The organism is Azospirillum doebereinerae, from assembly GCF_003989665.1.
GTDB lineage: Bacteria > Pseudomonadota > Alphaproteobacteria > Azospirillales > Azospirillaceae > Azospirillum > Azospirillum doebereinerae.
The window spans coordinates 1-56,656 of record NZ_RZIJ01000035.1 but is presented as its reverse complement, the minus strand read 5'-3'; the positions used below and the strand labels follow the sequence as shown (position 1 = coordinate 56,656).

50 protein-coding genes, 5 pseudogenes and 1 other annotated feature are annotated in these 56,656 nt (G+C 65.4%); of the genes and pseudogenes, 34 read left to right on the top strand and 21 right to left on the bottom strand.

Annotated elements, in window-relative coordinates:
• Together EJ913_RS28235 and EJ913_RS28230 are read left to right on the top strand one after the other, a co-directional pair.
• A partial coding sequence (locus tag EJ913_RS28235) for an IS256 family transposase (RefSeq protein ID WP_244939529.1) occupies positions 1-712 on the top strand: 712 nt, incomplete at its 5' end.
• 292 nt (positions 713-1,004) lie between these two features.
• Complete coding sequence (locus tag EJ913_RS28230; RefSeq protein WP_127004241.1) at positions 1,005-1,226, top strand: hypothetical protein; 222 nt, start codon at positions 1,005-1,007, stop codon at positions 1,224-1,226.
• Between the two features lie 381 nt (positions 1,227-1,607).
• Here EJ913_RS28230 and EJ913_RS28225 read toward each other — a convergent pair whose 3' ends face one another.
• Complete coding sequence (locus EJ913_RS28225) at positions 1,608-2,561, bottom strand: LysR family transcriptional regulator (protein WP_244939528.1); 954 nt, start codon at positions 2,559-2,561, stop codon at positions 1,608-1,610.
• A 79-nt stretch (positions 2,562-2,640) separates the two neighbouring features.
• Here EJ913_RS28225 and EJ913_RS28220 point away from each other — a divergent pair, with 79 nt between their 5' ends.
• Both EJ913_RS28220 and EJ913_RS28215 read left to right on the top strand, forming a co-directional pair.
• A complete protein-coding gene (locus tag EJ913_RS28220) occupies positions 2,641-3,378 on the top strand; it encodes an SDR family NAD(P)-dependent oxidoreductase (RefSeq protein ID WP_127004239.1) in 738 nt (245 codons plus the stop codon).
• Positions 3,379-3,390: 12 nt separating this feature from the next.
• The gene (locus EJ913_RS28215; RefSeq protein WP_127004237.1) at positions 3,391-4,068 is read left to right on the top strand and encodes an SDR family oxidoreductase; all 678 of its coding nucleotides are present in this window, start codon (positions 3,391-3,393) and stop codon (positions 4,066-4,068) included.
• Positions 4,069-4,310: 242 nt separating this feature from the next.
• Here the strand turns inward: EJ913_RS28215 and EJ913_RS28210 are convergent, their stop codons facing one another.
• From EJ913_RS28210 to EJ913_RS33310, 3 genes and pseudogenes are all read right to left on the bottom strand, one after another.
• On the bottom strand, positions 4,311-4,784 hold the full coding sequence (locus tag EJ913_RS28210) for a transposase (RefSeq protein WP_244939527.1): 474 nt from the start codon (positions 4,782-4,784) through the stop codon (positions 4,311-4,313).
• A 68-nt stretch (positions 4,785-4,852) separates the two neighbouring features.
• A pseudogene (locus tag EJ913_RS33315) lies at positions 4,853-5,557 on the bottom strand (Tn3 family transposase); the annotation flags it as partial.
• A gap of 12 nt (positions 5,558-5,569) precedes the next feature.
• Positions 5,570-5,944 (bottom strand): annotated as a pseudogene (locus tag EJ913_RS33310) (DUF4158 domain-containing protein); the annotation flags it as partial.
• A 95-nt stretch (positions 5,945-6,039) separates the two neighbouring features.
• Between EJ913_RS33310 and EJ913_RS28200 the strand changes: the two are divergent.
• Positions 6,040-6,678 carry a recombinase family protein gene (locus tag EJ913_RS28200; protein ID WP_127004234.1) on the top strand — a complete coding sequence of 213 codons (639 nt, stop codon included), beginning with the start codon at positions 6,040-6,042 and terminating at the stop codon, positions 6,676-6,678.
• 314 nt (positions 6,679-6,992) lie between these two features.
• Here the strand turns inward: EJ913_RS28200 and EJ913_RS28195 are convergent, their stop codons facing one another.
• On the bottom strand, positions 6,993-7,892 hold the full coding sequence (locus tag EJ913_RS28195; protein WP_185909977.1) for a LysR family transcriptional regulator: 900 nt from the start codon (positions 7,890-7,892) through the stop codon (positions 6,993-6,995).
• A gap of 107 nt (positions 7,893-7,999) precedes the next feature.
• Here EJ913_RS28195 and EJ913_RS28190 point away from each other — a divergent pair, with 107 nt between their 5' ends.
• From EJ913_RS28190 to EJ913_RS28105, 18 genes and pseudogenes are all read left to right on the top strand, one after another.
• Entirely contained in the window at positions 8,000-8,785 is a 786-nt protein-coding gene (locus EJ913_RS28190; RefSeq protein ID WP_127004230.1) for a class II aldolase/adducin family protein, read from the top strand.
• A 40-nt stretch (positions 8,786-8,825) separates the two neighbouring features.
• The gene (locus EJ913_RS28185) at positions 8,826-10,145 is read left to right on the top strand and encodes an MFS transporter (RefSeq protein ID WP_127004228.1); all 1,320 of its coding nucleotides are present in this window, start codon (positions 8,826-8,828) and stop codon (positions 10,143-10,145) included.
• Positions 10,146-10,282: 137 nt separating this feature from the next.
• The gene (locus tag EJ913_RS28180) at positions 10,283-11,263 is read left to right on the top strand and encodes a D-2-hydroxyacid dehydrogenase (RefSeq protein ID WP_185909976.1); all 981 of its coding nucleotides are present in this window, start codon (positions 10,283-10,285) and stop codon (positions 11,261-11,263) included.
• Between the two features lie 545 nt (positions 11,264-11,808).
• A complete protein-coding gene (locus EJ913_RS28175; protein ID WP_127004224.1) occupies positions 11,809-12,582 on the top strand; it encodes an IclR family transcriptional regulator in 774 nt (257 codons plus the stop codon).
• Positions 12,579-14,657 (top strand): hydantoinase/oxoprolinase family protein, encoded by a 2,079-nt coding sequence (locus EJ913_RS28170; protein WP_127004222.1) that lies wholly within the window; start codon positions 12,579-12,581, stop codon positions 14,655-14,657. The genes EJ913_RS28175 and EJ913_RS28170 overlap by 4 nt, the downstream gene beginning before the upstream one ends.
• Positions 14,658-14,683: 26 nt before the next feature.
• Positions 14,684-16,231 carry a hydantoinase B/oxoprolinase family protein gene (locus tag EJ913_RS28165; RefSeq protein WP_127004220.1) on the top strand — a complete coding sequence of 516 codons (1,548 nt, stop codon included), beginning with the start codon at positions 14,684-14,686 and terminating at the stop codon, positions 16,229-16,231.
• 96 nt (positions 16,232-16,327) lie between these two features.
• Positions 16,328-17,470 (top strand): ABC transporter substrate-binding protein, encoded by a 1,143-nt coding sequence (locus EJ913_RS28160; protein ID WP_127004218.1) that lies wholly within the window; start codon positions 16,328-16,330, stop codon positions 17,468-17,470.
• Entirely contained in the window at positions 17,467-18,216 is a 750-nt protein-coding gene (locus EJ913_RS28155; RefSeq protein ID WP_127004216.1) for an ABC transporter ATP-binding protein, read from the top strand. The genes EJ913_RS28160 and EJ913_RS28155 overlap by 4 nt, the downstream gene beginning before the upstream one ends.
• Entirely contained in the window at positions 18,185-19,183 is a 999-nt protein-coding gene (locus tag EJ913_RS28150) for a branched-chain amino acid ABC transporter permease (protein ID WP_127004214.1), read from the top strand. Before EJ913_RS28155 ends, EJ913_RS28150 begins: the two co-directional genes overlap by 32 nt.
• The gene (locus EJ913_RS28145) at positions 19,180-19,950 is read left to right on the top strand and encodes an ABC transporter ATP-binding protein (protein ID WP_127004213.1); all 771 of its coding nucleotides are present in this window, start codon (positions 19,180-19,182) and stop codon (positions 19,948-19,950) included. Before EJ913_RS28150 ends, EJ913_RS28145 begins: the two co-directional genes overlap by 4 nt.
• Before the next feature lie 17 nt (positions 19,951-19,967).
• The gene (locus EJ913_RS28140; RefSeq protein ID WP_127004211.1) at positions 19,968-20,843 is read left to right on the top strand and encodes a branched-chain amino acid ABC transporter permease; all 876 of its coding nucleotides are present in this window, start codon (positions 19,968-19,970) and stop codon (positions 20,841-20,843) included.
• A 171-nt stretch (positions 20,844-21,014) separates the two neighbouring features.
• Positions 21,015-21,953 (top strand): LysR substrate-binding domain-containing protein, encoded by a 939-nt coding sequence (locus EJ913_RS28135; RefSeq protein ID WP_127004209.1) that lies wholly within the window; start codon positions 21,015-21,017, stop codon positions 21,951-21,953.
• 856 nt (positions 21,954-22,809) lie between these two features.
• Complete coding sequence (locus EJ913_RS28130) at positions 22,810-23,295, top strand: nuclear transport factor 2 family protein (protein ID WP_127004207.1); 486 nt, start codon at positions 22,810-22,812, stop codon at positions 23,293-23,295.
• A 242-nt stretch (positions 23,296-23,537) separates the two neighbouring features.
• On the top strand, positions 23,538-24,299 hold the full coding sequence (locus EJ913_RS28125; RefSeq protein ID WP_127004205.1) for an HpcH/HpaI aldolase family protein: 762 nt from the start codon (positions 23,538-23,540) through the stop codon (positions 24,297-24,299).
• A gap of 172 nt (positions 24,300-24,471) precedes the next feature.
• Positions 24,472-26,373, top strand: coding sequence for a TRAP transporter large permease (locus EJ913_RS28120; RefSeq protein WP_244939526.1), 1,902 nt, complete (start codon positions 24,472-24,474; stop codon positions 26,371-26,373).
• Positions 26,374-26,530: 157 nt separating this feature from the next.
• The gene (locus tag EJ913_RS28115; RefSeq protein ID WP_127004203.1) at positions 26,531-27,547 is read left to right on the top strand and encodes a TRAP transporter substrate-binding protein; all 1,017 of its coding nucleotides are present in this window, start codon (positions 26,531-26,533) and stop codon (positions 27,545-27,547) included.
• Positions 27,548-27,822: 275 nt separating this feature from the next.
• Positions 27,823-28,530: an IS6 family transposase gene (locus EJ913_RS28110; RefSeq protein ID WP_211099058.1), complete on the top strand. Its 708-nt coding sequence runs from the start codon at positions 27,823-27,825 to the stop codon at positions 28,528-28,530.
• A 41-nt stretch (positions 28,531-28,571) separates the two neighbouring features.
• Positions 28,572-29,690: pseudogene (locus EJ913_RS28105) on the top strand (ISL3 family transposase); the annotation flags it as partial.
• Positions 29,691-30,011: 321 nt separating this feature from the next.
• Here EJ913_RS28105 and EJ913_RS28100 read toward each other — a convergent pair.
• Positions 30,012-30,551, bottom strand: a complete 540-nt coding sequence (locus EJ913_RS28100; protein ID WP_244939525.1) for a TetR/AcrR family transcriptional regulator — start codon at positions 30,549-30,551, stop codon at positions 30,012-30,014.
• Between the two features lie 149 nt (positions 30,552-30,700).
• Here EJ913_RS28100 and EJ913_RS28095 point away from each other — a divergent pair, with 149 nt between their 5' ends.
• Positions 30,701-31,060, top strand: a complete 360-nt coding sequence (locus EJ913_RS28095; protein ID WP_127004199.1) for a darcynin family protein — start codon at positions 30,701-30,703, stop codon at positions 31,058-31,060.
• Between the two features lie 283 nt (positions 31,061-31,343).
• Here EJ913_RS28095 and lpdA read toward each other — a convergent pair whose 3' ends face one another.
• From lpdA to EJ913_RS28065, 6 genes and pseudogenes are all read right to left on the bottom strand, one after another.
• On the bottom strand, positions 31,344-33,062 hold the full coding sequence (lpdA, locus tag EJ913_RS28090) for a dihydrolipoyl dehydrogenase (protein ID WP_127004197.1): 1,719 nt from the start codon (positions 33,060-33,062) through the stop codon (positions 31,344-31,346).
• Positions 33,063-33,073: 11 nt separating this feature from the next.
• Entirely contained in the window at positions 33,074-34,357 is a 1,284-nt protein-coding gene (locus EJ913_RS28085) for a 2-oxo acid dehydrogenase subunit E2 (RefSeq protein WP_127004195.1), read from the bottom strand.
• Between the two features lie 12 nt (positions 34,358-34,369).
• Positions 34,370-37,048: an alpha-ketoglutarate dehydrogenase gene (gene mdeB, locus EJ913_RS28080; protein WP_127004193.1), complete on the bottom strand. Its 2,679-nt coding sequence runs from the start codon at positions 37,046-37,048 to the stop codon at positions 34,370-34,372.
• A 72-nt stretch (positions 37,049-37,120) separates the two neighbouring features.
• A pseudogene (locus EJ913_RS28075) lies at positions 37,121-37,673 on the bottom strand (amino acid ABC transporter ATP-binding protein); the annotation flags it as partial.
• Positions 37,674-37,748: 75 nt separating this feature from the next.
• Positions 37,749-38,129 carry a cupin domain-containing protein gene (locus EJ913_RS31945; RefSeq protein WP_185909975.1) on the bottom strand — a complete coding sequence of 127 codons (381 nt, stop codon included), beginning with the start codon at positions 38,127-38,129 and terminating at the stop codon, positions 37,749-37,751.
• Positions 38,130-38,316: 187 nt separating this feature from the next.
• A protein-coding gene (locus tag EJ913_RS28065; protein ID WP_127004189.1) for an IS3 family transposase occupies positions 38,317-39,548 on the bottom strand; the annotation gives its coding sequence in 2 pieces (ribosomal slippage) (positions 38,317-39,251 and positions 39,251-39,548; 1,233 coding nt in all).
• Positions 39,148-39,264: a sequence feature (AL1L pseudoknot), on the bottom strand. (Overlaps the previous gene by 117 nt.)
• A gap of 57 nt (positions 39,549-39,605) precedes the next feature.
• Here EJ913_RS28065 and EJ913_RS28060 point away from each other — a divergent pair.
• The 4 genes from EJ913_RS28060 (at position 39,606) to EJ913_RS28050 (ending at position 43,284) form a co-directional block, all read left to right on the top strand.
• Positions 39,606-40,433, top strand: coding sequence for a hypothetical protein (locus EJ913_RS28060; RefSeq protein ID WP_127004187.1), 828 nt, complete (start codon positions 39,606-39,608; stop codon positions 40,431-40,433).
• A gap of 255 nt (positions 40,434-40,688) precedes the next feature.
• A complete protein-coding gene (locus EJ913_RS28055; protein ID WP_211099057.1) occupies positions 40,689-41,813 on the top strand; it encodes an NAD(P)-binding domain-containing protein in 1,125 nt (374 codons plus the stop codon).
• Positions 41,813-42,064, top strand: a complete 252-nt coding sequence (locus EJ913_RS32220; protein ID WP_211099056.1) for a hypothetical protein — start codon at positions 41,813-41,815, stop codon at positions 42,062-42,064. Before EJ913_RS28055 ends, EJ913_RS32220 begins: the two co-directional genes overlap by 1 nt.
• Positions 42,061-43,284 (top strand): MFS transporter, encoded by a 1,224-nt coding sequence (locus tag EJ913_RS28050; RefSeq protein WP_211099055.1) that lies wholly within the window; start codon positions 42,061-42,063, stop codon positions 43,282-43,284. Before EJ913_RS32220 ends, EJ913_RS28050 begins: the two co-directional genes overlap by 4 nt.
• A gap of 3 nt (positions 43,285-43,287) precedes the next feature.
• Here EJ913_RS28050 and EJ913_RS28045 read toward each other — a convergent pair whose 3' ends face one another.
• The 3 genes from EJ913_RS28045 to EJ913_RS28035 all read right to left on the bottom strand — a co-directional run bounded on the left by EJ913_RS28045 (position 43,288) and on the right by EJ913_RS28035 (position 48,014).
• On the bottom strand, positions 43,288-43,668 hold the full coding sequence (locus EJ913_RS28045) for an ArsR/SmtB family transcription factor (RefSeq protein WP_244939524.1): 381 nt from the start codon (positions 43,666-43,668) through the stop codon (positions 43,288-43,290).
• Between the two features lie 99 nt (positions 43,669-43,767).
• Entirely contained in the window at positions 43,768-45,840 is a 2,073-nt protein-coding gene (locus tag EJ913_RS28040; protein ID WP_127004185.1) for a UvrD-helicase domain-containing protein, read from the bottom strand.
• Complete coding sequence (locus EJ913_RS28035) at positions 45,837-48,014, bottom strand: ATP-dependent nuclease (RefSeq protein WP_127004183.1); 2,178 nt, start codon at positions 48,012-48,014, stop codon at positions 45,837-45,839. Before EJ913_RS28035 ends, EJ913_RS28040 begins: the two co-directional genes overlap by 4 nt.
• Before the next feature lie 161 nt (positions 48,015-48,175).
• On the opposite strand from EJ913_RS28035, the gene EJ913_RS32215 reads away from it, so the two are divergent.
• Positions 48,176-48,364: a hypothetical protein gene (locus EJ913_RS32215; protein WP_127004181.1), complete on the top strand. Its 189-nt coding sequence runs from the start codon at positions 48,176-48,178 to the stop codon at positions 48,362-48,364.
• On the opposite strand, the gene EJ913_RS28025 is transcribed toward EJ913_RS32215, so the two are convergent.
• A complete protein-coding gene (locus EJ913_RS28025; RefSeq protein WP_127004179.1) occupies positions 48,354-49,214 on the bottom strand; it encodes a hypothetical protein in 861 nt (286 codons plus the stop codon). The genes EJ913_RS32215 and EJ913_RS28025 overlap by 11 nt on opposite strands.
• A 289-nt stretch (positions 49,215-49,503) precedes the next feature.
• Here EJ913_RS28025 and EJ913_RS28020 point away from each other — a divergent pair, with 289 nt between their 5' ends.
• The 5 genes from EJ913_RS28020 to arsH are packed head-to-tail and all read left to right on the top strand — an operon-like array spanning position 49,504 to position 53,193.
• A complete protein-coding gene (locus EJ913_RS28020) occupies positions 49,504-49,860 on the top strand; it encodes an ArsR/SmtB family transcription factor (protein WP_127004177.1) in 357 nt (118 codons plus the stop codon).
• Positions 49,861-49,903: 43 nt separating this feature from the next.
• Entirely contained in the window at positions 49,904-50,410 is a 507-nt protein-coding gene (locus EJ913_RS28015) for an arsenate reductase ArsC (protein ID WP_127004175.1), read from the top strand.
• Positions 50,407-51,303: an arsenic resistance N-acetyltransferase ArsN2 gene (gene arsN2 / locus EJ913_RS33305; protein ID WP_425321129.1), complete on the top strand. Its 897-nt coding sequence runs from the start codon at positions 50,407-50,409 to the stop codon at positions 51,301-51,303. The genes EJ913_RS28015 and arsN2 overlap by 4 nt, the downstream gene beginning before the upstream one ends.
• Before the next feature lie 55 nt (positions 51,304-51,358).
• The gene (gene arsB, locus EJ913_RS28005) at positions 51,359-52,390 is read left to right on the top strand and encodes an ACR3 family arsenite efflux transporter (protein ID WP_127004245.1); all 1,032 of its coding nucleotides are present in this window, start codon (positions 51,359-51,361) and stop codon (positions 52,388-52,390) included.
• 41 nt (positions 52,391-52,431) lie between these two features.
• Positions 52,432-53,193: an arsenical resistance protein ArsH gene (gene arsH / locus EJ913_RS28000; protein ID WP_127004173.1), complete on the top strand. Its 762-nt coding sequence runs from the start codon at positions 52,432-52,434 to the stop codon at positions 53,191-53,193.
• A 121-nt stretch (positions 53,194-53,314) separates the two neighbouring features.
• Here the strand turns inward: arsH and EJ913_RS27995 are convergent, their stop codons facing one another.
• The 5 genes and pseudogenes from EJ913_RS27995 to EJ913_RS32210 form a co-directional block, all read right to left on the bottom strand.
• Positions 53,315-54,064, bottom strand: coding sequence for a sulfite exporter TauE/SafE family protein (locus tag EJ913_RS27995; protein WP_244939523.1), 750 nt, complete (start codon positions 54,062-54,064; stop codon positions 53,315-53,317).
• A gap of 136 nt (positions 54,065-54,200) precedes the next feature.
• Positions 54,201-55,139: a recombinase family protein gene (locus tag EJ913_RS27990; RefSeq protein ID WP_127004171.1), complete on the bottom strand. Its 939-nt coding sequence runs from the start codon at positions 55,137-55,139 to the stop codon at positions 54,201-54,203.
• Positions 55,140-55,225: 86 nt separating this feature from the next.
• A complete protein-coding gene (locus EJ913_RS27985; RefSeq protein WP_127004169.1) occupies positions 55,226-55,492 on the bottom strand; it encodes a hypothetical protein in 267 nt (88 codons plus the stop codon).
• A gap of 42 nt (positions 55,493-55,534) precedes the next feature.
• Positions 55,535-56,329, bottom strand: coding sequence for a TniB family NTP-binding protein (locus tag EJ913_RS27980; RefSeq protein ID WP_127004167.1), 795 nt, complete (start codon positions 56,327-56,329; stop codon positions 55,535-55,537).
• Positions 56,308-56,656: pseudogene (locus tag EJ913_RS32210) on the bottom strand (hypothetical protein); the annotation flags it as partial. The gene EJ913_RS27980 and the pseudogene EJ913_RS32210, both read right to left, overlap by 22 nt.

Here is a 56,656-nt window from a genome sequence, read left to right as displayed (position 1 = left end):
TCTACGTGATGCCGCTTTCGTCATGATAACCCCATCTTCTCAAGAAATGGGGCCTCCGACAAACCCGGCGCGGTTCAGCCGGCGCGAGGTGCTGGGGCTCGGCCTCGGGCTGTCGGAAGCCGAGACCTTCTGGAGCACGTTCCTGCGCTCCTTGACGCGCCGGGGGCTGCGCGGGGTGAAGCTGGTGATCGCCGATGCCCACCTCGGGCTGAAGGCCGCCGCTTCCAAGGTGCTGGGCGCGACACTCCAACGGTGTCGTGTTCATTGCATGAGGAACCTCCTGGCCTGCGTCGGCAAGGCGCACCAGACGATGGTCGCCGCCACCATCCGCACCGCCTTTGCCCAGGAGACCGCCGAGGCCGCCCACGAACAGTGGCGACACGTCGCCGACAGCCTGCGCCCGCGCTTTTCCAAACTGGCCGCCCTGATGGACGAGGCCGAGTTCGACGTGCTGGCCTACATGGCCTATCCCAAGGACCTGCGCACCAAGCTGCACTCCACCAACCCCTTGGAACGCCTGAACGGCGAGATCAAGCGGCGCACCAACGTCGTCGGCATCTTCCCATGCGAAGCGGCCATTATCCGGCTGGTCGGCGCCCTGCTGCTGGAGCAACATGACGAATGGGCGGTGTGCCGACGCTACATGACCATGGAAAGCTTGGCCGTGCTGTGCAACCCTGCGCCCGACCCGCTTGTCATCTCAGCGGAGTAAACCGGCAGCCGCAGCGCGCCGAGGAAAACGAGCCCTCCTCAGACACCACGTCCCGGGGCACGATCACCGAACCCGGTCAGTATGGCTATGGGATGAACTCCTACGTCAACGGCTACCGCATGCCGACGGCGCGTGGCTTCGCGAAACGCGGCTCACAGGCTTACGCATGTTGGGCGGCCGGGGTCGATAACCGGCACGACGCCGACAAGCTGTAGCGAAAGAGAGCATTCTCACCTAGAATCAGGTTAGAGCATGATTTTTATTGGTTCAGCCATCAAAGAGGAGAACATCTATGCAAGAGGCAATTATGCATCTTCTCCGTCCACCTACGGAAGATGATATGGCAAAAGATTGCCCGAGCATTGAACTGCACTCTTTTTTGCAAGCTTTCCGTGATAACTCTATTAGCGGATTTGCTGCAAGAATCCGTTTAGAAGGTAAGAAAATCGCGCATATCGGCACATGGGAGTTTACTATCAACCCATCCGCCGACTGGTATTCTATCAAGTTCTGAGCCGGACAAAGCTCTGCTGGCCAGCGTTGGCGCCCTAAACGCCACCCTGGCCGGTCGGCCGCCTCGCGTATGGCCACCTCGGACCGCCTCCGCACGGCCCTGGGGCCGGTGCTGCCCCAGCCGCAGCACGTTTCCGCTCTTCAGCGAGGCCGGGCAATCGGCACATGTGCATCACAACGTGCCGGTAGGCGCTTTTAGCCGTCGCAAAAGCAACCGTGTTTTGCGTAGCTTGAACTACACCGCTAGAGCAGAAATTCCTGCCCAGCGTGTGCGCTGTCTTCAGTGTCGATCGGAGGGCAGCCACCAAATTCTCTTGGTCGTGGCCGGCCCCCGGTCAGCCACCTCCGAATGTCGGTTCAGCGCCATAACTAGCCGTTGAGATCATCTGACTGATGAGCGATCACGCAACAACCTTGATTCCTGTCCCGTCCCTGCCCGTATGCGCTCGATGACGGCGCGGGTCGCCGCAGGCATCTGGCGTTGACGCGGATAGCAAATGTAGAAGCCTGGGAATGGGGCGCTCCACTGTTCCAGCAGGGATACCAGCTGGCCGTTTTGAATATGGCCTCGGACTGTATCTTCGATGCAGAACGCGATTCCAAGCCCGTCCAATGCCATCTGCAGGGCCATCGGCTTGTCGTTGACGATCAGCCCACCAGACGGAGTGATGGAGAACCACCGACCGTTGTCGAAGAACTCCCAGGGGAAGGGATGTTGCTGACCAGGCCAGCGCCAGCAGATACAGTCATGCGACAACAGCGCGCGCGGATGGTCCGGCGTCCCGTGACGGGAAAGATAGTCGGGTGCCGCAACGGCGATCTGACGCAGCTCTTCACCAAGGGGCAGGGCTATCATGTCCCGCGCAATGACCTCTCCTATACGCAAGGCGAGATCGAAGCCACCCGCGACAGGATCATCCAAACCATCATCCAAAGTAATGTCCAACGTCACCTCGGGCAGATCGCGTCGCAATTCCCGAAGGATAGGCAGGATGAACTTCTCTCCTGCCGAACGGAACGAGACGATGCGCACGATACCCGACGGACGACCCGCTGCATCGCGGCTTTGGGTGAGCGCGCGGTCGATCTCGTCAAGCGCTGGACGCATCCGCTCCCGCAAAAGGATTCCCGCATCGGTCAGGCTGACCGTGCGGGTGGTCCGTTGGAAAAGCTGCTGCCCGAGACGGGCTTCCAGCGCCTTTACCGTCTGGCTGATGGCTGAAGATGTTATCCCGAGTTCTTCGGCCGCGCGCGAAAAACTGAGAGTTTCCGCAACCGCCAAAAAGGCGCGGATGCGGGCAAAATCTGCAGAATTCATGTTGAGATTATAAAGCACGACTACGCAATGTTGTAAATACTCTCCTGATTATCGCATCTCGCTACATGGCCTACCTTCAGCGGCGAAGGAGACATCCATGAAGCAGGTTTTCGAAAACCGGATCGCCTTGGTTACGGGTGCCGCCCGGGGAATTGGTCGGGCGACCGCCCTGACGTTGCGTGCCCGTGGTGCGCTTGTCGTGGCGACAGACATCAGTGAGACAGTCCACGAGCTTTCCTCCCACGGCATCGTGACGCTGACAGGCGATATTGCCTTGGAGGAGACCGCCCGCCGCAGCGTCGCCTTAGCCCTGGAACAGTTCAGCGGCCTTGACATCCTCGTCAACAATGCAGGTCGGACGATGAACCGCCCTCTGATCGACATGGCCGTCGAAGATTGGGACAGCCTCATGTCGGTCAACGCGCGGGGTACGTTCCTACATGCACGCGAAGCAGTACGGGCCATGATCGCGCGTAACGGCGGAGTAATCGTCAACGTCGCATCCATCGTAGCGCAAGTAGCAATGAAAGATACGGCGGCCTACGCGGCCAGCAAGGGTGCTATTGCACAACTCACGAAGGTCATCGCAGTCGAATATGGTGATCGGGGCGTCCGCGCCAACGCCGTCGCTCCAGGCGTCATCGAGACAGACATTCTGGAGGACATCGTGCCGGACAGCCGCGCCACTCTGGCGAGCTATGGTCCGGCACATCCCCTGGGCCGCGTCGGACAGCCGCAGGATATCGCCGAAGTGATCGCTTTCCTCGCCTCTCCCGCGTCTGCCTTCATGACCGGTTCGCTGGTCACCGTGGATGGCGGTTTTACCGCTCTTTGAAAAGGATAACGCATGCCCTCCATCCTAATTATCGGAGCCGAGCGCGGCCTTGGACTGGGACTTGCTGAAACACTGCATGCGCGAGGCTGGGATGTCACCGGGACGGCGCGTCCTGGTGTCGATACGAATGCTCTCAAGGCGGTCGCACGAGTTGCCCATGTGGATGTGACCCGCGCCGACCAGATCGAGCCCCTGCGCAGCGACATCGAAGGAGTGTTCGACGTCATCTTTCTGGTAGCAGGTATCTATGGCCCCCTGCACAACTCGGTCACTGAGGCGACGGACTCCGAATTTGCCGAGATCATGCTGACCAATTGCTTCGGTCCGATCCGTCTGGCGCACCGCCTTCTGGACCGCCTCGCTCCCAACGGCACACTTGCGGTGATGTCGTCTCATCGCGGCAGTATTGCGCTGAACACCGAGCCGGGACTGAAGCTGGACCTGTATCGCGCCAGCAAGGTTGCGCTCAACATGCTGGCCCGTACCATCCATGCAGATAACCCCCGGTTGACCGTGCTCTCGATCCATCCCGGATGGGCCGCGACTGCCATGGGTACGCTGGACGGCACTGTCGAAGCTGAGATATCCGTTCAAGAGAGCGTGGAGAGAATGGCGCAGGTTCTGACCGCCCACAGGGGAAATGGGCAAAACCTCTATCTTGACTGGAAAGGGCGATCCCTGCCCTGGTAAGTAAATCGGCCGATCACAGAATTGTGATTTTCGACTCGAAGAGAACAGGCACACCCGTCTGCTTCGGGTCAGATCCGAACGTTCGAGACTGCCTCGAAAGCGAGAGCTGAACCAGTGGTGCTCCGCGTCAAGGCGGGCGCGGACGCGCCCCCGCCCTCCGGGCGGCTTCGGCCTTGACCCGTCCGCGCCGCCGGTTCGGTGTGTTCGGCAGCGGTCGGCGGCGAGCGCCAACCGTCGGCCTCTTACGCCGGCTTGGCTTCCCAGTTGGCTCCTTTCGCGATCATGGCGTTGAGGCGGACGATCAGCTTGCGCATGCAGGCAGCCAAGGCGACCTTCGGCGGCTTTCCTCGCCCGACCAGGCTCTGGTAGAAGTCGGCGATGACGCCCTTGGTGTGGGTGGCGGCGGACAAGGTGGCCAGAAACAGCGCACGGCGGACGCCGGCCCGCCCGCCGGCGATGTGGCGTTGGCCGCGCAAGGTGCCGCTGTCGCGATCGAAGGGTGCGACGCCGACCAGAGCGGCAATTTTCCCACCGGAAATCCGGCCCAGTTCCGGCAGCAGGACGGCCAGCGTCACCGCCGTCAGCGGACCAATGCCTGGAGCGGTCTGGAGTTCCTGTAACGTTCGGGACAGGGATGACAGGGTTTTGGCGGCCTGGGCAATGGCGGCATCCAGCGTGGCGATCTCCCGCGCCAGATGCTCGACCGCGTTGGTCAACGCCTCCCGTGCGGGGGTGACGCCATAGAACGGGCGAAAATATACGCTAAGCGGACAAAGCGGGAACATCAGGCGGCTAGGAGTTCGATGGGAGCGCGCAGCGAGCGGTATCCCGACGTGTCCGGCACCCGGTCCGCACTCCAGAGATAGTCGCCGGTCAGGTTGATGTGTTGCCATCCGAGGGGTGCGAGATGGCTCAACAATTCGTCGGAAATGCGCTCACCCCCGGCGCGCAGAGCATCGATGGCCCGCCCCATGTAGACGGTATTCCAAAGGATGATCGCGACCACGACCAGATTGAGGCCGCCGGCGCGGTGCTGCTGGCTCTCAGGCGTCCGGTCGCGGATGCGCCCAAGGCGGTGGAAGCAGACGGCGCGGGCGAGCGCGTTGCGGGACTCCCCCTTGTTCAATTCGGTCGTGGCTTGGCGGCGAAGTGCCGGATTTTGCAGCCATTCCAAGCTGAAAGCCGTCCGCTCGATGCGTCCGATCTCCCGAAGCGCCGAGGCCAATCCGTTCTGCCGAGGGTAGGAGCCGAGCCGTTTCAGCATCAGCGACGCGGGCACGGTGCCGGTCCGGATCGAGGTGGCCAACCGCAGCAGGTCTTCCCAGTGCGCCTGGATCAGCGCCTCGTCGATCCGCCCGGCGATGAACGGCTCCAGGGTCGGCCAGGTTGCCGCCGGCCCGAAGGTGTAAAGGCGCCGATCGTGCAGGTTGGGGATGCGCGGCGCAAAGCGGAAGCCAAGGAGATGGCACAGCGCGAAGACATGGTCCGAAACCAGCCATGCCGAGAGCTCTCGATGATCGGGTTGGGTGAAGGTACGGAATCCGAAGGCTTCACACAGCGCGTCCAACTGATCGTAGCGGGTCGGCGCGCGGATTGCGTAGTCGGCAAGAGCGTCCGGATCCACGTCGAGCTGGCCCGCCAGGAAGGCGACAATCGCCGGCGGAACCAGTTCGCCGGGCCGGATCAGCCGGCCGGGATAACGCAGGGCACAGAGCTGGAGGGCAAAGCCAAGGCGGTTGTGCGGCCGGCGGCGCCGGGCGATGACCGCCATGTCGTCAGGGCCGAGGGTGTAATGGCGGATCAGGTCCGGCTCGGCCATGGGCAGGGCGAACAGGGCGGTGGTCTGGGCGTCGGTGAGGACGCGGCGGCGCGGCATGGAGGAGCTGTCCCAGTTGGAGTACAGTCTGTTTTGGATGGCTGCGACCCTAGCCGGGATGCGGCTCTCAAGGCCATTCCGCTGGGAGAGTTCAAGTGGGACAGCGTGCCGCCCTCTACTGCCGGGTCTCCACCGACGACCAGTCATGCGCACGGCAGGAGCGTGACCTCCTCGCTTTCGCCGCCCGCGCCGACTATCAGGTGGTGGGCGTCTTCAAGGAGACTGGTTCGGGGGTGAAGCTCGACCGGGTCGAGCGCCGGAAGGTGATGGCACTCGTCCAGGCCCGGCACATCGATGTGGTGTTGGTGACCGAGTTGTCACGCTGGGGCCGCAGCACCCTCGATCTGCTGGAAAGCTTGCGTGATCTGGAAGCGCGACGGGTTTCGGTGATCGCGCTGAGCGGCATGACCTTCGACCTGTCGAGCGCCACCGGGCGGATGATGGCGACTGTGCTGGCCGGCATCGCCGAGTTCGAACGCGATCTGTTGCGCGAACGGGTTCGATCCGGCCTTGCCGCGGCCAAGGCCCGTGGCAATAAGCTCAGCCGGCAGCCCGGACAGCGGCCGAAGTCGGATCGGCTGGCGCCCAAGGTGCTGGCATTGGCCGCCGTAGGGCGCAGTTATCGCCTGATCGGCCGGGAGCTGGGACTCAGCAAGAACACCGTGGCCGGCATCGTGAAACGCGCACGCGATGGGGCTGCAGCAGTTCCAGGAACAGACCGCGACGCCCCATGAAAAGCCTATGTTCTTGCTTTGTCCGCTTGGCGTATATTTTCGCCCGTTCTATGGCGTCACCCCGATCCGAACACTCCGCCTTCGCGGTCGAAGAGCAGTGTGGACAGTGCATCGGTCACCTCCGGAATGGAGGTAATCCTCTACGTCAGCCCTGCGCCGTCGAACAAGCTGGCGCGAAGGCTGACAGAACCCGGCCGGCAGCCGGCGCTCAGCCAGCCCCATGAGCAATCACCCTTCAACCGGTTCAAATCTTGAATCACAAACGCGAGACCGTAAGAATCATTCATTCAGATGTCCAACAATCCGCTTTAATCCTATCTATTCTCAAGTTCAGCCTTCAGTTCGTATAGAAGACGTGTGGCAGCACTAGAAAGCATCTTTTCTTTTCGTCGATATATCGAAAAACTTCGTAATTGTGGTTTACAATCCTCCTTGATAACCAGTGGGTAGATCGAGATTTCCTTAGAGACTAGGAGAATTTGTGGAAACCACGTTATGAAGTTGCTGTGCAGCACCAGTGTCTGCATGAGGAGGTTGGAGCGTGTCTCGACTCTGGGCACCGGTGGCTCCAGATCATTTGCCAGGAAGAAATCTGCGACCTCCTGTCTTACGCGCGTGCCGCTGGGCGGTAGAACCCATGCTTTTTCCCGCACCTCCCTTAAACTGACTGGCGGACAGCCCCTGAACGGGTGATCGCTTGAGGCAACGATCGTTCCACCAAGATGCGTGAAGCCGGTAGCGACGCGCTCGATGTCTTCACCCTCAGGCAGCCGAAACGCCACAGCCACATCGACATCTCCATTTACAAGACGCGCGGTCAAGTCATCTTCAAGAGCCTCGATCACCGAAAAAGAAATATTTTTATAATTCGAAGTCATTCTTGATAGTGCATCAGGAAGAAGCACGACTGATGCGCTGGATACAACTCCAACCCTGACGATGGTCTGTTCAAGGCTTTTCAGCGCCCGGATGTTATCTAACGCATGGTCCAACTGGGTCTGCACAATCCTGGCCTGGCGCTCCAGCATCTCGCCATATTTGGTTAAACTCATGCCGGTTGACTGCCGTAGGAATAACTGGACACCAAGATATGCTTCCAACTCCTTGACCGATCTCGTGAGCGCAGGTTGCGTGATGTTAAGCGCCTGGGCGGCGCGGCCTAGCGAGCCGTGATCGACCACTGCTAGGAATTTCATCAACTGTTTCGAATCCAAGGTCATAACCTCTCGTAATGGACAGGCACCAATCGGCATTATCGGACAGCCTGATTGTTAGCGTACTCTATTAAATACAAAGATATCCATGGGAAGAAGGCCCGGCCATGACAAGTCCTACGGGAAATTTCCTTGCAAAACGCAAGTCGTCTCTGCGTGATCGCGTCAGCACCGCTGAGTGGGAGGCCCGCGTTGATCTTGCTGCGTGCTACCGCCTGTGTGCTCATTACGGCATAACCGACTTGATTTACAACCACATCTCACTGTGCATACCCGGCAGCGAAAACCATTTTCTTATCAATGCCTTTGGGCTGCATTACGAAGAAGTCACGGCATCCAACCTCGTCAAGATCGATATCGACGGCAATGCACTGGACGAGGAAGCGCCGGACATAAGCCCTGCCGGCTTTGTCATTCATTCAGCCATCCATAAGGCTCGTCCGGACGCGGCGTGCATATTTCACACTCACACGCGTGCTGGTGTTGCCGTGTCTGCGCAAAAACATGGGCTGCTTCCAATCTCACAACACGCGGTCAGGTTCTACAATCGCGTCGCCTATCATGCCTTCGAAGGACTGGCGATCGATGACGCTGAACGTCAGACGCTGGTTACCGACCTCGGAGCTCACAACGTCCTGATCCTGCAAAATCACGGACTGCTTACGTGCGGGAAGACCGTTCGCGATGCGTTCGAACTAATGTATTATTTGGAAATGTCTTGCCAAATCCAAATTTCCGCACTGTCCGGCGGTGCGGAGATCATCCATCCACCCGCTGAGGTGTGCGAGAGGACGGCAAGACAGTACGAAAACTTCCAAAGCTTCATCGGCGACAGGGACTGGCAAGCGCTCCGGAGGCAACTGGATCGGCGGGGTGAAATTTACGAAGTTTGAATAATAATATAAAATTTGGTTAGAACGGGAGAATGAATCAATGATTCCAATCATAGACGCCTTGCCCACAGCTCGTCAGATGGATGCCACAACTGCTCTATTTCATAAAATAAGCTGGAAAATACTACCATTTTTGTTCATATGTTATTGCGTGGCTTATCTCGATCGTATCAATGTAGCGTTTGCCAAGTTACAGATGAGCCAGGAGCTTGCTTTCAGCGACGCCATATACGGCTTGGGCGCAGGCATCTTTTTCGCGGGGTACCTCCTTTTCGAAGTTCCTAGCAACATGATCTTGGAAAGGATCGGCGCTCGGATCTGGATTGCCAGGATAATGATAACATGGGGAATCATAAATTGCCTCATGGCAGCGGTTACGACGCCGACAACCTTTTACATCTTGAGGTTTCTCCTGGGAGTCGCCGAGGCGGGGTTTGCTCCCGGCGTGTTTTTCCTGTTCACGAAATGGTACCCAAACAGTCGGCGTGGTCGCGTGTTCGCGGTTTTCTTTACTGCGTTTCCTGTGGTGGGGCTCATCGGAGGGCCGCTGTCGGGCCTGATTCTGGATTACTTTCATGGTTGGGCAAACCTGTCCGGTTGGCAATGGATGTTTTTGATCGAGGGATCACCTGCGGTGGTGCTCGGCATTCTATGCCTGTCCATCCTTCAAAATGGACCGGAAGAGGCATCATGGCTGTCGGCTGACGAGAAGGCGGCCTTGAAGGAACAGATCGATGCCGACCTGAGGCCGAAAGAAGAGTTCAGCTTTGTCGCCACTCTGCGCAGACCTACCATTTGGTTGCTGAGTTACGTCAACTTTGCAATCGGCGCCGGGTTCCTGGGAGTCGCGTTCTGGATGCCGACGCTTCTGAAGGAAGCGGGTTTTCAATCGAACACCATGATCGGCTTTGTCTCCGCGATACCATATCTGTTCGCCTTTGTGTTGATGCTTGCCGTAGGATGGTCGGCTGACAGGATGGGGGAGCGTCGATACCACCTCGCGGTGCCGCTTTTCGTTGCTGCCCTTGGGCTTGTCCTTGCGGCGAAGGCCGGTGGCAACCCCATCCTTGTGGTCCTTGGCTTGACGATATCAATGGCGGGCGTGACGGCGGCGGCTCCCATGATCTGGCCGCTCTCCTTTTCGTTGTTGAGCGCCAAGGCTCGAGCCGCAGGCACTGCCTTCATTACGTCCGCGCTGGCGTTGGCAGGCTTTGTAATGCCCTATGTGGTCGGCTTGCTTAGAGGGATGAAGCTTGAAGCCATCTCCAGTTCGGACTTGGCGCTCTATGTCATCGCCGCGATCCTTATCGGGGGCAGCCTCGTGGTGTTGAGATTCGCACCCAGCAAAGTAAATGCGTGATCGCAGAGCCTTGGGCCGGCCGTTCGACCCCGAGCTTTTCAACGTGGTTCCGCGCTCCCGGATATTGCATGAGGATTGGCGGACAGCTACCGGGTTCGATGACTTTCTTTCGGAAGAGCCGATATGGGAGTATTCGCATGCATATTCACATACAGAATGAGCAGGAGCCTGGCGGAAATTTTGAGGTCTCTGATTCGATCATCGGCGAGGCGCTGGCTAGATCGGGTCTTGCAAGCGACACCGTGGTGACTCTTGCGCATGACAAGGCGGGGTTCCGCAGTGCGATGGAAACAGCCGGATTCCTGCTGATGCCCGTTTCGATCGTTCGTGAGCTTCTTCCTCACCCGGCCCCACATCTCAAGGCCATCATGTGCCCAAGCGCAGGCCTTGAAGTCCTGGCTCCTTACGAGTGGCTGCCCTCCGGTGTCGAACTGCTGAACAACAGCGGCGCTCAAACCGAAAAAGTGGGGGAGTATGTGGTGATGGCGCTGCTCATGCTGGCCAATCATATGGCCGGTGCGGCCAGATCGCAGCGAGACCATATCTGGAAACGAGAATTGGGAACCCCGCTGCGGGGCCGGCGGCTGACGATCATGGGCTTGGGAAGTCTGGGTGGGGCGGCGGCACGCTGGGCAACCACCTTCGGCATGAAGGTGACGGGGGTCCGTACGAGCGACCGCCCGCATGTGGATTGCGAGCATGTCGTGTCTTTTGCATCGATCGACCAAGTTCTGCCGCAAACCGATTTTTTGCTGATCGCGTGCCCGCTGACGCCTTTCACGACCAACCTGATGAACCGGGAACGATTGGCGTTGCTTCCACCCCACGCCGGCGTGATCAACATCGGGCGGGGTCCGGTTCTGGATGAGGATGCGTTGTGCGACGCGCTCGAAAGCGGCCGCCTGGGGGGCGCGGTGTTGGATGTCTTCACAACAGAACCTCTGCCGCCGTCGCATCGTCTCTGGGATACCCCGGGGGTCCTGGTCACTCCGCATATCTCCGCCCACGATCCGAACACATTGATGCCGAGAACATTGGATATCCTGTTCAGCAATGTGCGGCTTTGGACCAACGGCGAAGCCATGTCGAACAGGTACGGGATCGAGAGGGGATATTGAGACGGCGCTGAGCGTATCGCAGATGTCCGCTTCTGGAAGAGGCGGCTTCGTCGACGATCCGGCCATGGTACCGATTGGAATGCACACCACGAGCCGATGATAACCGGCCGTCCGCCGGTGCGATGCTCCGTCCGTGCACCATCCGCGAACCGATCCGCTTGGTCGCTACCCTCTTGATGCCCGGGACAAGCCCCCGGATCGGTGTCTCACGACATTGCGGCGCGGGGTGATTGCCCTGCGTTGCTGGCGCTTAAAAGTAATTCTAGAAGGAACCAAAATAACAAATTCCTATTCACCGTATATATGATGAAATTTCAAAACTATCCCAAAGAAATTTTCTAGCATCATAAAATAAAATATTGACACAGAAAGGTGAAATAGTAATTATAATCTCATAGTGAAACGGCGATTCATTATCAGAAATGAAGCCGCTGATACATCCGACGATGAAATCTGCGTTTACGGTCACGGCAACCGCTCCGCCTGCCATCCACCGTTTGTAACGACAGATTTCATCATCTGAAACCCTGCCGGAGTGATGTGGGGTGACTCACAATCGAAAATCTGCGGGAACCAGCACGCTGGACCTTGCCCTTCGTGCGCTCGAATTCCTGGCCAACGAAAGCCACCCCCTGCCGCTGGCCCACATCGCCAATGCGATGTCGGCGTCCAAGGCCACGATCTACCGCCATCTCGTGACCCTCCAGCGATATGGCCTCGTCAGCCAGGATCCCGACACCGGGCGCTACGACGTCGGGGTGAAGCTGCTGATCCTGGGCGAGGCGGTGCGGGCGCGGTTCGACGTGGTGTCGGTCGCCCGCGGGGAACTGATCCGCCTGCGCGACGCCACGGGCCAGGCCGTCACCATCTGCCGGATGGTCGATGGCGAGCTGATCGTCCTCGACCTGATCCAGGGGCGCACGGTGATCGAGTTCGGAACCCGTCCCGGGACTTGCCTGGACCTCCACGCCAGCGCCCACGGCAAGGTCTGGCTGGCCTTCGGGCCACCGGCCCTGCTGCAGAAAACCCTGGCGACGCCGATGCGCCGCTGGGCACCCAACACCATCGCCGGCGGCCTGCGCGAGGAGGTGGCGCTGGTCCGCCAGCGCGGCTGGGCCGTCGCCGCCGACGAGATGATCACGGCGGTCAACGCCCTGGCCGCCCCCGTCTTCGATCACCGCAATCACATCGCCGGATCCATCGCGATCGTCGGCGCCACCCAATTCATTCCTTCCCCCCCTGACGCCATGCAACTGGAGAAGGTGCTTGCCGCCGCGCAAGCCATCTCCCGGGGGCTTGGCTGGAGATCGAGCCGATGAGCTATTCCCTCGCCGTCGATATCGGTGGAACCTTCACCGACATCGTGCTGTGCAACTCCGACGGCCGGCTGACCGTCGACAAGACCCTGACCACGCACGACGACCTGCTGTCCGGCTTCTTCGGCGGCGTGCACGCGGTCCTGCAAAAGGCCGGCATCGCCGCCGGCGACGTCGACGGTGTCGTCGTCCACGCGACGACCGTGGTCACCAACGCGCTGATCGAGCGCAAGGGACCGCCGACCGCCCTGGTGGTCACCGAGGGCTTCCGCGACGTGCTCGCCATCCGCAACGAGCATCGTTACGACATGTTCGACCCGCAGATCGAGTTTCCCGAACCGCTGGTGCCGGACCACCTGACCTTTGGCCTGCGCGAACGCACGCTGGCTGACGGCACGGTGCTGGCCGCACCAGCGTCGGACGACATCGCGGCCTTGGCCGACCGCATCCGCGGCAGCGGGGCGAAGGCGGTCGCGATCTGCTTCATCAACAGCTTCGCCAACCCCGCCAACGAGGCCGCCGTCGCGACGGAACTGGCACGGCTGCTGGACGGGGTGTTCATCTGCACCTCGTCGGAGGTGGCGCCGCAGATCCGCGAATACCCGCGCGCCTCGACCGCGACGGTGAACGCCTACACCATGCCGATCTCGCAGCCCTACCTGCGGGGCCTCAGCGACCGGCTCCGCCGCGAGGGCTTCGGCAACACGCCGCTGATCATGCTCAGCTCCGGCGGCGTGGTCGGCGCCGAGACCGCCGGCCGCAACCCGGTCCGCATGATCGAGAGCGGCCCGGCCGCGGGCGCGCTCGCCGCCTGCCACTACGCCGAGATCCTGGGGATCGACCGGCTGATGTCCTTCGACATGGGCGGCACCACCGCCAAGGCCTGCCTGATCGAGAACCGCACGCCGCTGGTCACCGGCCTGTTCGAGGTCGACCGCCGCTACCGCTTCAAGGAAGGCAGCGGCCTGCCGGTGACGGTGCCGTCGATCGACCTGATCGAGATCGGCGCCGGCGGCGGCAGCATCGCCCATGTCGACGGGCTCGGCCTGCTGAAGGTCGGGCCGGAGAGCGCCGGCTCCAACCCCGGCCCGGCCTGCTACGGCCGTGGCGGCCGCAAGGCTACCGTCACCGACGCCGACCTGATGCTGGGGCTGATCGACGCCGACAATTTCCTAGGCGGCGAGATGAAGCTCGACCGTGACGCCACCGAGGCCGCCTTCGCCGATCTGGCCGGCGACCTCGGCGGCACGCCGGTCCAGGCGGCGCGCGGCATCTACCGCGTGGTGACCGAGGCGATGGCCTCGGCGGCGCGCTCTCACGCCACCGACCGCGGCGTCGATTACCGCGGCCTGCCGCTGTTCGCCTTCGGTGGTGCCGGCCCGCTGCACGCCTGCGGCGTGGCGGAGTTGCTGCAAAGCTCGTCGGTCATCGTACCGCCGCAGTCGAGCGTCCTGTCGGCCTTCGGCACGCTGGTCACGCCGGTCCGCCTCGACCTCGTGCGCAGCGCCCTGATGCGGCTGGACGGGGTCGACTGGGAGCGGATCGAGCGCATCCTCGCCGACCTGGAGACGGAGGGGCGCGGCGCGCTCGCCGAGGCCGGCTGCGCGCCCGCCGACGTCCGCGTCCTGGTCGGCGCCGATATGCGCTACACCGGCCAGCAGAACGAGGTCACGGTCATGTTCGACCAGGACCCGCGCATGGCTCACGACCTCGACGCCGTCGTGGCGCAGTTCGCCGAGACCTACCGCGTGCTGTATGGCATGAACCCGACGCACGTCCCGGCGGAGATCGTCACTTGGCGCGTCACCGTGCAGGGACCGTCGATCGGCTTCCACGCCGCCGGCAAGCCGTCGAGCGAGCCCGGCAGGGCCAAGGGGACGCGCCCGGTCCACGCCTGGCAGGACGGCCAGGACGTCCCGGTCTACGACCGCCGCGACCTGGCCGTGGGCCAGACCGTCGCCGGTCCCGCCATCATTGAGGAACGCGAGACGACGACCGCCATCCCGCCCGGCTGGGTCGCCACCATCGACCCCGTTGGTTGCATCGTCGCCACCAGCGCGCCCGCCGCGCACGCCTGACCACCATCATCGACGGAAACCGGAACATGGACGGCATCGAACTCGAAATCCTTTGGTCCAACCTGATCGGCGTGGTGACGGAGCGCGCCAAGGCGCTCCAGCGCATCGCCTTCAGCCCGATCGTCCGCGAGGCCGGCGACCTCGCCTACGCGCTGTTCGACCAGCGCGGCCGGATGGTCGCCCAGGCCAACACCGGGACGCCGGGCCACATCAACTCGCTGGCCTTCGCCGGCGCGCATCTGGTCAAGGAATTCGCCGGGCGCTGCGAGCCGGGCGACGTTCTGATCACCAACGACCCGTGGCTGTCGGCCGGCCACTTCTTCGACATCACCACCCTGACGCCGATCTTCAAGGGCGACGCGCTGATCGCCTACCTCGGCTCCACCATCCACCACACCGACATCGGCGGCTACGGCGTCGGCGCCGGCGCCCGCGACGTCCACGAGGAAGGGCTGTGGATCCCGCCGCTCAAGCTCTACGAGCGGGGCACGCCCAACCCGGTGCTGCACGCCATCATCGGCCGCAACGTGCGCACGCCGGACGCGGTGTTCGGCGACCTCGCCGCCCAGGTGTCGAGCGGACAGGCGGCGGCCGAGCATCTGATCGCGCTGTGCGAGCGCCATGGGCTGGAGGATCTCGAGGCGCTGTCGGACGAGATCATCACCCGGTCGGAGGAGTCCACCCGCAACGCGATCCGCAAGCTGCGTCCGGGTACCTATCATGGGAAAACGGTTTTCGATGCGCCGGGCGGCGAGAAGATCACGCTGAAGGTCGCGCTGACCGTCGATGCCGAGACCGGCACCATCGTCGCGGACTTCGATGGCAGTTCGATGCAGACCTCGAGCGGCATCAACGTGGTGCTGAACTACACCCACGCCTACGCCACCTTCGCCATCCGCAGCTGCCTGAACCATGAGCTGCCCAACAACACCGGCAGTCTCGCCCCCATCGAGATCAAGGCGCCTGTGGGCTCCATCATCAATTGCAGCTATCCGGCCCCGGTCAACGCCCGCCACGTCGTCGGCATGTATGTGGCCATGCCGATCCTGAAGGCGCTCTACCAAGTGTTCCCCGAGAAGGTTCTCGCCGAAGGCTCCGGCGCGGTGTGGACCGTCCAGATCGAAGGCCGCAAGGCCGACGGCAAGCCCTTCACCTCCTCGATGTTCAACTATTCCGGCGGCATGGGCGCCCGGGCCGAGAAACCCGGCCCCAGCGCCACCTGCTACCCGACCGGCGTCGCCGCCGTGCCGGTGGAGATCCTGGAAGCGGCGATGCCGATCGTCTTCGACCGTAAGGAGCTGCGGCGCGGCTCTGGCGGGGCCGGGCGCATGCCGGGCGGCGACGGCCAGATCATCGCCTTCCACATGAACACCAGCGACCCCTGGCTCCTCAACGCCGTGCCGAGCCGCGTCGACATGGGGCCCGAGGGCTTGGGCGGCGGCGAATCCGGGCAGTCGGGACGCTTCCTCGTCAATGGCGAATACGTCAGCCCGGCCCGCAAGCTCGGCATGAAGCCGGGTGACCAGGTCGTGCTGGAGACCCCCGGCGGTGGCGGATACGGCACCCCGGCGTGACAGCAGCCCCCCGCAGTGCCGACCGGCACTGCGGGACCACCGGCGGACGAAGCAGAACGCGGACAAATCCAGACAAATTTGGAGGGGAGGAAGGTCATGTCCTTGCAGCGGAACGTCGCCCTAATGGCGGTTGCCGCCGCGATGCTGGCCGGCGCGCAGCCGGCCCGTGCGGCGGAGGTTCTCAAGATCGGCATCTCGGCCGGCCTGACCGGCTACATCGCGACGATCGACCGGGCGTGGCGTGATGGCGTGCAACTGGCCGCCGACGCGCTGAACGCCAAGGGCGGGGTGGCGGGCCGGATCATCGAGGTGGCTGTCGAAGACAACCGTTCCGAACCGCAGGAGGCCGTCACCGCCTACCGCAAGATGATGTCGTCCGACAGTGTCGATCTCTTCATCAGCGGCTGCGTGTCGGCCGGCAACTTCGCCGCCGCCACCATGGTGGCGAAGGCCGGGAAGCCGATGATCCTTTGCTCGATCCTGCCGCCGCAGGCCAGTCAGGTGAAATGGGCCTTCAGTACCCTGCCGCCGCCCGGCTTCGAGGTGGAGAAGCGCTTCGAGTATCTGCGCGACAAGACCAAGATCCGCAAGATCGGCGTGCTGCACGACCCGACCCCCTACGCGCTGTTGCAGAAATCGGTCGCCGACAAGATCGCCTCCAAATACGGGCTGGCGGTGGTCGACATCGAATCCTACCGGCAGGACGACGCCGACCTCAGCGTCCAGATCAACAAGATGCAGGCCGCTGGAGCCGAGGCGGTGATCAAGATCGGGGTAGGCGGCACCACCCTGACAGCGGCCAAGAACATGAAGCAGCTGGGATCCACCATGCTGCTGATGACCAGCCTGGAGGATCTGGCCGTCTTCAAGCCGGTGGCCGAGGTGCTGGGCGACCGCTTCTTCTTCGTCGCGTCGCCGTCCCAGGTGTTCGACGCGCTGGCCGACAGCCCGATGAAGACGGAAATCGGCAAGTTCCTGGAGCCGTGGCGCGCGAAATACGGTGACCGCGATCCCAACTGGGCCTCGCGTGGCTGGGACGGCGTCATGCTGGCCGTTGCCGCCATCCAGGCCGGCAAATCGACCGAGGGGGCGTCGATCCGCGACCAGATCGAGAAGATCGCCGATTTTCGGGGCATCAACGGCCTCTACACCTTCAGCGCCGACAACCACCAGGGCATCACCGAGAACCCCTTCTTCCTGGCGACCATCATCGGCAATCAGGTGAGAATCGTTCAATGACGGCGACCGCACGTTCGGCTGCGGCATCCGCCGGTGCCGTCCCCATCCTGGCGGCGCAGGGTTTGAGCGCCCGCTACGGGCAGGTGCAGGCGCTGGCGCCCATCGATTTCGAGGTGGGCGCCGGCGAGCTGGTCGCGGTGCTCGGGCCCAACGGAGCCGGGAAATCGACCCTGCTGCGCGCCATCCTGGGGCTGGTCGCCACCGGCGGCGAGGTCCGGTTCCTGGGAACCGTCCTGCCGCGCCGCAATCCGGTGGCGGTGGCGTCGCGCGGGGTGGTGCTGGTGCCCGAAGGCCGCGGCATCTTCGGCCCGATGACGGTGCTGGAGAACCTGGAACTCGGCGCCTACCGCCTGGGCCGCGACGCGCAGGAGCGCGAACGCCGCTTCGCCCGCGTCTACGAGCTGTTTCCCCGCTTGAAGGAGCGGCTGGGGCAGGCTGCCGGGTCGATGTCCGGCGGCGAGCAGCAGATGCTGGCCATCGGCCGGGCGCTGATGGCCGATCCCAGGATCCTGCTGCTTGACGAGCCGTCGCTCGGTCTCGCCCCGCGCGTGACGGAGGAGATCCTGGAAACGCTGCGCGTCCTCAACCGCTCCGGCCTTCCCGTCGTGCTGGTGGAACAGCGCGCCCCCTCGGCGCTGAAGCTGGCACACCGCGCCTACCTGCTGTCGCTCGGCCGGCTTGCCGCCGTCATCGACCCCCGCGAGGTCCATTCGCATGAACAGCTCGCCCAGTACTATTTTGCCTAAGGCGGTGTCGGTGCCGGCGCGGGTCTCGCCACGGCGCCACCTCGCCCAGGCCGCGCCCTGGCTGGCCGCCGCCGCCGTCGTCGGCTACGCGCTGGTCGTCGGCGGCTACCCGGCCACCGTCGTCGGCTTCGCCCTGATCTACGCCATCTTCGTGTCCGGCCTGAACATCTTCATGGGGCTGACCGCGCAGGTCTCCTTCGGCCAGAGCGCCTTCGCGGCGATCGGCGGCTACGGCTCGGCCATCCTGACCACCCAGTACGACTGGACGTGGGCGCCGGCCATGCTGGCCGGGCTGGCGGCGGCGGTGGCGGCGGCCTTCGTGATCGGCTACCCGACGCTGCGCCTGAAGGGGCATTACCTGTCGATGGCGACGCTGGCCATCGGCCTGATCGCGCACGAGATCGCGGTGCAGTGGGAAAGCGTCACGCTGGGCTATCTCGGGATCTCCGGCGTGCCCCCCATCGACATCGCCGGCTTCGAGCTGTCGAGCGACCGCGCGACGCTGACCATGCTGACCGTCTGCGTGCTGGCGACCGCCTTCGCGGTGGCGCGCATCCGCCGCTCGCGCCTCGGCCGGGCCTTCGCCGGTCTGGCCGGCAGCGAGGACGCGGCGCGCGCGCTGGGCATCGACGTCGCCCGCTACAAGCTGCTGTCCTTCCTGCTGGCCGCCGGCTTCGCCTCCTTCTCCGGCTCGCTGTTCGTCCACGTCGTCGGCTATGTCAGCCCCGAGGTGTTCAGCCTGCACATGGTCATCCTGTCCTTCACGATGCTGTATGTCGGCGGCATCGGCACGGTGGTCGGCCCGGTCATCGGCGCCCTGGTGGTCAGCGTCCTGCCGGAAACCTTCCGGGCCTTGCGCGACTACCAGGATCTCGCCTACGGCGCCGCGCTGATCCTGCTGCTGATCTTCGCGCCGCGCGGGCTGGCCGGCCTGTTCGCCGCCCTCGACACCCGGAGGAAGCCATGAGCGCCCAGGCCCAAAAAGCCTGCTTGGAGGTCCAGGACGCCACCCGCCGCTTCGGCGGTCTGGTCGCGGTCAACGCCGTCAGCTTCCAGGTGAAGCCGCGCAGCGTGACGGCGGTGATCGGACCGAACGGCGCCGGCAAGACCACGCTGTTCAACCTGATCTCGGGCGCCCTGTCGCCCAGCTCCGGCCGTGTCCTGTTCGAGGGCGTCGACGTCACCGCCGAGCCGCCCGAGGCCAAGGCGGCGCGCGGCCTGATCCGCACCTTCCAGCTGGTGAAGCTGTTCCCTGAGTTGAGCGCGGTGGAGAACGTCAAGGTCGGCTGCCACCTGCGCACCCGCGGCGGCCTGCTGGCGGCGCTGCTGCGCCCCCGCTGGGCCCGTCGGATGGAGGCGGAGACTGAGGAGCGCGCCCGCGTCCTGCTCGAGCTCGTCGGGCTGGCGGCCACGGCGGACCAACCGGCGGCGGCGCTCAGCTACGGCCAGGCGCGTCTGCTGGAGGTCGCCCGCGCGCTGGCCGCCCAGCCCCGGCTGCTGATGCTCGACGAGCCGGCGGCGGGGCTGAACGCCGACGAGAGCGCGCGGCTGGCCACGCTAATCCGGCGGATCGCCGACGACGGCACCGCCGTGCTGCTGATCGAGCACGACATGCATCTGGTGATGAACACGGCCGACGAGGTCGTGGTCGTCGATTTCGGCAAGAAGATCGCCCAGGGCGCGCCCGACCGCATCCGCCAGGATCCGGCCGTCATCGCCGCCTATCTCGGCTGAGGGAAGGCACTGAGGACATGGATTTCACGCTCATCGGCCAGAGTCTGGTCAGCGGTCTCGGCATCGGCTGCGTCTATGGGCTGATCGGGATCGGTTTCTGCGTGATCTACAACGCCAGCGGCATCGTGAACTTCGCGCAAGGCGCCTTCGTGATGCTGGGCGGCATGATCACCCACGCGCTGTTCGTGCGCGTGGAGCTGCCCTACGGGCTGGCGATCCTGCTGGCCGTGCTGATCGTCGCACTGATCGGCGTCGTCCTCGAACGGGTGGTCGTCCGCCCCTTGTGGACACGCAACGCGCCGATGTTCGTGATGATCCTGGCGACGCTGGCCGCGCAGATCGTCATCGAGCGGCTGACCTATCTGGCGGCCGACGACCAGCCCAAGACGCTGCCGGTCTTCACCGACGTGCCGCCGATCATGCTGCGCGGCATCGCGGTCAACATCCAGTCGCTGTGGATCATCACCGGGTCGCTCGCCATCGTCGCGCTCCTCGCGCTGTTCTTCAAGACGACGCGGACCGGCAAGGCGATGCGCGCCTGCGCCATCAACCGCGAGGCGGCGGCGCTCCAGGGCATCCCCGTGCATTCGATGCTGGCGCTGGCCTTCGCGCTCAGCGCCGGGCTGGGGGCGGTCGCCGGGATCATGCTGACGCCGACGCAATACACCGCCTACGACGTCGGCGTGCCCTTCGCGATTTCCGGCTTCATCGCCGCCATTATCGGCGGTTTCGGCCGGCCGTTCGGCGCCTTCCTCGGCGGGTTGATGCTCGGCGTCGTCCAGGCGACCGCCATCCTCTATTTCGGCGCCGGGCTGAAGACCGTCATCGCCCTGTCGATCCTGCTCCTGTTCCTGTTCGTCCGCCCGTCCGGACTTCTGGGAGCGGCCAAGTAGTGGGTTCACAGTTTGGAACTGCTCATCACGACGCGCAATCGGGACCGACAAGAAACGCATCGTCTTGGTGAGGGTGACCAACCATGAGACCAGGGGGCCAACTGCAAAAGATCGGACGCAACGTGTCGCTGATTTCGACAACGTGCAGGCGCTGATGGGAAGGATCCGGAAATGGCAACGCGACATCTCGACCAGCGGCTGCGGCTGAGCCTTCTGCGGGCCGTTGAAGCCATCGATGCCAACAGGAGCCTGATGGGAGCGTCGGCGGCCGTCGGCATCAGCCAGCCGTCGCTGACCAAGAGCCTGCACGTCGCGGAGGAGATCCTGCAGGTGCAGCTCTTCGAACGTCACAGCCGGGGCGTGACCCCCTCCGAGGCCGGCACAGCGGTGGCCGGCACGGCACGGCGGATACTCGCGGAATTGCGACAGCTTGACGTCGAGCTCACTCGGCTGATGACGTCGGAAAGCTGCGTGCTTTCGCTGGGTGTGCTGCCAGTGGCAGCCGCCGGCGTTCTGCCCGGCGTGATATCCCGGCTGGCGCGCCAGCATCCCCGGATCAAAGTGCGGCTCGAACAGGGGCTGACCGACGATCTGCTGCCTCTGCTTGCCACAGGGGAGATTGAATTGGTCGTTGGGCGGCTGTACGAACCGGACGCCGAGGATCGGTTCGTGCGGGAGCCGCTCTGGAGCGAGCCATTTTCCTTCCTTGCCCGCTCCAACCATCCGCTGTTGCGCGGTGGCAGGATCGATCTCGAACAGCTGCGCGGTTGTGACCTGCTCATCCCTTCCGTCGCGCAGCGGCTCGGGCGTGAAACGGAACAGTGGCTTTCCTTGCTGGGCCTGGACGCTGCGGTGGCCCTCCGCTCAGGCTCCTTCGAATTCATCCGCGAGATGCTTCATGAATCGGACAGTCTTTCGGTCGTGCCACGCCTGCTGATGGTCGGCGATCTGCTCCGTGGCACGCTGCAGACCGTGCCGCTGCAGTTCACCAGCCCATCCCGCCCAGCCGGGATAATCACCATAGCCGGCCGCAATCTCGGTCCAAGCGCCCAAGCCTTCATACATTGCCTGCGAACCTACATCGCGGAAATCGGATCGCGGGGCGTGTAGGGTTCTGCTGCAGCGCTTGCGCCGGGGCGGCGATCAGGAAACAGCCAGCCTCTTATGGCGGCTCGGATGAGATGGTGAAGCGCGGCGGGAGGTGCCCGTTCAAGGGGCGGCAGTCCATGGCGGCGGTGATCCTGTGGGCGGTCCACTGCTACCGTGATCTCCATCGGATACTGGCCGACCGCTGCGTGATGGTCGATCATAAGAGGTTCTTCCGCTCTATCCAAGCCTGCACGCTGAAGCTGGACAAGCGCTTGCCCTCCAGCCATGGAACAGTGCGTGGGGGTGGATGTGTCGTAGGCCCAGACATCCATCTGTGTGGTCGATGGAGCCGGGAAGAGGTTGTGGCAGGGCAAGCGCCCCACGGTGCCGGATATGATCGCCACGACACCGCGTGCCAAGGACCCGTAGATCACAGCAAGAGACGCGGTCCACAGATCGCCCCAACCCGGTCGAGGGTATAGCCATTGGCTATGTCCGCTCTAAAAATACGATAAGACGCCCCCCGGCGTTTTGATTACAAAAAAGAAGGGGGCGCTGAATGTTGGCTGGCCGTCGAATAGAGGTACAAAGGTCGTCGGCCGATGGATTCGCCGTGATCTGCGGCCGAAGTTAATAATCACAAGGCCTTCAGGTGCCGTGGATTGGCCCGGCACGGCACCGATGCCATTGAGGACGTCCTCTGCTCCCCCTGCATCCTCGCCACCGGCAACGGCAGGAAGGTCGTGCACCGATCGAAGCAACGGCCCGCCAGCCGAGGCGATCGTCCGAATAACCGCCGCTGCCCCGATCCGGCGCCCTACCGAGCGCGCGCCGGGTGCGGAGCCGATCAACACCGAAGTATCCTGGAGTGAATGGGATGGAATCCGAAATTTCTTCCGTCTTGTCTTGGCATCGGTTCTGGACAATGGAATGCCAGTATTGGTTCGACGTCGATACCAACAGGGGTGAAACCGCCCACGAATTCTACACGGAAGACGGCGTCTTCGACATAGGGACACCCGGCAGCCGGTATGAAGGCAGAGAGCGGATTAAAGGGTTTTATGATCGCAGACGATCGCTGGGCAGACGCACAACGATCCATAGCATCACGAATTTCGAAATGCTCCACGTATCCGACCGGGACGCCAGCGCACGTTGTCTGATGAGCCTGATCGGCGCGGACGGTCATCCTCCCCAACAGTCCCAGCCAGCGATCCTGATCGCCAGCAGCGTCAATTCCTATGTCAAGGGAACCGACGGCCGGTGGTATGTGCAGGCCCGCATCTTCGAGGCCCTGTTCACGGATCCCGCCGGCCTGCCGATGTCGCGCATCAATTCGGCGCTGTCCGCCCCCTCGTCCTGATCGCAGGCCGTACCGCCAGAACACGCAGCCGACGACCGGGGCGATGATGAGCGGTCCTCAGACCGGCCGGGCCATGTTCTCAGGCCGTGGCGGCACGGCCGGGAATCCATCGTCAGGCATTCACACGGGCACTGACATCGGCGTTCACGACCATCCCATACCAAGACACCATTCCGATACGCGCAACGACGGCGGGGGCGGACTCGCCTTCTGGTCCGCCTGACGGAAAATAGGGGAGGCCAATGACGACATCATTTCGCAAGCGGCTTGCGCAAGGTGAGGATGTGTTCGGCATCTTCGCCAAGACCGCGTCGCATCAGACGGTGGAGGTGCTGGGCCGCAGCGGCCTGGATTTCATCGTGATCGATGCCGAGCATGCGCCGTTCAGCCGCAGCGACCTCGACCTATGCATCCTGGCAGCGATAGCGACGGGCCTGCCGGCGCTCGTAAGGATTCCGGAGATAAGCGAGGCGGCGATCCTCACGGCCCTCGACCTGGGTGCGGCTGGCGTGATGGTCCCGCACGTGCAGAACGCGGGGCAGGCGGCCCGCGCGGTGTCCGCAGCCAAATATGCGGGCAGGCGGGGCTTCTCGAATTCGCCCCGGGCCGGCGATTACGGACTCCGACCGATCGCACCGCATGCCAAGGAGTCCGACGCCTCCGTTGCGGTCATCGCGATGATCGAGGATATGGCCGGCATCGACAACATCCCGGAGATAGCCGCCGTCGACGGCATCGACGCCCTGTTCATAGGCCGGGTCGATCTTACCATCGCCTTGGGACGGTACGACGTCGGGCACCCGGACGTCGAAGCGGCCGTGCAAAGGATTTTTGCCGCGGCCCCGCAACTCGGGAAGCCGCTCGGCGCGCTTGCGGACTCTCCCGCGCTGTGTCCGCCGCTGCATGAAAACGGTGTCCGGATGTTCCTGCTCGGCACCGACCAAGGGCTTCTCAGGGGGGCGGTCTCGAACACCGTCTCGCAGGCCAAGGCGGCTCTGCCATGAGGCGGCGGATGACGGCGGGGGGGACCATCCGGGCGCCTCGGCCGCAGGGTGCCGCGGTGCATGACAGGGGGCTCGTCCGGCCGCTTCGATCGCCGGCCCGATCCGATCCGGCGGCCTCTCTTCCGATCACTCTCACCCCAATCAACACCAACCCAGTCAAGGAGAACCAGCAGTGACGGCGACGTCCACCACGGCCCGTCCGGGCCTGCTGGGCCGGGCGCAGACGACGCTCGGCCCGTCCATCAACGTCGCCGAACGCGGCCTGGTCGCCGTCGCGGCCGCGGCCGCGGGAGTTCTGCTGCTCACCGTGGCGGTCCTGCTGTTGACCGGCGCCGTCAGCAGGTTCGCATTCAATGCGCCCATCGTCTGGATTGACGAACTCGTCTCCACCTTCTTCCTCTGGCTGGCGATGCTGGGCGCCGTCATCGCCTACCAGCGGGCTGAGCACATGCGGATGGCGGCTGTCGCGATGGCGTTGCGCGGCCGGCTGCGGGATTTCGTGGACGCCCTGTCGCTCGCGGCAACCGTGGCCCTGCTGGTTTTCCTGCTGCCCCCGGCCTGCGAGTATGCCCTGGACGAATGGGACATAACGACCTCCACCCTTGCGTTGTCCGGTGCGTGGCGCGCGGCAGCGCTGCCGGTCGGGCTGGGTTTGATGCTGATCCTCGGCGTGCTGCACTGCGTTCGTTTCCGGGACGTGGCCATCCTGACGCTCGCCGGGTTGTTCTGCGCGGCGGTGGCCTTGACGCTCCATTGGTTTTCGCCGGAGCTGATCGCGCTCGGCAATTACCGGCTGCTGATCTTCTTCGTCGCGCTGACCGGGATATGCATAGCCGCAGGCTTGCCGATCGCCTTCTGTTTTCTGATCAGCACGTTCCTGTTTCTTGCCTGCACGACGACGGTTCCGCTGACTGTGGTGACCAGTCGCCTGAACGAGGGCATGTCGCACGTCGTGCTGCTGGCTGTGCCGCTGTTCATCTGGCTGGGCAGCTTGGTCGAGGTGACCGGCATGGCGAAGGCGATGGTCAATTTCCTGGCGACATTGGTCGGGCATTGGCGTGGCGGTCTCAACTACGTCCTGATGGCGGCAATGTATCTCGTGTCCGGCATCTCCGGCGCGAAGGCAGCCGACATGGCGGCCGTGGCGCCGCCGCTCTTTCCGGAGATGAGGGCGCGCGGCGCCGATCCGGGCGATCTCGTCGCGTTGCTCGCCGCCACTGGCGCACAGACCGAAACGATTCCGCCCAGCATCGTGCTGATCACGATCGGTTCGGTCACGGGCGTCTCGATCGCCGGGCTGTTCGCCGGCGGCATTCTGCCGTCGTTGGTCATGGGGTTGTTCCTGGGGGTGGTGGTCTGGTGGCGCAGCCGCCGGGCCGGCACGGCAAGCGGTGGCGCCCGCGCCAGTTGGAGCGACAGTGCGCGCTGCCTGTTGGTCGCCGTGCCCGCGCTTCTGCTTCCGTTCGTAATCCGCACTGCGGTGGTTGAGGGGGCTGCGACGGCGACCGAGGTGTCGACGCTGGGCGTGTTCTATGCCATTGCCTATCTGCTGCTGGCCCGTGTCGCGTTCGGCCGTCCCATCGACTGGCGGGCGATCGTGACGGGCATCGTCAACACGGTCAGCCTCAGCGGCGCCATCCTGTTGATCGTCGGCGCGGCCTCCGCGATGGCGTGGTCGCTGACCCAATCGGGGTTCGCGCGTCAGCTCACCATGCTGATGCATCAGGCGCCGGGCGGCGCGTACGGGTTCCTCCTCGTCTCGATCCTGATATTCGTCATCCTCGGATCGGTCCTGGAAGGTCTGCCGGCGATTGTCCTGATGGCCCCGATCACCTATCCAATTGCCCGGTCCTTCGCGATCGACGACATCCACTATTCGATCGTCCTGGTGCTGGCGATGGGGATCGGGCTGTTCATCCCGCCCTTCGGCGTCGGCTACTACACCGCCTGTGCGATCGGCAAAGTCGATACCGGAGCCGCCCTGCGGCCGATCATCGGTTACATGGTCGCGCTGGTGGCCGGACTGATGCTGATCGCCTTCGTCCCAGCCTTCACCACCAGCCTTCTTCCTTGAGCTGGATGTAGCACCGCATAAGCGGCGCGCCGGCCCACCAGCCCTTGGATTCCGTTCGTCGCGGACCGTCGAAGTCCCAAGGATCGGAATGAACGGGATCGGCATGTGGCAGCGAACGGCGCCATCGACCAGGAAACGGACAGATAGGAGAACGACAATGACCCACATCACGCGCAGGAAATTCGCCGCCTTGGCGGCCGGTGCGCTGGCTGCGCCGGCTGCCTTGGTCACGAAGCCGGCCAGAGCCGCCGAGTTCACGTTCAAGGTCGGGCATGAGTTTCTGGAGGACAATCCGGTCCACATCCAGTTGACAGAGGCGGCCAAGCGGATCGCCGCCCGCAGCGCGGGCCGCATCGACATCCAAATCTTCCCCAGCAGCCAACTAGGGGGCGGCACGGACCTGCTGAGCCAGACGCGATCCGGTGCGCTGGAGTTCACGCTTCAGTCCTCGGTTGTCATCTCCGGCCTTGTCCCCGTGGCAGGCATCACGGGCGTCGGCTATGCCTTCCCCGACTACGATCACGTCTGGACCGCCATGGACGGCCGACTTGGGGCCCACATCCGCGGAGCGGTCGCCAAGGCGGGACTGCGCGTGATGGACCGGATGTGGGATCTGGGCTTCCGGAACGTCGCAAACAACGTACGGCCGGTGAATTCGGTTGCGGACATGGCCGGCCTGAAGGTGCGGGTTGCACCGGGAGCCCTATTCATTTCCCTGTTCAAGGGACTAGGCGGCGCACCGGTCACGCTCAACTTCAACGAAGTCTACCCGTCGCTGCAGACCAGAATCGTGGATGGGACCGAAAATCCTTTGCAGGTCTTCCAGTTGTTCAAGCTCTATGAAGTGCTGAAATACGCCTCTCTCACCCGGCATCTCTGGGACGGTCAATGGATGCTCGGCAACCCGCGTGCCCTCGATCGGCTGCCGCAGGATCTGCAGGCGCTCGTGACGGATGAGTTCAACGACGCGGCATTGCGCCAGCGCGCGGACAACCGGCGGATTGACGGGAGCGCGCGGGAGCAACTCACGGCGAAGGGCATGCAGATCAACGACGTGGACATCGAACCATTCAAGAGCAAATTGATTCAGGCCGGCTTCTACCGCGAATGGAAGAACCGTTTCGATCCAGCGGCATGGGCCATGCTAGAGGAGGTGGTCGGGCCGATCGGCTGAGGAGACGGGCGGGATGCCGACCGGCTTGCGGCATCTTCGCCTCGACGCTCACGGGTGCTTGTCCCATCGGAGGGCGCCCTTTTTCAGAAAGTGGATCGGTGCGGCGTTCGGGTTTGTGGACCGACCGCTACCCTGACAGGCAGATCTTCGTGAACAGCGGACCCGGCGGGACATCGCCGCCGATTCCAGATCGCAGCGATGGTAAGGGAAAAACGGCACCGTCAACTTGTTGATCACTCATTTGCCGGGGCCGGCCGTGCGGGGTATGGGACGGCATGACGACGCGCCCCGATCCCCACTACGCCGGCTCCCGCTATCCAGCCGCGATCATCACGACAGCGGTGTGGCTGTACTTCCGGTTTCCGCTCAGCCTGCGGATGGTCGAAGAGCTGCTCGCGGCGTGGGGGATCACGGTGAGCCACGAAACGGTCCGCCAGTGGGCCCGGAAGTTCGGCTCTGAGATCGCCACCCGGTTGCGCCGCCGGGCGCCAAGGCGGGGCGACAAATGGCACCTCGACGAGGTCGTCCTGACCATCGGCGGCCGCAAACATTACCTCTGGCGGGCGGTCGATCAGGATGGCTTCGTTCTCGACGTGCTGGTTCAGAGCCGGCGCGACACCAAGGCGGCCAAACGCTTGCTGCGCAAGCTGCTGAAAAAACAGGGCTGGGCGCCGCGCGTGCTGATCACCGACAAGCTGAAGTCCGACGCCGCCGCAAAGCGGGAACTGCGGATGGGCGGGGAGTACCGCCAGCACAAGGGGCTGTACAACCGGGCGGAGAATTCTCACCAACCCACCCGGCAGCGCGAACGGCAGCGAAAGCGCTTCAAAGACCCCGCCCAGGTCCAGCGTTTCCTGTCCATCCACGATCCGATTGCCACCCTCTTCCACATTCGTCGCGACCACCGCCCCTGTAAAGGCCGGATGAAGTTTGGTCCATCCGCATTTCCGGTGCAGGCCGGATGCAGATGGGAAGTGGAATGAGCACATAAAGGGAAACATTTCCTGCATGAGCACCCGCTTCCTTGTCCAAATCGCTGCTTTCCTTGCTGCCGGCCGGGCTTGTCGTTGATCAGGTCACGGTCGACGCCGATCGTGTCGTGGTGGCGGCCCATGTGCGTGCTGTCACGGCCACCTGCCCGCTGTGCCGCCGACCATCGCGCCGCGTCCACAGTCGTTACAATCGCCGCCTGGGCGATCTGCCCTGGCAGGGCCGTATGGGTGAACTGTGTCTGCAAGTCCGCCGATTCCGGTGTCCGGCTGCGGACTGACCGCGCCGTGTCTTCGCCGAACGCCTGCCCGTGGTCGCGGCGCCGCGGGTCCGGCGTACCCGCCGGCTTGCCGAGGCGCAACGCACCATCGCCTTGAGCGCGGGCGGCGATCCCGGCGCCCGGCTGGCCACCCGCCTTGCGATGCCGGTCAGTGGCGACACGCTGCTGCGCCTGATCCGGGCGGAGCCGATGACGCCGATCCCGATGCCGCGCGTCATCGGCATCGACGACTGGGCGTGGCGCCGCGGCAAACGCTACGGCACCATCGTCGTCGACCTCGAACGCCGTCGCCCGATCGACCTGCTGTCCGACCGCCAGGCCGACACCGTCGCCGCGTGGCTGAAGGCGCATCCCGGCGTCGAGATCGTTGCCCGCGATCGTGCGGGCGCCTATGCCGACGGCATCCGCCGAGGCACACCGACCGCCGTTCAGGTCGCCGACCGCTGGCACCTCCTGCACAATCTCACCGATGCGCTGCGTGAGGGTCTCACCGGCCATCATCGGGATCTGCGGGCGGCGGCCAAGCTGGCCGTCGCTCCCGTCGACGGGACCGGACAAGAGGCGCCCGCGCCGCAGCCCGATGAGGGTGGCAAATCATCGACCCGTCGCGAGCAGAGGAGCGCCGCCATCCAGGCCGCCCGCCATGCCCGTTTCGAGGAGGTTGCCGCGCTGGACGCTCGCGGCTGGTCGCAAACCCGCATCGCCCAGGCGCTCAGCCTCGACCGCAAGACGGTGCGGGTGTGGCTACGGTCCGGGCAGCCACCACCCTGGCGACAACCGGCCAAGGGCAGTCGGCTCGATCCGTTCCTCGACCATCTGCGGTGGCGCTGGGACGAAGGCTGCCACAACGCTGCACGGCTCTGGCGGGAGATCACCCTCAAATGGGTCGACTGGTTCAACAACCGGCGCCTCCTCGAACCCATCGGCAACATTCCTCCCGCCGAGGCCGAAGCGCGCTACTATGCCCAAACCGAGGGCGTCGCCATGGCGGCGTGAATTGTCGCTGAGCACGACGTCCGCCCGAGGCGGCGCGACCACACCGCTTCGGGCGGACGTCGTGCATGGTGGCGTAGACAGCGCTCCGGTCGTAGGCGCCATCACCGGTGAACGCGGCCACCTCTTTCCGCAGCTCTTTGACGTGCAGCGTGGGTGTCCCGGCCAGCGACAGTGCACGAATACACCGGTCCATACCGGTCATGAGATCCCGATATAACCGAAAGTCGCCCGCTTGACCCGAGCCATGAGCGCTTCGCAGTCCTCCTCCCCACTCATCCCTGCTCCGTCGATCATTCCCTTTATGATCGCGATGAGGTCCCTGGCAGCCACTGCGGGGTCAGGCTGAGGCGGCATATCGTGGCGACCAAGTATCTGCCGGGCAACGCTGGTAATTTGATGCCCCACCATCTGTGTTACGGGATCGAGGGGAAGGCGGGCTTCCTCGAAGTCGAGCAGACGTGCGAGACGCGGGCGTCGGAACTGATGACCGATGCACGCGGCAACCATGGCCAACAAAGCATCCTTTCCGGTCTGTTGGATCAGGGCAGCCTCCGCTTCCTGTAGGAGAAGCGAGGTCTCGCGAACGAGCAGCGCGCCGATGAGCGCGTCCTTGCCTGGAAAATACTGATAAAGGGATCCCACGCTGACGCCCGCACGCTTGGCGACCGCGTTCGTGGAGAACCCGCCATGCCCTTCCTGTTCCAGAATGCGAGCGGCCGCCTCGATGATGGCGCTCACGGTCTCATGCGAGCGCGCCTGTTTCGGGCTTTTCCTAGGGCTTGGCCGATCAGAGTTCGGTTTTGTCATCACCGTGAAACGCGAGTTGCGAAAAGTGAGCGATAGCTCATATCATATCTAGGTTACAACACAATACAAGGACCCAAACAATGACACAGCAGTCGTCATTCGAACCGATGTTTACGGTTTTCTTTCTAGTCAAGACATCTCCGGAGTGGCTTGCTTTTTCCTTCGATGAGCGGCTGAAGCATGCTCGGGGCACGTTCCAACCCATTCTTGAGCAATTCACAGGCCGTGTCCGGCTGAACTGGTATGACACGGAATTCTACACCGCCACGATCACGGACGTCTGGATGCTGGAGGCCCAGGATCATCATAGCTATCAGCTCTTCTGCGAGAAGCTCCGCGAAACTCCCTTCTGGGATCGCTATTTCCTGATCAAGGAAATTTTCGTTGGGGAGCGTAATGCCTGGGCCAAGAATTACGACGTGGAAGCTTTGGCTTCTTGAGCATCGCATCGTGATTTTGATGCATGGAGGCAGCAATGAAGCAGGTTTGGCGGTTGCAAGCCGTTCTGTAGAAGGACCTCTTCGCTTCCTTCCCAGCATGTTGCATCGAGGAGAAAAGGGTCGGATATTGCTCCAGTCCCACCCTTGATCAGACGAGGCGGACGAAGCTCGGGCGGAGTCCATCAATGCACCGAGTTTTGCGCCAACGCCTCATGCCGAAGAACAGCCGGTTCGGCTGGGTCCCGTTTGCCGTCCGACCGACCAGCGTGACCGACCACGACCCTCAGCGAGTTCTGTCTGTCGGCGGCAGGTCGGTGCAACGACCCTCAGCGGCTTCGGCGGCCAGACCGATGGTCTCTCCCAATGTCGGATGGGGGTGGATTGTATGGCCGATGTCTGCGGCGTCCGCCCCCATCTCAATGGCGAGACACAGCTCGCCGATCATGTCTCCCGCATTGGGACCGACGATCGCACCGCCGATCACCCGCCCGCTTTCGCGGTCGAACAGCAGCTTGGTCATCCCGAAGGCGGCGCCGTTGGCGATGGCTCGCCCGGAGGCCGACCAGGGGAATTTCGCGACGGACACCGACCGCAGGCTTTCCTGCGCCTGGGCCTCGCTGACGCCAACCCAGGCGATCTCGGGATCGGTGTACGCAACCCCCGGAATCACCGTGGCGTCGAACGCAGACGGGTGACCGGCCGCCACCTCCGCCGCGATATGGCCCTCATGCACCGCCTTGTGGGCCAGCATGGGCTCGCCGGCGGCATCGCCGATGGCGAAGATCCGGGGGTTGGAGCTGCGCATCCGGCGGTCGACGGTGATGAAGCCGCGGGGGTCGGTTGCAACGCCAGCCTTCTCCAGCCCCAGAGCCAAGCCGTTTGGACGGCGGCCCGCCGCCTGGAGCACGAGATCGTAAGTGCGTGGCTCATCCTGTCCGGAGAGCCGGACGGAAACGCCCGCCGGTCCCGCATCGGCGCTTTCGACCGAGCAGCCGAGGAAAATCCGGCCCAGACGTGGGGCGTTCTCCTTCCCCCAAATCCCGACCAGATCGCGATCAATGCCCGGCAAGAGGGAGTCCGCCCGCTCCACGATGTCCACACAGGACCCGAGAGCGGCATAGACGGTGGCCATTTCCAAGCCGATGATGCCGCCGCCGATCACCAGCAGGCGCTCGGGCACGAGCGGCAACTCCAGAGCACCGGTGGAATCGACGATTCGTGGATCGGTGGGCAGGGCCGAAAGATGGACGGGCGCGGACCCGACGGCGACAATGCACTGGGAAAAACCGACGCTTTGCTCGCGACCGTCCGCCAGCGCGACGCTCAACCGATGCGCGTCCACGAAGCGCGCCTCTCCTGTGATCACGCTGACGCGCCGCTGACGCGCCATATGCTGCAGCCCGGCGGTCAGCCGGTTCACCGTCGCGTCCTTGAAGGCGCGCAGACGCTCAAGGTCGATCTCGGCAGGCCCGAACCTCAAGCCGGCGACCGACAACCGTTCCGCTTCCGTCTTCATCGCAGCCACATGGAGCAACGCCTTGGACGGGATGCATCCGACATTCAGGCAGACCCCGCCGAGCTTGGCCTCGCGCTCGATCAGCACGACGTCCAGACCCAGATCGGCGGCCCGGAACGCGGCGGAATAGCCGCCGGGTCCACCGCCGATCACCACAAGCGGCTCGACGGGGGATTGGTCCACCGGGCTTCCGCTCCGCGTGTCCGCCTCGGCAGGGCTGCCGGCCGGCGGCGCGGCCGAGGTCCGCTCCCGGCTGGGCTTTATGGTCGCGATCGTGGTGCCCTGGGAGACACGCGTTCCCGGGCCGACCAGCACGCTGTCGATGCACCCAGCCACCGGGGAGGGGACATCCAGCGTCGCCTTGTCGGACTCGAGCACCAGCAACGTTTGGTCGACCGTGACTTCGTCGCCGGGCTTGACGAGGATCTCCATCACCGGAACGTTGGCGAAATCGCCGATGTCGGGGATGCGAATTTCCATGATCATCGTGCAGGCCCTCACAAGGCAAAGCGGCGCAGATCGCCCAGGGTCTGCGCGACGTGGCGGAGGAAGCGCGCCGCGGCGACGCCGTCGACGACACGGTGATCCCAGGACAGGCTGATCGGCAGGATCAGGCGGGGATGGAAGGCCTGCCCGGCCCAGACCGCCTGCATCGAGGCTCGCCCGGCTCCCAGAATGCCCACCTCGGGTGCGTTGATGATCGGCGTGAACCCATCGCCGCCGATGCCGCCAAGGGAGGAGACGGTGAAGCATCCTCCCTGCATGTCGCTCCCGGCCAGCCTGCCCTCACGAGCCTTGTCAGCCAAGCGGCGCATCTCGGCGGCGATCTCGACCAGCCCCTTGCGGTCGCAGTCTCGGATCACAGGAACCATCAGACCGTGCGGTGTGTCGACGGCGAAGCCGACATGCACATAGTCCTTCAGCACCAGCTCATCGCCGTCCAGGGCCGTGTTGAAGCGCGGGAAGGCGCGCAGCGCCAGCGCCGCGGCCTTGATCAGGAAGGCGACCATGGTCAACCTGAGCGGCGGTTCGCGGACCTCCGCGTTGACGTCGAGCCGGAACGCCTCGGCATCGGTCACATCGGCCCGGTCGAAATTGGTGACGTGGGGAATGACAAGGGCGTTGCGCGTCAGGTTGGCCCCGGACATCTTCTGGATGCGTGACAGAGGCTCACGACGAACCGGGCCGAACCGGGCGTAATCAATGGCGGGCCACGGCGGCAGGCTAGCCGGCTGTCCGGCCTGTGGTGCCGGAGCCGCCATCGCCCGCTTGACATGCGCGGCCAAATCCTCGCGCAGAATGCGGCCTTTGGGTCCCGTCGGGGCAATCGCGGACAGTTCGACCCCCAGCTCCCGCGCCATGGCACGGACCGACGGCGTCGCGTGACCCGCGGTCAGCGTCGGGGCAGCGGTTGACGCGGCGGTGTCGTCGGGCGGCTCCGATGCGCGGATCGCCAAGCTCGGGGCCACGGACGCCGCCCCGGCGGGCAGGCTGCCGGGGCGAGGCTGGGGTGACCCGGCAGGACTGAACGCAGAGGCGTCATCGACCCGCAACCTCATCAACAGCACACCTTGGTTGACCCTTGAACCGAGTTCAATCGTCACCTCGTCGATGGTGCCGGTCGCAGGCGAGGGAACCTCCATCGTGGCTTTGTCGGACTCGATTGTGATCAGCGGAGAGTCGACGGTGACGCGATCCCCCGCTTTGGCATGAAGCTCAATGACTGGGACGTCCTTGTAATCGCCGATATCGGGCAAGCAGACGTCAATGATCGTGGTCATGCTGTGCTCCGGTCACACGGTCCAAGGGGCGGAAGACTGCGGGTCGAGGCGGTAGCGGCCAATTGCCTCGGCCACCGCCGTGCGCGGGAGAGTGCCCCGGTCGGCCAGGGTGGACAGCGCGGCCACCACGATGCTGTGGCGATCGACCTCGAAGAACATCCGCAGCGCCGCGCGGGTGTCGCTGCGGCCGAAGCCGTCGGTCCCCAAGGCGGTGAAAGGGGCCGTCAGATACGACACGATCAGCTGGGGCCAGGCGCGGACGTAATCCGAGGCGGCGACGATCGGAACATCGCCGGCAAGGCAGTCGGCCAAGTGGCTGCGGATGGGCTCGTTCAGTGGATTGAGGCGGTTCCTCCGCTCCGCGTCGCGCGCCTCACGCGCCAGCTCGGAGAAACTGGTGGCCGACCACAAGGTACTCGTCACGCCCCAGTCCTCGGCCAGCATGTCGGCGGCCGCAACCACCTCGGGGAAGATCGCGCCCGACCCGATCAGCCGCACCTCCCCAACCGGATCGCCGGCGACCCGTTTGTCGAACTGATAGAGGCCCTTCACGATCCCTTCTGCCGCTCCCGCCGGCATCGAGGGCTGGGCGTAGTTCTCGTTCATTGCGGCCAGATAGTGGAATTCGTCGTGCTGCTCCTCCAGCATGCGGCGCATGCCGTAATCCAGGATCACGGCCACTTCATAGGCGAAGGCGGGATCCCAGCCCCGGCAGTTCGGGACCGTGGCTGCGGTGAGCAAGCTGGAGCCGTCCTGATGCTGGAGCCCCTCGCCACCGAGCGTCGTCCGTCCGGCCGTCGCGCCGATGAGGAAGCCTCGGGAGCGCTGGTCCGCGGCGGCCCAGATGAGGTCTCCCACACGCTGGAAGCCGAACATTGAGTAGTAGATGTAGACCGGCAGCAGGGCGACGCCATGCGTGCTGTAGGAGGTTGCAGCCGCGGTCCAGGAGGAGAGCGCGCCCGCCTCCGTGATCCCTTCCTCCAAGATCTGACCGTCTTTGGCTTCCTTGTAGAACAGCATCGATCCCGCATCCTCAGGTTCGTAAAGCTGGCCTTGCGGGGCGTAGATGCCGATTTGCCGGAACAGGTTCGCCATGCCGAAGGTGCGGGCCTCGTCGGCAACGATCGGAACGATGCGCGGACCGAGGGTCGGGTCCTTCAGCACCGTGCCGAGCATGCGCACCACGGCCATGGTGGTGGACATCTCCTTGCCGGCGGCGTTCAAGGCAAAGTCGGCGTAGGAGGACAGGGAGGGAACCGGAAGGGCTGGGGCCGTGCGCCGGCGCGCCGGCAGGCTGCCGCCGAGGGGCGCCCGGCGCGCGCGCAGATAGCTCAGCTCGGCGCTGGTTTCGCCGGGACGATAGAAGTCGAGGCGCTCCACCTGCTCATTCGTCAGCGGCAGCGCAAACCGGTCCCGGAACGCATACAGCGCATCGACATCCAGTTTCTTGGCCTGGTGGGCGGTCATGCGGGACTCGCCGGCCCCGCCCATTCCATACCCCTTCTTGGTCTTGGCGAGAATGACCGTCGGCTTCCCCTTGGTCGCCTTGGCTGCGGCGAAGGCGGCGTAAAGCTTGCGAAGATCGTGCCCGCCGCGTTTGAGGGCATTGATCTCCGCATCCGACATGTGGGCGACCAGCCGCTGAACCTCCGGGTCCTCGCTGAAGAAATGCGCGAGGTTGTAGGCGCCGTCCTTGGCCCCGAGGGTTTGATATTTGCCGTCAACAGTGGCAGCGAAGCGGCGCAGCAGGGAGTGGTTGGTGTCGCGAGCGAACAGGCTGTCCCATTCCGATCCCCACAAAACTTTGATGACGTTCCACCCGGCTCCCAGGAAGAGTCGCTCAAGCTCCTGGATGATTTGCCCGTTGCCACGCACCGGTCCATCCAGGCGCTGCAAATTGCAGTTGATCACGAAGGTGAGGTTGTCAAGCTGCTCGCGGGCGGCCAGAGTGAGGCCGGCGATGGATTCCGGTTCGTCCATTTCGCCGTCTCCAAACACGCCCCACACATGGCGCCCATCGGTCGGCAGCAGACTGCGGTCGCGCAGATACCGCATGAAGCGAGCTTGGTAGACCGCGCTCAGCGGACCGATGCCCATCGACCCGGTGGGGACTTGCCAGAAGTCCGGCATCAGCCAGGGGTGGGGGTAGGAGCACAGGCCGGGAGCCCCGATCTCCTGCCGGTATCGCTTGAGCTGGCCTTCGCTGAGACGGCCCTCGAGAAAGGCGCGTGCATAGACGCCGGGTGCGGAATGAGGCTGGAAATAGACGATGTCGCCGTCCTGTTCATCGGTCGGCGCTCGGAAGAAGTGATTGAAGCCGACTTCAAAGATCTCGGCGGCGGACGCGTAGCTGGCGATGTGCCCACCCAACTCGCCATAGGCCCGGTTCGCCCGCACCACCATCGCCAGAGCGTTCCAGCGTATGATGGCGGTGATCCGTTCCTCCATCTCCAGATCGCCGGGATAGGACGGCTGGGCATCCACCGGAATGGTGTTCCGGTAAGGGGAATAGGATGGGGTGTCCAAAACGATGCCGAGTTGCTTGGCGTGGACGTCGAGGGCCGACAGCAGGAACCGGGTCCGCTCCAGACCGCTCGCGCGCGCCAGACTTTCCAGCGCGCTCAGCCAATCGGCGGTCTCGAGATGGTCAATGTCATTGAGGTTGTGGGACGAGGGGGACGGGGTGTTCATGAGCCAGCACACTGATTGGGTGGGGAATTGGGCGATCGGGGCGAATAGGCTCCGGCTCGGCGTGCGGTGTCCTCAGTGATCCAAGACTTGGCTGAGGAAGAGGCGCGTGCGCTTCGATTTCGAGAGGAACGAGTCCGGCGTGTCCTGCTCCACGATCTCGCCGCGGCCTATGAAGATGATGCGGTCGGCGACTGACTTGGCGAAGCCCATCTTGTGCGTCACCAACAGCATGGTCATGCCGTCCTCGGCCAAGCCGATCATGACGTCCAGCACCTCTTTAAACATTTCGGGGTCAAGTGCCGAAGTGGGTTCCTTGAATCGCATCACCCTTCGGGCTCATGCACAGCGACCGCGTAATGGCGACACGCTGCTACTGGCCGCCCGACAGCTGGCCCGGATACTTCTTGGCCTGCTCGGCAATGCGTGCCCGATTCAGGTAGCTCATCGCCCGCTCTTCCGCTTCCGCCTTCGGCAGCTTGCGGACACAGATTGGAGCGAGTGTGCAGTTGTCCAGCACGGTCATGTGCGGGAACAGGTTGAAGTGCTGGAACACCATACCGACTTCCCGCCGGACCAGTTTGATGTTTTTCAGATTGTCGGTAAGCTCAATGCCGTGGACGACGATGGTGGGTCAGTGCCTCTCCGGGATGCGGCCGGCGTGCTGACGCCGGCTGCGCAGTCCGCCGTATCGGCCGTCGCGTCAGCGGCTGAAGCTGTCGGTCTGATAGGTGGTGTGCTCGGCGTAATCGGGGCGAAGCGGTGTCCAGACATCCATGTTCAGAGCCGGACCATCCTCCTCGCGGGGCCCGTCGGCCCAGTGGATCACGTTCGGCGGAATGCGGACGACCGTGCCGGCCGGACAGTCAAAGCTCTGGTCGCCCACATGCAGCGTGACCCGTCCCTTCAGGATCATAAAGATCTGCTCGTAGGGATGGCTGTGCGGCGCGGTGGTCATGCCTGGATGGAGCGTGGTTTGTCCAATCAGCACATCGTCGCCACGGAACACCTTTTGAACGACACCGGACCGAAGTTCGCGTTCTGGAATCGTGTCCCAATTGTATTGCGGAACGTGATTGGTCATCAAAGGTCCCCTCTCTGAAGGTTTTTTCGATTTCAACCCTCTTTCTTTAGTCGAAATACACCGAGACTGTCTCATCGTTTCTCGGGATTGCTCATAGCTACAGGCTATAGGCTGTATAAGCTGCCAATGGATTCGCATGACTGCTGGGTGAACCGCACCGGGTTTGTCGGAGGCCGGTTTGGTTGAGTCACGCCGCGATGGCGACGTCCTCGGTTTGAGCATAGTAGCGTGCTTCGGCCTCGGCGGGCGGAATGTTGCCGATGGGTTCAAGCAGGCGCCGGTGATTGAACCAGTCCACCCATTCCAGGGTGGCGAACTCGACGGCCTCCAGGGTGCGCCATGGCCCACGGCGCCGGATCACCTCGGTCTTGTAGAGGCCGTTAATGGTCTCGGCCAAGGCGTTGTCGTAGGAATCACCGACGCTGCCCACGGAGGGTTCGACGCCGGCTTCGGTGAGGCGCTCGGTGTACCGGATAGCAACGTATTGCGACCCGCGGTCGGAGTGGTGGATGAGGCCGCTGCCCTTGACCGGCCGGCGCTCGTGGAGCGCCTGCTCCAGGGCATCCAGCACGAAGCCGGCATGGGCGGTGCGCGACACCCGCCAGCCGACGATCCGGCGGGCGAACGTGTCGATGACGAAGGCCACGTAGACGAAGCCCTGCCACGTCGCAACATACGTGAAATCCGCGACCCACAAGGCATTCGGGCGGGGTGCCTGGAACTGGCGGTTCACCCGGTCAGCGGGGCACGGCGCCGCCCGGTCGCTGATCGTGGTGCGCACGGCCTTGCCGCGCGTCGCCCCCTTCAGGTCCATCTGACGCATCAGCCGAGCCACCGTGCAGCGCGCCACGTCGATGCCGTCCCGCCGCACCTGCCGCCACACTTTCCGTACCCCATAGACCTGGAAGTTCGCATCCCAGACCCGTCGGATAGCAATACTCAGCTCCGCGTCGTTTCGCGAGCGGGCCGGCGCCTTGGACGGATCGGCCCGCCGAGCGGCATGGGCGCGGTAGGTGGACGGGGCGATCGGCAACACTCGGCAGATCGGCTCGACCCCGTGAACGGCGCGGTGCGCGTCGATGAAGGCGATCATTTCCGGAACGGGCGGTCGAGCTCCGCCTGAGCGAAATACGCCGATGCCTTGCGCAGGATCTCGTTGGCTTGGCGCAGTTCGCGGTTCTCGCGCTCCAGCGCCTTGATCCGCTCCTGTTCGTCCGTCGTCGGGCCGGGCCGCTTGCCCTGGTCCCGTTCGGTCTGCCGGACCCAGCCGCGCAGCGTCTCCGCCGTGCAGCCGATCTTCGCCGCAATCGAGCTGATCGCCGCCCATTGCGAGGCGTGCTCGCCCTGGTGCTCGAACACCATCCGAACCGCGCGCTCACGGACTTCAGGGGCGTATTTGGGTGATGCCTGTTTCGTCATGAGGACCCCAGTTTCTCAAGAAGTGGGGCCTCCGACAATCCCGGCGCGGTTCAGACCGTGTCGCTGGTCCTGGCTTGGCAGCTCGTCACGGCGCCCTTCACCACCCTGTTCGCCGGCCTGCGCACGAGCAACCGGGCCGGCCGCAAGACGGACCGCGACCAGGCGCAGTTCACGGCCATGATCCGGCTTCTCCTGGAGGTCTGGCCGGGCGAGATGCTGGCGATGCCGCTGATCGGTCGGGCTCTGTCGGTCGGGTGGCCGTCGCAGGACACGGTCGCCACGCGCACGGCCCAGACCCTCGCCAAGCCCTGGAGCAACCATCCCAGCTACGCGGAGCGGCTGGCCGAGGCGCATTGGAATCACATGGCTTGGGCCAGAGTGCTGCTGGCCGATCCGCCTCCGATAACGAGGAACTGCCACGTTTCCCGCTTTCCGTTGGTCGGCCCCTTCCATTACCGACCCGTGGCGGCCAACACCCAGGCCGCGTCGCGGATCGGCACCGCGCGGCAGGCGACATGGGACAAGCGGAACCTCGTCCTTGGCAAGCGACCGGGCCTGCCGCGTCCCGAGAAGGTGATGCGGCAAGCCCGATGGCGCTCCATGTCGCCCTCAAGCCGGCCAGCCCCTTGCCTGACGATCAGCCCGCACATCGTGGATGCCGTCCGGCAGGTTCTGGAGGCGCATGGGCCATTGCCGAAGAAGCTCCGCGCTCGTGAGCGCCGTGCCCTCATGCGCAAGCTTTCGGCGGCAGCCGCCAAGCTTCTGACCCTGCAGGCTGAAAGTGGCTCAAGCATAGGCCACGCGACCATGGAATGGCCATCCCAGCACGGAGGCGAACCGTCCAGTTCTTCCCTCAGGATCAGCTCTCCCGAGGGAAGCCCATGATCAAGACGGCACTCAACGGGATGGAAGCTGCGTGCCGGACCGGTTATTCGACGATCGAAGGGGCGGTTGACCGCCACGGCCCCCGGTTCGCCCGCGCAACCGGCGTCGGTGGGCGGTCGGCTCGAACATTTCGATGAAGTTGGAACTATCCTTTGACCCAGCGGGGAAGATGCGATATTTCTAGTTTCATCGAAATATGTCCGCCGCATGCGCCGGTCCGCGCAATCCCCCACTCCCTCGCCTGGAGGTCCGGAGATGACGTCCCTTCCCATCATCGTGATCGGCGCTGTGCCGGTCGGCTTGGCCGCCACCGCCCACCTCCTCAATCGCGGCCTCGAGCCGCTGGTGCTGGAGGCGGCCCCCGACATCGCCGCCCATGTCCGGGACTGGGCCCAGGTTCAGCTCTTCTCTCCGTGGCGCTACAACATCGACCACGCCGCCCGCGCCCTGCTGGAGGCCGGCGGCTGGCAGGCGCCGCCGCCCGACGCCCTGCCGACCGGCGGCGAACTGGTCGACCACTACCTGCGCCCGCTGGCCGCCCTGCCGCCGATCGCCGCGCGCCTGCGCCTGAACCACCGGGTGACGGCGATCAGCCGCCAGGGCGTCGACAAGGTCAAGACCGCCGGCCGCGCCGCGGCTCCCTTCGTCGTGAGGGTCGCCACCCCGGCGGGAGACACCGAGCTGCAGGCGAGCGCCGTTCTCGACGCCTCGGGAACCTGGAGCACGCCCAACCCGATGGGCGCCAACGGCCTGCCGGCGATCGGCGAGGCGGCCAACGCCGCCCGCATCGCCTACGGCATCCCCGACGTGCTGGGAGCGGCGCGGGCCCGCTATGCCGGCAAGCGGGTCCTCGTCGTCGGCTCCGGCCACTCGGCCGCCAACGCGCTGCTCGATCTGGCGACGCTGGCCGAGGAAGAGCCGGGCACCGGCGTGGTCTGGGCGGTGCGCGGCGGCGACGACCTGCGGCGGGTGTTCGGCGGTGGCGACGCCGACGCGCTGCGCGCGCGGGGCGCCCTGGGCACGGCACTGCGCCGGCGGCAGGAAAGCGGCGCCATCGAGCTAGTCACCGGCTTCCGCGCCGCCGCGGTGGTGGTGGAAGACGGCCGCCTCGCCGTCGAGAACGGCGGCGGGCGCCGCATCGCCGGGATCGACGCGATCATCGTCGCCACCGGCCAGCGGCCCGACCTCGCGCCACTGCGCGAGCTGCGTCTGCGTCTCGATCCCTGGCTGGAATGCGCCGACGCGCTGGGGCCGCTGATCGACCCGAACCTGCACAGCTGCGGCACGGTGCGGCCGCACGGCGTGCGCGAGCTGACCCCCCCGAGCCGGGCTTCTACACCGTCGGCGTCAAGAGCTACGGCCGCGCCCCGACCTTCCTGATGGCGACCGGCTACGAGCAGGTGCGCTCGATCGCGGCCTTCCTCGCCGGCGATCTCGACGCCGCCCACGCGGTGCAGCTCGACCTGCCTGAAACCGGGGTGTGCAGCAGCGACCTTCCAAACGCCGCGGACGTCGCGGAGGAGGCCGGCTGCTGCGGCGCGCCGGCGCCGGTCGCGTCGTGCTGCGCCCCTGAACCCGTGGCCGCCGGTGCCGGCCCGGCGGGTGGCTGCTGCGGGCCGCGCGCGCCGTGAGCGGCGCGTTGTCCGGCGGGCGGGCGCCGGGCCGGGCGCTCCGCTCGCCGCGGGCCTTCATCGCCGGCCTCGGCGCCGCGCAGATCGTCTCCTGGGGCTCCCTGATCTACAGCTTTCCGCTGCTCGCCGAACCGATTGCGGCCGAGTTCGGCTGGAGCAAGACCGAGGTCTACCTGCTGGCGTCGCTGGCGCTGGGCTGCTCCGGCCTGACCGCCATCCCGGTCGGCAGCGCCATCGACCGCGGCCAGGGGCGGGCGGTGATGGCGGCGGGCTCGCTGCTGGCCGGCGCCCTGCTGTGGGCCTGGTCGGCGCTGCCCGGCGGCTGGCCGCTCGTGCTGGTCTTCATCGGCCTCGGGCTCGCCCAGTCGATGACGCTCTACGAGCCGGGCTTCGCCGTCGTGGCGCGACGCTACGGTGCCGACGCCCGGCGCGGCATCACCGCACTGACCCTGTGGGGCGGATTCGCCAGCACCGTCTTCATCCCGTTGACCCAGCTTCTGCTCGACCGCTTGGGCTGGCGCGGCACGCTGGAGGCGTTGGCGCTGGTGAATCTGGCCCTCTGTGTGCCCCTGCATCTGGCGGTGATCGACGGGCGGCGTGACGCGACCGCCGCCACGTCGGCCAGCGGGGCGGAGGACCGCCGCGTCGTGCGCTGGGCGTTGGGTCAGCCGGTCTTCTGGGGGCTGGCCATCGCCTTCACCGTCTACTACGCCATTTTCTCCGCGCTGAGTTTCCACCTCTACCCGTTGCTGATCGAGCGCGGGCTGTCGTCGGCGGCGGTGGTGGGGGCGATGGCCCTGATCGGTCCGGCCCAGGTCGCCGGGCGCATCGTCATCGCCGCCGCCGCCCGCAGGCTGTCGATCCGCGGGATCGGCGTCGCCACGACCCTCGCCCTGCCGGCGGCGTTCGCCCTGCTCTTCCTGGCCGACCACAGCACGCCCGTGCTGGTCGCCTTTGCGCTGCTCTACGGCAGCGCCAACGGCATCATGACCATCGTGCGCGGCGCGGCGGTGCCCGACATGCTGACCCGCTCGGCCTATGGCGCGGTCAACGGCGTGCTGACGGTGCCGACGGCGCTGCTCAAGGCCGTCGCGCCGACGCTGGCCGCCCTGCTGTGGCAGTGGAACGGCTCCTACGGCCCGGTGATCGCCGCGACGGTCGCCGCTTCACTCGTGGTGGTGGGAAGCTTCGGCTTCGCGGCGTGCCGCCGGCCGCGCTGACCGTCAGCAGCAGCCGGGCGTCCCGGTCTCCGCTTCGGCCGCCCGCGGCGTAATCGGGCGGGCGCAGCACTGCTCGGTGAGGAAGCTCACCAGGCCGTCCATCTGCGGGTAGAGCGGGCGGCAATGCAGGATGCGGCCCTCGCGCACCTGCTCGATCAGCCCGACGATCATCAGCTGCTTGAGGTGGTGCGACAGGGTGGAGGCCGGCACGCCCAACTCCTCGCCGATGGCGCCCACCGTCATGCCGCCGTCGCCGGCCTGCACCAGGCGCTGGTAGATCGCCAGCCGGGTCGGGTGGCCCAGCTCGGCGAAGCAGCGGGCGGCGGTGGTCACATCCAGCGAGGTCATCGGGATCGTCTCGTTCCATGCGGCGGCCTGGGACACGCGCCGCTTTCCGGGAATAAGATGGGCCACCCACATCGCAGTTTCCAGAACCATCGAATTGACTGGACCAATCGGGCGTCGGGCTGAGATGTGGGCCGGTTAGGAAGCAATGCGCTCGATCCGCCACCCGACGTCTTGCAGGCGACGCTCCCAGCCAAGCGCGGCTTTGCCCTCACCGAGATGACTGGCTCTCAGCGCCACGCACAGCAAATGGCTTGGCCGTGTCATGGCAACGTAAAGCAATCGCTGTGCATCAAGGGCTATGGGGCTCTTACGGCCAGCCAGCAGCCGAAAATGTCGTCCAATGTGGCAAGAGTGAAAAAATGTGTCGAGGATCAGGGTGGCGGTGTGGGTTTGCCCTTTAACGCTGTGGATCGAGCCAAGCCGGATGTTCACCGACCTCCCGTTCTCGTCGTCGTGGGCATAAAGGTGGCGGGGAGGCTGTTCGGGCGGCCGGACAATCGCCTCCGTAGGCCACGCGAGAAACGCATCGATCGGTTCCATCCAGCGCGGACCATGCCATCCTTCTTCCTGGTGGCTTGCAACGAGCGCTTCCGTCGCGACCCTGATGACAGGCCAAGCGGCTGGATTGGGAGGCGTGCTCATGGTCGCACAATCCCACAGCCATTTGTGCATCGCCTGCCACAAGGCTGGCCGTTCGGACGCATACGCACGGAGTTGACGAAGCGGGTTGTGGCGCGTTCCGAAATCAGGCGCTCCGCACGCTTCCAGCAGATGGATCAAACCCAGCGCCAGTTCCGTGATGGCTGGCCCCAGTTCGCCGCTCTCGGTTCGTCGGTGGTGAGCCAGGCACAGGTAATCGGCAAGAACACGCGGCCGCGCCGTGCGGCGGGAGGCGTCTGGCTCGTACCGGTTCCAATAGTCACGGACGGAGTGCGGCAACTGATCCGCCTTGCGTGCACGCTGACCTGGAGGGGCGTGAACCCGCCCGATGGCCGTGAACACCCCCTGGCGAAGGGTATCGCCGTCGAACTCTCGGCACAGCAGCGCGCCGAAGGCTTGCAGCGGACGTTCATGCATGGCCTCGGGGCCAAAGAGGAAAATGGTGTGGCCACGGCTGCCGGTCGGTTCACCCTTCAAGGCCCCCCAACGATGCAAGGCATCGCCTTCCATCACACGCCGGCTCGGCGCCACGGCGGACGCCCGCGCGGCGATCCAGCCCCCGAACCGGTTGCTGCGCGGCAGGCTGCGCGCCTGCGTGTCCGGAAAGGCATCCACCGGAACGGCTTCGGGCTCGCCGCGGTCTCCGTCATAGATGGCCTGATCGCTGTCGCCGAAGCGCTGCCGCAGCGCACAGGCGTCTTTGGGAAAAAGCCGTGACAGCATGGCGGCGTGCAAAGGGCGGGTATCCTGCATCTCGTCCATGAAAACACAGGGGAAGCGGTGCCGTATCAGAGCCGGATACTGGGGCGCCTCGGCAACCAGCCGCTCTCCAAACGCGAACATGTCGTTGTGGAAGAAACACCCGAGTCGGCGAAGGCGACGCCGAAGCTTAATCATAGCCTTATAGGTGGGCTGCTTCGGATCTTTCAACTGAAAGGCCGAGAGGTCTAGGCCCAGGTCGGCCCCCCGGTACTCCAGCGCGTGGCACAGTTCAGACACGACCTCCATGGCGGTCTTCTGCGGAGCACCGGCCGTGGCTTTCCGTGATGAACTCTGGGCGCGCATGATGGCAAACTTGCGGATCGGTTCGAACCGGTCATCCTCCCAAACGATCCGGCGTGCGACAGCCCGGCATCGGTCATCGTCGATGAAGCGGACGCCAATCGGCCCCATATGGTATGATCGGAGATAAGGCAAGGCCAGGAAGCTGTTCACGAATCCGTGGATGGTCCCGACATAATGCGGATAGGCCAGCAGACGCGCCGCTTCCGGTACCCGCTGCACTCCCTTTTCCAGTTCATCGCGGGCGACGGTCGTGTAGGAGAGCACGCAGATGCCACGGCTCCGCGCCGTCCACTTGCGCGCCAGAATGGCCAGCTTGGCGACCAGGAGCGTTGTCTTGCCGCTTCCTGGGCAGGCTTCGACATCGCCGGAGTCCAAGGCCCGCAGAACATCCCGGCGCTCGCCCTCGAAGCGCAATCCCAGTGCCTCTTCGATCCAGAAAATATCGGCGTCATCGATGACGGGCAGCGAAAAAACCTCGCTCATTCGTCGACAAGCACCTCGGCTCTGGCAACGGGCATCGGCTGGTCGGTGGCCGTGGCATGCCGCAAGGCCTCGCTCAGGTAGCGCGGCACCTTGCTGGCAAAGACCCGCCGCTCGGCGGCCGTGCTGTAGCGCTCCTCCAGGATACGGGCTAGGGTTTGAGCCGCCGCCGCCTTCGAGCCGGCCGCCACCACCTTGTAGACGCGGACCGCACGCTCGATCGGGTCCGTGCAGTCTGCCCGCAATTGCTCGTAGGCCTGTTCGGCCTCGGCTTCCCACTCTGTCCAAGCCGCTCCAGCCCTATCGCCCGGGCCATCGGTCTCATCGTCGCGTGCCGCCAGACGCCCGGCGATGTAGATCTCGCGCTCCAGTCCGGCGCGCGCCAGATCGTACTCCAAGGTCCAGTGATCCGAGACGAACGTCCTCACGCGTTGCCCATCCGCTTTGACCTTCGCCTTCATCCACGCATCGGCATCGATCTGGGATTCGGTCTTCTGCCGGCTTCCAGGCTTCAGCATGAGGATGTCGCGCGCGCAATCCGGCAGCACGTCACGATCGGTCACGCAGGCAACGGGACAGGGGCCCGGAACGTCATCGCTGCGCATCAGGATGCGGGCGTAGCGGTGCAAGCCGGTCCCGCCGACATTGACGATCGACACCCCATGCTTGGCCAGATCGATGCCGAGCAGGGCCGCGATGGTCGGCAACAGCAACGCCTCCGCCGTCCCTTCGACGACGATGACGCCGCGCGCGAAGAACAGGTTGGCCTTGGTCGCGTCCAGAAAGCGCTGCAGGAACCGGTAGTCTCCAGCGACCAGCCGGGTCCGGCCCTCCGCCAAGGAGAAGCCCTGACCACCCGCGAGAACGATCAGGCTGCCAAGCGGCAGCTTCGACGCAAGGACCGGGCTGTGGGTCGACATCAGCACCTGCACCGGGCGCTCCGACCGGGCGTCCGGCCATGCCGCCCCATAGCCTGCTCCCGACGGCGCCCCCTTCCCGAGGCTCCGGTCGCTGTCCCCCCGTTCCGCATCCGCTGCCGCCTCCTCCGTCTCCGCCTTGGCGGCGGAGCGAAGCCCTGGCTCGGTACGGCTCAGCAGAAAATCAATGAGGCGAAGCTGAAGTTGCGGGTGCAGATGCGCCTCCGGCTCCTCGATGAGAAGAAGCGGCATCTTCTCCTCATCCTGCCCCAGAAGCAGCAGCTCACAGGCCATGAACAGCAGGTTCTGGTAGCCGAGCCCACGCGGATGCAGACGGGGACGGCGCGTCATCGCCGCACCCGACGCCTCAGGGTCGGCGGCTGAAGGCCCGCTGGGAAGCAACAGCAGCTCCAACTTCTCCAGCAACAGCCGCAGCCGCAACTCATCGGCGCCGCACGCAACGCCGATGTGGCTGGACATCCGGTCGGAGCCCAGGGCGAGATGGTGCAGATAATCCTCGTTCAGGCGGGCGCGTGCCTTGCTCACCCCGGCGTGGGTTTCAATCAAATGATCCGCCAGCTCACCGCGCCGCAACAGCGTCTGTGGCAGCGACACGCCCGGGTCCCCTGAGCCCAGGGCGCTGACGAAGGCTTGAACGTCAAACGCCTCGTCGTCCTCGCCAGCGATGGCGAGCGTGTGACGGAGAATCTGCGACAGACGCGAGTTCCGCCCGGAGGACAACTCACGTTCGGCATCACGCAGAGGCTTCAGATAGGTGGCTTCCAGAAGCGCCCGGGCCGGTCCCTCGAACCAGGGCCCCTGACCATCCTTTCCAGACCGCAATTCCACCGAAACACGCCAGCGGGAAGCGTGCTTGACCTTGACCGATCCCGCTCTGGTGGGACGGTGTGCCACCAGCGTCAAGTACAGAACGGGCGCCTGAGGTGCCTCGGGATCGCCCTCGTACGTGAGATGCTCGATAAAGCCGGAGGCGTCGGCCTCGGAGATGCCGGCGAACTTGCAGGTGATCGCCAGCCGCGCCTCCGGCTCCCGCTGATCACTCCTCCAGTGGAAATCGCGATCGGCATCGATCCGTGCGGTGTCGTGCCCGGCGGCGCCGACAACCAACCGCACCGCATCGATGACCGCCGATTTCCCCGCGTCGTTCTCACCCACGAGGACGTTCAGTCCGGGACGCAGCGTGAGCGCCAAACGCGCGAAGAGCCGAAAATTCTCCAGATGGAGTTCCGCCAGATGCATCCGCCGCCACACGCCGTTGGTGTACCGCTGTTTTCTACACCCTCGCCAACGCGTGCGGCAACCCAGGCATCGTTACACCCGAGAAACAGATGCGCTCCGCTCATCCCATGCTCTGCATTGTCCTCGCTGGCTGGGCGGAGCCCTGGAGGAGGGCGGGACGATTGGAGGAGACGCTGGACGAGCGCCTGGAGGAGCGGCGCGCCGTCCGCAACGACGCACCGCTGGAGGATGTTCCCGGCCCCCGGGCGCTTGTCCGGGGGCTCGCCCGCTGGGCGGCCGGCTGCCACCTCGCCGGCTCCAGCCCCCACCAGGACCGCCGATGGTTCCGGGCTGCTCCTCTCACCAAGTGAAGTCGGGCCCGCTCACGTCGAGGGAAAAGCGGCTCGCGAACACGGCGTCGTGGGATCGCTGCAGGTAACAGAGGCCCGCCAAGCGTCGTGTGAAAACGATCCCGTTCTCTTCCAGAAACAGAGGGATAGCATTCCGTGACCAGTCGTCGGGACGAAACACGCCCGTTCTGTAGAAATCCGCGAAGTCCTCAAGGTCGCTTTCCGTCCAATCGAAGCCGTTCGAGCAGAGAACCAGACGCACCGGCCCATCGTCCTCCGGCTGCAGCAGCGCGGCCCTCTGTTCGACCTCGGCGGTTCTGCCAAGAAACCCCCAACGGGTCTTGATGGCTTGTCCCGCAAGGGCCGCGCCCGCGAACTCCCGCTGGACGACCAATCTGGCGTTCCCCGGAAATTCGGCCGCAAGCCGCTCGAAGCGCTGCCAGGAGGCATCGCCGTCGTCCCAGCTTGGCCGGATGCTCTTCACCTCGAACCACGCCTTACTCCCGTCATGGGACCGGACAAGGAAGTCGATCCGCTTCCTGGTGCCCGCCAGGGGTGGCTCATAGTGCAGGGTGGCTTGACCATCCATCCGGTCCAGGAGCGCCGCCGCCGTGGCCATCTCGTTCACGTCCTCGATGAGCGCGCGGATGTAGTCCCGGCTTTCGGGCGCTTCCCCCAACAGCGCCGCCAAGCGCCGGAACTTCCCAATCAGCGCCTCGGCGTTCACAAAGCGCGGGTCACCCGCGAGGCGCGGGGCGAGCTGCGCCTCAACCCGATCGGCCCACTCCGTCCGGCTGGCCGGCCAATCGATCGTGATCGTCGCAGGGTCGCAGTCGACACCGTCGGAGTGGTCTCCGCCATCATCCGCCATGACTTGCCCTCCTGGATGTTTTATCGAGCGAACCAGCGCAACCGCGACTGCGCCAGTCATGATTTGTGCTTGAAACCAGGCCGTGATGGAACGAACCGTCGAATTGGGCGATGGCGGCTGGGTGACGCGCGTCACCGGGAGGGAGCCTGGACAGGCCGCCGCCCCGACGTTCGACTCTTCGGCTCCTCAGCCCCCGGTCGGCTTGGCGCCCTGTCCAGGCGACATGGACCGGAGCCGTGCCGCCGGCAAGGCGCTTGCCATATCTTCATTGTTCGACTAGGGTAGAAATATGGAAACGAAGAACGCCATCGATGCCTTCGCCGCCCTGGCCCAGGACACCCGCATGGCCGTATTCCGCCTGCTGATCCAGGCCGGGCCGAACGGGCTGACCGCCGGCGATGTCGCCCAGCAGGTCGGCGTCCCCGGCTCGACCCTGTCGCACCATCTGGCAACGCTGGAGCGCGCCGGGCTGCTGCGCTCCTGGCGGGTCCAGCGGCAAATCTTCTACGCCTGCGACTACGAGGGCACCCGGCAGCTGATCGCCTTCCTGATGGAGGACTGCTGCCAGGGCCGTCCCGAGCTGTGCTCCTCCGACCTCCTCCAGGCGGGAGCTTGCGGCCCGGCGGGCTGCGCTTCCGAGACCTGACCCGACCCGCCGCATCCCGCGGCCTGGAAAAGGCGATCCCGCGATGACCGACCGCGTCCACAACGTCCTGTTCCTGTGCACCCACAACAGCGCCCGCAGCGTCATGGCCGAGTGCCTGCTCAACCGCGAGGGCCGCGGCCGCTTCCGCGCCTACAGCGCCGGCAGCCAGCCGACCGGGCGCCTCAACCCGCAGGTCCGCGACCTGCTGGAGCGCCTCGACTTTCCGACCGCCACGCTGCGCTCCAAGAGCTGGGATGAGTTCGCGCTGCCCGGGGCGCCGCACATGGACGTCATCGTCACCGTCTGCGACAGCGCCGCCGGCGAGGTCTGCCCGGTGTGGCCGGGCCAGCCGATGACGGCGCACTGGGGCTTCCCGGACCCGTCGAGCGCCCAGGGCTCGGACGCCGAGAGGGCCGCCTTCACCGCCACGGTGTTCGGCCAGATTCAGCGCCGCATCCAGGCCTTCGCCAGCCTGCCCTTCGCCGCGCTCGACCGGCTGGCCCTCAAGCGCCGGCTCGACGACATGGCCGGCGCGGGGAACGGCGCATGACCGGGAGCGTCACCCCGCTGGCCGCCGCGGAGCGCCCGGCGCTCGCCCGCCTGCTGGCAGCCAACGGCCTGCCTACCGACGATCTCGACGAGCCCGGCCGGCGCTTCTGGCGCGTCGCGGACGCCCAGGGGACGCTCGGCTATGGCGGGCTGGAACTCCATGGCGCCGACGCGCTGCTGCGCTCCGTCGTCGTGCCGGCCGAGCGACGCGGCGCCGGCGGCGGCTGGGCCGTGGTGGCGGCCCTGCGCGCGCAGGCGGTCACGCTGGGGGTCGAGCGGCTGTGGCTGCTCACCACCGGCGCCGCCGGCTTCTTCGAGCGTCTCGGCTTCCAGCGGGTGGAGCGAGCGTCGGCCCCTCCGGCGATCCAGTCCAGCGCGCAGTTCGCCGGCCTGTGCCCGGGCAGCGCCGTTTGCCTGCGCGCCGATCTCGCGCGACCGGCCGAAGGGCTGGCGGCGGTCGGGGGCGCGGTGATCCTCTATCACAACCCCGCCTGCGGGACGTCGCGCAACACGCTGGGGCTGATCCGCAACAGCGGCGTCGAGCCGACGGTGATCGAGTACCTGAAGACGCCGCCGAGCCGGGCCGAGCTGGTGGCGCTGATCCAGCGCATGGGGGTCCCGGTGCGCGCCGTGCTCCGGCAGACGGGCACGCCCTACGCCGAGCTCGGTCTCGACGATCCCACGCTGACGGACGAGGCGCTGCTCGACGCCATGATGGCGCACCCGATCCTGATCAACCGGCCGATCGTGGTGACGCCGCTCGGCGTGCGCCTGTGCCGGCCGTCGGAGGCGGTGCTCGACCTTCTCCCCGCTCCACAACGCGGCGCCTTCGCCAAGGAAGACGGCGAGCCCGTCGTCGACGCCGCCGGGCGGCGCGTCGTCCCCGCCTCCTGACAGGACCATCGACATGACGGCTGACATCCACGCCGCCCCGGCGGAACGCCCCGCCATGGGCCTCTTCGAGCGCTACCTCAGTGTCTGGGTGGGCTTGTGCATCGTCGCGGGCATCGCCTTCGGCCATCTGGCGCCCGGGCTGTTCCAGGCCATCGCCGCCGACGAGCTGGCCCGGGTCAACCTGCCGGTAGCGGTGCTGATCTGGCTGATGATCGTGCCGATGCTGCTGAAGATCGACCTCGGCGCGCTGGGGCAGGTCAAGGAGCACTGGCGCGGCGTCGGCGTGACGCTGGTCATCAACTGGGCGGTCAAGCCCTTCTCGATGGCGCTGCTCGGCTCCCTTTTCATCGGCCACCTGTTCGCGCCGCTGCTGCCGGCGGACCAGATTTCCTCCTACATCGGCGGGCTGATCCTGCTAGCGGCGGCCCCCTGCACGGCGATGGTGTTCGTCTGGTCGAACCTGTGCGAGGGCGAGCCGCACTACACCCTGAGCCAGGTGGCGCTGAACGACCTGATCATGGTCTTCGCCTTCGCGCCCCTGGTCGGGCTGCTGCTCGGCGTCTCGTCGATCACCGTGCCGTGGGGGACGCTGCTGCTGTCGGTGGCGCTCTACATCGTGCTGCCGGTGGTGGCGGCCCAGCTCTGGCGCCGCACCCTGCTGGCGTCGGGCGGCGAGCCGGCCCTGACCCGCGCGCTGTCGGTGTTGCAGCCGGTGTCGCTGGTGGCGCTGCTGACCACGCTGGTGCTGCTGTTTGGCTTCCAGGGCGAGCAGATCCTGGCGCAGCCGCTGGTCATCCTGCTGCTGGCGGTGCCGATCCTGATCCAGGTCTACCTCAACGCCGGTCTGGCCTACTGGCTGTCGCGCCGGTTCGGGGTGGCGTGGTGCGTGGCGGCGCCGGCGGCGCTGATCGGCGCCTCGAACTTCTTCGAGCTGGCGGTGGCCGCGGCCATCAGCCTGTTCGGTCTGGGCTCCGGGGCGGCGCTCGCCACCGTGGTCGGCGTGCTGGTCGAGGTGCCGGTGATGCTGTCGGTGGTGAGGATCGTCAAGGCGACCAAGCCCTGGTACGAGGGGCGGGCCGGCGCCTGAGGCCCGGCCCCGCCATGGGACCATCACCGGAGAGTGTCGGCATGTCCGAGCATGATAGCGAGAACGGCGCGGATTTCCCGAGCCTGGACGAGCCCTATTTCGAGGCGCCGGACCTCGGCAAGCTGACGCCTGGGCCGGTGTCCACCCACCCGCCGCGCATCCTGCTGCTCTACGGCTCGCTGCGCGAGCGCTCCTACAGCCGCTTCCTGGCCGAGGAGGCGGCCCGGCTGCTCCAGCGCCTGGGGGCGGAGACGCGGATCTTCGACCCGCGTGACCTGCCGCTGCCGGACAGCGTGCCGGCCGACCACCCCAAGGTGGCCGAGCTGCGCGCCCTGTCGCAATGGTCGGAAGGCCAAGTATGGGTCAGCCCGGAGCGGCACGGCACCCTCACCGGCATCCTGAAATGCCAGATCGACTGGCTGCCGCTGGAAAGCGGCGGCGTCCGGCCAACGCAGGGGCGCACGCTGGCGGTGATGCAGGTCTCGGGCGGCTCGCAGTCGTTCAACGCGGTCAACGCCATGCGGGTGCTGGGGCGCTGGATGCGGATGGTGACCATCCCGAACCAGTCGTCGGTGGCCAAGGCGTTCCAGGAGTTCGACGAGGCCGGCCGGATGAAGCCGTCACCCTACTACGACCGCGTGGTGGACGTGATGGAGGAGCTGGTGAAGTTCACCCTGCTGGTGCGCGACCGCAGCGACTACCTGACCGACCGCTACAGCGAGCGCCGCGAGGCTGGCCGGACGGCCGCCAGCGAGGCGCAGGCCCTGACCGCCGCCGCGATGAGCGGAGAGCGCACCACCTGACCCCGTGAGGCATGGCGGGTCACGGCTTGGCCGCTTGGCCACGCCCGCCAACGCTGGCTTCCGTCGCACCCGCCCGACTGGTCCAAATTCAGGGTCAACGCGCACCGCCGGCGCCGGCCGGTCAAGCCGCCAGCATCTTCACCCCGGACGCCACCAGGATCGCCGACAGTACATAACGCAAGGCTGCGACCGGCAGATGCCGGCTGCCCAGCCATGCCCCAATCATCCCCCCGGCTCCGGCTGCGACCAGCCACACCGGCAGCGCCGGAGGCAGCATCGGCAGCGTCGCCCAGGCGCCAATCAGGGCCGACGCCGAGTTCAAAAGGTTGAACGCGGCCGACACGGCGGCCGTCCGCCGGGTTTCGACCCACCCCAGCAGCAAGATCACTGGTGCCAGGAAGATGCCGCCCCCGGTTCCCGTCATGCCCGATAGAAAGCCGATGCTTGCACCCGCCACCAGGGCCGGCCAGAAGGGCGGATGCTCGGGCGGCACCGTCGTTGCCGGTCCCCGCCTGGACATCCAGGTGGAGCGCGTCAATTCCAAGCCGGCCAATAGCAGACAGCCGCCCACCACGGGGTAGTAAAGCGGGGCGGGAAGATGCACCAAGCCGCCGGCAAAGGAGAAGGGCACGCCCAGCACGCCAAAGGGATAGAAGGTGCGCCAGCGAAACAGCCCCGCCCGTGCAAAGCGGGCTGTGCCAATCGCCGCGACCAACAGGTTCAAAGCCAGGGCAACCGGCTTCATAACGGCGGGATCAAGGCTGACCATCCCCATGACAGCCAAGTAGCCGGAAGCCCCCGCTTGGCCAACGGCAGCGTACAGCGCCGCGATGACCAGGATCAGCCCCGCCAGATTGACCGTCTCGCCCACAACGCTCCCTCCCGGCTTCCCCGTCGCTTCTAACCGGGCCGCCCACGACCGACAATTCCTTTCGGAAACGCCGGCCTCCCGCTGGAGCGTCCGGCTCCCAACTATGGGACCGAAGGCATGGCAATCGGCCAGCCCGTCAAGTGTCATCATCGACCGGATCGAGCAAGCCCTGCTCTCGGGCTCGGTCGAGGAGGGCTTTGACGCTCGATGGCGCCCAGGTCCGGGCGCCGGTCTTGGTTGGGATGCCCTGGCGCTCCAGCTGGCGGCCGATGCGGGCGAGCGTCGGTTTCTCCCCCTCCGCGGCGTTGTGGATGGTCGCGACCAGTTCCACCAGCCGCCTGTCCTGCGCCACCGCCTTCTTGGAGCGCCGCGGCGCCGCCTTCAGCAGGCTGGGATCGGCCAAGCCGTCGCCGACCAGGCGGCGCACGGCCCGGATCAACGCGTCGCGCGTCCAGGGTGATGGGTTGTCGCCCGGGCGCTTCTTCACCGCGGTGTTGAGCACGTCGACGACACGGTCCCAGGGGTGCGCCGGCCGCAGCCGCTCGACGACCGGAAGAAACTCCCCGGCCCCCTCGGCGACCCGCTCGCTGAGCCGGTCGTCCCGGGCGCGGGCCACCCGGCGCCGGGCGAGCGGGTCCCTGGCGATCAATCCTGGATTGCCCGGCTGCTTGCCGATCGCCTTGGCCGCCCGCACGCCAGCCTTTGTCCGCTCGCGGATCAGGGAGCGCTCGAACTCGGCCACGGCGCCGAGGATCTGCAGGGTGAACTTGCCCTGCGGGCTGCCGGTGTCGATCGGGTCGCCGAGCGACTTGAAGGCCGCTCCCTTGCGCTCCAGGCCGTCGATCACGTCGAGCAGGTGGGCGAGCGAGCGCGCCAGACGGTCGATGCGCACCACCACCAGCGTGTCGCCCTTGCGCACCCGGTTCAGCACCGCCTTGAGCTGCGGCCGCTCGCGGTCGGCGCCCGAGGCGTTCTCCCGGAAGATCTCGGTGCAGCCGAACTTTTTCAGATCGAGGAACTGCGCCTCGGTCGACTGGTCCTCGGTGGAGACGCGTGCGTAGCCGATGAGGGCCATGGGCGGCTGCTTCCTGTGTGCGACGGCTTCCCAGCCGGCAGGGCAAGGCGCCCCCAGCCGGCCGGATGCGCCAGCATACCCTATTTTCAGGGCAAGCGTTTATCCATAACCGTCTGGTTGGAAATCAGCGGAAAAATTTTGACCGCCAAGCCGGCCACAGTCCTCTCCGCAGGCAGCGAGACAAGATGCCAAACCGGATGGTCGGCTGGTAAGCGCCGGCCGAGGCGGTCGAAAACACGCCCCGTGCTGGACAGGGGGCGAGCGCCTGAAGGGAACTGTTGTTTTTCAGCTGGTTGAAGCGGATGCGAAGGGGCTTCGACCAGCTTTTCGCATGAACCGCTGACATTTTGCATGAACCGGTTTGCAAAGCTGCGGCACGCGAGGCCCCAAACCCCTCAGGATCCGGCTTTTCGCATCAACTGCCTGACAACGACAGCCAAGCCCGAAGGCTCCGGCAGGTCGAGCATCTTCTCGAAGGTGGCGAGAAGGAGCGAGAAATGGAGGCGCCCGGAGCGAGTGCCCCAGTTGTAGGGCGCCAGGATCACCGCCGGCTGCAGACGGCGATGGAGTTGCCGGTAGCGGGTGATCTGCAGCAGCCCGGGCAACCCGGCGATGACGATCTGCCGCTTCGTCCGGTTGAGAAGCGACTTGATGAACTCGGCGACATCCTCGGTCTGTTCGGGCTGCGTGCTGCTCACCATGTGGTGCCCCTCGTCGATGAAGATCATCTCAGTGCGCATCTGGTCGGCGTAGAACTCGATCCTCTCGATGATGTCGCTGGTGTTCCAATGGTCGGAAGCCCGGTAGCCGAAGGCGCCTAGCAGCGCGGCGACAAGCGCGCGCTGGGTGGTCCTCTTGGGAGCCTCGACGTAGACGATGCGGCGAATGTCGGCGTCCCGCAAGGCGTCAGCCGGTGCGGATGTGCCGGAGCCGCTCTCCAGGGTGACGTCCGGGTGATCACGCTGATAGTCTTCCAGCGCCGTCGTCTTTCCGGCCCCCAGCGCGCTGACGATGAGCAGGGCTCTGGCTTTCAGCGGCGGGCTCCCCGGCGGTTGGCAGCAGGTGTACAGGCGGGCGATGGCGGCCTTCGCCTCGACATGGTTGGGTTGCGGCAGCACCCGCGTCTCGAGGGCGATGATCGGATCGGCTGGTTCCGGACCGGGGGTGTTCAACGCAAACCTTTCATCCATTCCGCACTGATCCTTTCGATGTCGCTCTCCAGGTCGACGGGTGCCAGGGTGGAGGGGCGGGGAGAAGGGAGCGAACCACGGTCCGGTTTGCCGGGTGACGCTGCCGACGGGAGAGAGGCCACGCCGGATGCCGGAACCGGCATTGCCGTCGAGGGTGGCTGGCGCGGGGGCGTCAACGAACCGCCGGCCAGCGGCGTGAAGGTCTCGCCGTTGGCGTCGTAGCGGGCCGCCCAGGCCGCGGTGGTGGTCTTAGAGCATCGCGCCTGAAATCTGAATCGGCGGTTGCGCTTGGGCCGCTGACGTGATTCACCATTGTTGGAGGTGGAT

Coding starts and splice junctions, on each gene's coding strand:
- EJ913_RS28190 (WP_127004230.1), top strand. CDS start 8,000: ATGACAAGTCCTACGGGAAATTTCCTTGCAAAACGCAAGTCGTCTCTG.
- EJ913_RS28125 (WP_127004205.1), top strand. CDS start 23,538: ATGACGACATCATTTCGCAAGCGGCTTGCGCAAGGTGAGGATGTGTTC.
- EJ913_RS32220 (WP_211099056.1), top strand. CDS start 41,813: ATGGCGACCGGCTACGAGCAGGTGCGCTCGATCGCGGCCTTCCTCGCC.
- EJ913_RS28145 (WP_127004213.1), top strand. CDS start 19,180: ATGAGCGCCCAGGCCCAAAAAGCCTGCTTGGAGGTCCAGGACGCCACC.
- EJ913_RS28110 (WP_211099058.1), top strand. CDS start 27,823: ATGACGACGCGCCCCGATCCCCACTACGCCGGCTCCCGCTATCCAGCC.
- EJ913_RS28115 (WP_127004203.1), top strand. CDS start 26,531: ATGACCCACATCACGCGCAGGAAATTCGCCGCCTTGGCGGCCGGTGCG.
- EJ913_RS28020 (WP_127004177.1), top strand. CDS start 49,504: ATGGAAACGAAGAACGCCATCGATGCCTTCGCCGCCCTGGCCCAGGAC.
- EJ913_RS28215 (WP_127004237.1), top strand. CDS start 3,391: ATGCCCTCCATCCTAATTATCGGAGCCGAGCGCGGCCTTGGACTGGGA.
- EJ913_RS28150 (WP_127004214.1), top strand. CDS start 18,185: ATGAACAGCTCGCCCAGTACTATTTTGCCTAAGGCGGTGTCGGTGCCG.
- EJ913_RS27980 (WP_127004167.1), bottom strand. CDS start 56,329: ATGGATGAAAGGTTTGCGTTGAACACCCCCGGTCCGGAACCAGCCGAT.
- arsN2 (WP_425321129.1), top strand. CDS start 50,407: ATGACCGGGAGCGTCACCCCGCTGGCCGCCGCGGAGCGCCCGGCGCTC.
- EJ913_RS27985 (WP_127004169.1), bottom strand. CDS start 55,492: ATGCAAAATGTCAGCGGTTCATGCGAAAAGCTGGTCGAAGCCCCTTCG.
- lpdA (WP_127004197.1), bottom strand. CDS start 33,062: ATGATCATGGAAATTCGCATCCCCGACATCGGCGATTTCGCCAACGTT.
- EJ913_RS28140 (WP_127004211.1), top strand. CDS start 19,968: ATGGATTTCACGCTCATCGGCCAGAGTCTGGTCAGCGGTCTCGGCATC.
- EJ913_RS27990 (WP_127004171.1), bottom strand. CDS start 55,139: ATGGCCCTCATCGGCTACGCACGCGTCTCCACCGAGGACCAGTCGACC.
- EJ913_RS28165 (WP_127004220.1), top strand. CDS start 14,684: ATGGACGGCATCGAACTCGAAATCCTTTGGTCCAACCTGATCGGCGTG.
- EJ913_RS28170 (WP_127004222.1), top strand. CDS start 12,579: ATGAGCTATTCCCTCGCCGTCGATATCGGTGGAACCTTCACCGACATC.
- EJ913_RS28035 (WP_127004183.1), bottom strand. CDS start 48,014: ATGCATCTGGCGGAACTCCATCTGGAGAATTTTCGGCTCTTCGCGCGT.
- EJ913_RS28040 (WP_127004185.1), bottom strand. CDS start 45,840: ATGAGCGAGGTTTTTTCGCTGCCCGTCATCGATGACGCCGATATTTTC.
- EJ913_RS28230 (WP_127004241.1), top strand. CDS start 1,005: ATGCAAGAGGCAATTATGCATCTTCTCCGTCCACCTACGGAAGATGAT.
- EJ913_RS28025 (WP_127004179.1), bottom strand. CDS start 49,214: ATGGCGGATGATGGCGGAGACCACTCCGACGGTGTCGACTGCGACCCT.
- EJ913_RS28155 (WP_127004216.1), top strand. CDS start 17,467: ATGACGGCGACCGCACGTTCGGCTGCGGCATCCGCCGGTGCCGTCCCC.
- EJ913_RS28135 (WP_127004209.1), top strand. CDS start 21,015: ATGGCAACGCGACATCTCGACCAGCGGCTGCGGCTGAGCCTTCTGCGG.
- EJ913_RS28160 (WP_127004218.1), top strand. CDS start 16,328: ATGTCCTTGCAGCGGAACGTCGCCCTAATGGCGGTTGCCGCCGCGATG.
- EJ913_RS28085 (WP_127004195.1), bottom strand. CDS start 34,357: ATGACCACGATCATTGACGTCTGCTTGCCCGATATCGGCGATTACAAG.
- EJ913_RS28015 (WP_127004175.1), top strand. CDS start 49,904: ATGACCGACCGCGTCCACAACGTCCTGTTCCTGTGCACCCACAACAGC.
- EJ913_RS28055 (WP_211099057.1), top strand. CDS start 40,689: ATGACGTCCCTTCCCATCATCGTGATCGGCGCTGTGCCGGTCGGCTTG.
- EJ913_RS28220 (WP_127004239.1), top strand. CDS start 2,641: ATGAAGCAGGTTTTCGAAAACCGGATCGCCTTGGTTACGGGTGCCGCC.
- mdeB (WP_127004193.1), bottom strand. CDS start 37,048: ATGAACACCCCGTCCCCCTCGTCCCACAACCTCAATGACATTGACCAT.
- EJ913_RS28130 (WP_127004207.1), top strand. CDS start 22,810: ATGGAATCCGAAATTTCTTCCGTCTTGTCTTGGCATCGGTTCTGGACA.
- EJ913_RS28180 (WP_185909976.1), top strand. CDS start 10,283: ATGCATATTCACATACAGAATGAGCAGGAGCCTGGCGGAAATTTTGAG.
- arsB (WP_127004245.1), top strand. CDS start 51,359: ATGGGCCTCTTCGAGCGCTACCTCAGTGTCTGGGTGGGCTTGTGCATC.
- EJ913_RS31945 (WP_185909975.1), bottom strand. CDS start 38,129: ATGACCAATCACGTTCCGCAATACAATTGGGACACGATTCCAGAACGC.
- EJ913_RS28185 (WP_127004228.1), top strand. CDS start 8,826: ATGATTCCAATCATAGACGCCTTGCCCACAGCTCGTCAGATGGATGCC.
- EJ913_RS28095 (WP_127004199.1), top strand. CDS start 30,701: ATGACACAGCAGTCGTCATTCGAACCGATGTTTACGGTTTTCTTTCTA.
- arsH (WP_127004173.1), top strand. CDS start 52,432: ATGTCCGAGCATGATAGCGAGAACGGCGCGGATTTCCCGAGCCTGGAC.